46 protein-coding genes and 2 tRNA genes (1 of these 48 only partly in view) are annotated in these 57,671 nt (G+C 43.5%); 14 read left to right on the forward strand and 34 right to left on the reverse strand.

The window, feature by feature from the left end; all coding sequences use genetic code 11:
* Nucleotides 1-1,373, reverse strand: partial view of a bifunctional alpha,alpha-trehalose-phosphate synthase (UDP-forming)/trehalose-phosphatase gene (locus WC496_03170; protein ID MFA5292015.1) — the 5' portion only. Its footprint begins 796 nt before the window's first position; only the first 1,373 of its 2,169 coding nucleotides appear in the window; the start codon lies at nucleotides 1,371-1,373; its stop codon lies beyond the left edge, outside the window.
* Nucleotides 1,374-1,605: 232 nt separating this feature from the next.
* Between WC496_03170 and kdsB the strand changes: the two genes are divergently transcribed.
* Nucleotides 1,606-2,340, forward strand: a complete 735-nt coding sequence (kdsB, locus tag WC496_03175) for a 3-deoxy-manno-octulosonate cytidylyltransferase (GenBank protein ID MFA5292016.1) — start codon at nucleotides 1,606-1,608, stop codon at nucleotides 2,338-2,340.
* Nucleotides 2,341-2,350: 10 nt separating this feature from the next.
* Entirely contained in the window at nucleotides 2,351-4,117 is a 1,767-nt protein-coding gene (gene pyrG / locus WC496_03180; GenBank protein ID MFA5292017.1) for a CTP synthase (glutamine hydrolyzing), read from the forward strand.
* A gap of 15 nt (nucleotides 4,118-4,132) precedes the next feature.
* On the opposite strand, the gene WC496_03185 is transcribed toward pyrG, so the two are convergent.
* Entirely contained in the window at nucleotides 4,133-4,717 is a 585-nt protein-coding gene (locus WC496_03185) for a hypothetical protein (protein ID MFA5292018.1), read from the reverse strand.
* Nucleotides 4,718-5,544: 827 nt separating this feature from the next.
* Between WC496_03185 and nadD the strand changes: the two genes are divergently transcribed.
* Nucleotides 5,545-6,168 (forward strand): nicotinate (nicotinamide) nucleotide adenylyltransferase, encoded by a 624-nt coding sequence (gene nadD / locus WC496_03190; GenBank protein ID MFA5292019.1) that lies wholly within the window; start codon nucleotides 5,545-5,547, stop codon nucleotides 6,166-6,168.
* Here the strand turns inward: nadD and WC496_03195 are convergent.
* Genes WC496_03195 through WC496_03215 form a run of 5 tightly spaced genes read right to left on the reverse strand, consistent with a single transcriptional unit; the run spans nucleotide 6,165 to nucleotide 11,690 of the window.
* Nucleotides 6,165-7,781, reverse strand: coding sequence for an ASKHA domain-containing protein (locus WC496_03195; GenBank protein MFA5292020.1), 1,617 nt, complete (start codon nucleotides 7,779-7,781; stop codon nucleotides 6,165-6,167). The two genes, nadD and WC496_03195, sit on opposite strands and share 4 nt — an antisense overlap.
* A gap of 5 nt (nucleotides 7,782-7,786) precedes the next feature.
* The gene (locus WC496_03200; GenBank protein MFA5292021.1) at nucleotides 7,787-8,704 is read right to left on the reverse strand and encodes a radical SAM protein; all 918 of its coding nucleotides are present in this window, start codon (nucleotides 8,702-8,704) and stop codon (nucleotides 7,787-7,789) included.
* 13 nt (nucleotides 8,705-8,717) lie between these two features.
* On the reverse strand, nucleotides 8,718-9,566 hold the full coding sequence (locus WC496_03205; GenBank protein MFA5292022.1) for an MBL fold metallo-hydrolase: 849 nt from the start codon (nucleotides 9,564-9,566) through the stop codon (nucleotides 8,718-8,720).
* Nucleotides 9,567-9,617: 51 nt separating this feature from the next.
* Entirely contained in the window at nucleotides 9,618-10,541 is a 924-nt protein-coding gene (locus WC496_03210) for a hypothetical protein (protein MFA5292023.1), read from the reverse strand.
* A gap of 6 nt (nucleotides 10,542-10,547) precedes the next feature.
* Nucleotides 10,548-11,690, reverse strand: a complete 1,143-nt coding sequence (locus WC496_03215) for a PilT/PilU family type 4a pilus ATPase (GenBank protein ID MFA5292024.1) — start codon at nucleotides 11,688-11,690, stop codon at nucleotides 10,548-10,550.
* A 144-nt stretch (nucleotides 11,691-11,834) separates the two neighbouring features.
* Between WC496_03215 and tatC the strand changes: the two genes are divergently transcribed.
* Nucleotides 11,835-12,590, forward strand: coding sequence for a twin-arginine translocase subunit TatC (gene tatC, locus WC496_03220; GenBank protein MFA5292025.1), 756 nt, complete (start codon nucleotides 11,835-11,837; stop codon nucleotides 12,588-12,590).
* Nucleotides 12,591-12,608: 18 nt separating this feature from the next.
* Here tatC and WC496_03225 read toward each other — a convergent pair whose 3' ends face one another.
* Complete coding sequence (locus tag WC496_03225) at nucleotides 12,609-12,824, reverse strand: twin-arginine translocase TatA/TatE family subunit (GenBank protein ID MFA5292026.1); 216 nt, start codon at nucleotides 12,822-12,824, stop codon at nucleotides 12,609-12,611.
* Nucleotides 12,825-12,956: 132 nt separating this feature from the next.
* On the opposite strand from WC496_03225, the gene WC496_03230 reads away from it, so the two are divergent.
* From WC496_03230 to WC496_03245, 4 genes are read left to right on the forward strand one after another with little or no spacing between them, the layout of a single operon-like run.
* A complete protein-coding gene (locus WC496_03230; protein ID MFA5292027.1) occupies nucleotides 12,957-13,970 on the forward strand; it encodes a DUF6599 family protein in 1,014 nt (337 codons plus the stop codon).
* Entirely contained in the window at nucleotides 13,957-14,946 is a 990-nt protein-coding gene (locus WC496_03235; protein MFA5292028.1) for a DUF362 domain-containing protein, read from the forward strand. Before WC496_03230 ends, WC496_03235 begins: the two co-directional genes overlap by 14 nt.
* 1 nt (nucleotide 14,947) lies before the next feature.
* Nucleotides 14,948-16,450: a 4Fe-4S binding protein gene (locus WC496_03240; protein ID MFA5292029.1), complete on the forward strand. Its 1,503-nt coding sequence runs from the start codon at nucleotides 14,948-14,950 to the stop codon at nucleotides 16,448-16,450.
* A 41-nt stretch (nucleotides 16,451-16,491) separates the two neighbouring features.
* The gene (locus WC496_03245) at nucleotides 16,492-17,724 is read left to right on the forward strand and encodes an aldo/keto reductase (protein ID MFA5292030.1); all 1,233 of its coding nucleotides are present in this window, start codon (nucleotides 16,492-16,494) and stop codon (nucleotides 17,722-17,724) included.
* Nucleotides 17,725-17,727: 3 nt separating this feature from the next.
* Here WC496_03245 and WC496_03250 read toward each other — a convergent pair whose 3' ends face one another.
* The 6 genes from WC496_03250 to WC496_03275 all read right to left on the reverse strand — a co-directional run bounded on the left by WC496_03250 (nucleotide 17,728) and on the right by WC496_03275 (nucleotide 23,250).
* Nucleotides 17,728-18,636 carry a MauE/DoxX family redox-associated membrane protein gene (locus WC496_03250; GenBank protein MFA5292031.1) on the reverse strand — a complete coding sequence of 303 codons (909 nt, stop codon included), beginning with the start codon at nucleotides 18,634-18,636 and terminating at the stop codon, nucleotides 17,728-17,730.
* 45 nt (nucleotides 18,637-18,681) lie between these two features.
* Nucleotides 18,682-20,061, reverse strand: coding sequence for an SLC13 family permease (locus WC496_03255; GenBank protein ID MFA5292032.1), 1,380 nt, complete (start codon nucleotides 20,059-20,061; stop codon nucleotides 18,682-18,684).
* A gap of 6 nt (nucleotides 20,062-20,067) precedes the next feature.
* A complete protein-coding gene (locus tag WC496_03260; protein ID MFA5292033.1) occupies nucleotides 20,068-20,832 on the reverse strand; it encodes a glucose 1-dehydrogenase in 765 nt (254 codons plus the stop codon).
* 129 nt (nucleotides 20,833-20,961) lie between these two features.
* Nucleotides 20,962-21,747: a hypothetical protein gene (locus WC496_03265; protein MFA5292034.1), complete on the reverse strand. Its 786-nt coding sequence runs from the start codon at nucleotides 21,745-21,747 to the stop codon at nucleotides 20,962-20,964.
* A 42-nt stretch (nucleotides 21,748-21,789) separates the two neighbouring features.
* A complete protein-coding gene (locus WC496_03270; protein ID MFA5292035.1) occupies nucleotides 21,790-22,239 on the reverse strand; it encodes a transposase in 450 nt (149 codons plus the stop codon).
* Nucleotides 22,240-22,257: 18 nt separating this feature from the next.
* Nucleotides 22,258-23,250 carry a DNA recombination protein RmuC gene (locus WC496_03275; GenBank protein MFA5292036.1) on the reverse strand — a complete coding sequence of 331 codons (993 nt, stop codon included), beginning with the start codon at nucleotides 23,248-23,250 and terminating at the stop codon, nucleotides 22,258-22,260.
* Nucleotides 23,251-23,519: 269 nt separating this feature from the next.
* Between WC496_03275 and WC496_03280 the strand changes: the two genes are divergently transcribed.
* The gene (locus WC496_03280; protein ID MFA5292037.1) at nucleotides 23,520-25,043 is read left to right on the forward strand and encodes a hypothetical protein; all 1,524 of its coding nucleotides are present in this window, start codon (nucleotides 23,520-23,522) and stop codon (nucleotides 25,041-25,043) included.
* Between the two features lie 52 nt (nucleotides 25,044-25,095).
* Here WC496_03280 and WC496_03285 read toward each other — a convergent pair whose 3' ends face one another.
* From WC496_03285 to WC496_03345, 13 genes are all read right to left on the reverse strand, one after another.
* Nucleotides 25,096-26,211, reverse strand: coding sequence for a DegT/DnrJ/EryC1/StrS family aminotransferase (locus WC496_03285; protein ID MFA5292038.1), 1,116 nt, complete (start codon nucleotides 26,209-26,211; stop codon nucleotides 25,096-25,098).
* Between the two features lie 69 nt (nucleotides 26,212-26,280).
* Nucleotides 26,281-27,390: a glycoside hydrolase family protein gene (locus WC496_03290; protein MFA5292039.1), complete on the reverse strand. Its 1,110-nt coding sequence runs from the start codon at nucleotides 27,388-27,390 to the stop codon at nucleotides 26,281-26,283.
* Nucleotides 27,391-27,493: 103 nt separating this feature from the next.
* A tRNA-Pro gene (locus WC496_03295) sits at nucleotides 27,494-27,568 on the reverse strand.
* A gap of 100 nt (nucleotides 27,569-27,668) precedes the next feature.
* Nucleotides 27,669-27,899: a hypothetical protein gene (locus WC496_03300; GenBank protein MFA5292040.1), complete on the reverse strand. Its 231-nt coding sequence runs from the start codon at nucleotides 27,897-27,899 to the stop codon at nucleotides 27,669-27,671.
* A gap of 21 nt (nucleotides 27,900-27,920) precedes the next feature.
* A complete protein-coding gene (gene priA / locus WC496_03305) occupies nucleotides 27,921-30,017 on the reverse strand; it encodes a primosomal protein N' (protein MFA5292041.1) in 2,097 nt (698 codons plus the stop codon).
* A gap of 10 nt (nucleotides 30,018-30,027) precedes the next feature.
* Entirely contained in the window at nucleotides 30,028-31,638 is a 1,611-nt protein-coding gene (locus WC496_03310) for a HAMP domain-containing sensor histidine kinase (protein ID MFA5292042.1), read from the reverse strand.
* A 73-nt stretch (nucleotides 31,639-31,711) separates the two neighbouring features.
* Complete coding sequence (aspS, locus tag WC496_03315; protein ID MFA5292043.1) at nucleotides 31,712-33,502, reverse strand: aspartate--tRNA ligase; 1,791 nt, start codon at nucleotides 33,500-33,502, stop codon at nucleotides 31,712-31,714.
* A 50-nt stretch (nucleotides 33,503-33,552) separates the two neighbouring features.
* A complete protein-coding gene (gene trxA / locus WC496_03320) occupies nucleotides 33,553-33,882 on the reverse strand; it encodes a thioredoxin (GenBank protein MFA5292044.1) in 330 nt (109 codons plus the stop codon).
* Nucleotides 33,883-33,985: 103 nt separating this feature from the next.
* Nucleotides 33,986-34,936, reverse strand: coding sequence for a segregation/condensation protein A (locus WC496_03325; GenBank protein MFA5292045.1), 951 nt, complete (start codon nucleotides 34,934-34,936; stop codon nucleotides 33,986-33,988).
* A gap of 12 nt (nucleotides 34,937-34,948) precedes the next feature.
* On the reverse strand, nucleotides 34,949-35,911 hold the full coding sequence (gene trpS, locus WC496_03330; protein ID MFA5292046.1) for a tryptophan--tRNA ligase: 963 nt from the start codon (nucleotides 35,909-35,911) through the stop codon (nucleotides 34,949-34,951).
* Between the two features lie 193 nt (nucleotides 35,912-36,104).
* Nucleotides 36,105-37,514, reverse strand: a complete 1,410-nt coding sequence (locus tag WC496_03335) for a hypothetical protein (GenBank protein MFA5292047.1) — start codon at nucleotides 37,512-37,514, stop codon at nucleotides 36,105-36,107.
* Between the two features lie 18 nt (nucleotides 37,515-37,532).
* The gene (locus WC496_03340; protein ID MFA5292048.1) at nucleotides 37,533-38,546 is read right to left on the reverse strand and encodes a hypothetical protein; all 1,014 of its coding nucleotides are present in this window, start codon (nucleotides 38,544-38,546) and stop codon (nucleotides 37,533-37,535) included.
* 22 nt (nucleotides 38,547-38,568) lie between these two features.
* Nucleotides 38,569-40,191, reverse strand: a complete 1,623-nt coding sequence (locus WC496_03345; GenBank protein ID MFA5292049.1) for a hypothetical protein — start codon at nucleotides 40,189-40,191, stop codon at nucleotides 38,569-38,571.
* A gap of 259 nt (nucleotides 40,192-40,450) precedes the next feature.
* On the opposite strand from WC496_03345, the gene lon reads away from it, so the two are divergent.
* Nucleotides 40,451-42,850: an endopeptidase La gene (gene lon / locus WC496_03350; protein MFA5292050.1), complete on the forward strand. Its 2,400-nt coding sequence runs from the start codon at nucleotides 40,451-40,453 to the stop codon at nucleotides 42,848-42,850.
* A gap of 174 nt (nucleotides 42,851-43,024) precedes the next feature.
* A tRNA-Pro gene (locus WC496_03355) sits at nucleotides 43,025-43,099 on the forward strand.
* A gap of 22 nt (nucleotides 43,100-43,121) precedes the next feature.
* Here the strand turns inward: WC496_03355 and WC496_03360 are convergent.
* Nucleotides 43,122-43,691: a hypothetical protein gene (locus tag WC496_03360; GenBank protein ID MFA5292051.1), complete on the reverse strand. Its 570-nt coding sequence runs from the start codon at nucleotides 43,689-43,691 to the stop codon at nucleotides 43,122-43,124.
* A 237-nt stretch (nucleotides 43,692-43,928) separates the two neighbouring features.
* Here WC496_03360 and WC496_03365 point away from each other — a divergent pair, with 237 nt between their 5' ends.
* Genes WC496_03365 through WC496_03375 form a run of 3 tightly spaced genes read left to right on the forward strand, consistent with a single transcriptional unit; the run spans nucleotide 43,929 to nucleotide 45,107 of the window.
* Entirely contained in the window at nucleotides 43,929-44,243 is a 315-nt protein-coding gene (locus WC496_03365) for a hypothetical protein (GenBank protein MFA5292052.1), read from the forward strand.
* Nucleotides 44,236-44,547 carry a hypothetical protein gene (locus WC496_03370; protein MFA5292053.1) on the forward strand — a complete coding sequence of 104 codons (312 nt, stop codon included), beginning with the start codon at nucleotides 44,236-44,238 and terminating at the stop codon, nucleotides 44,545-44,547. Before WC496_03365 ends, WC496_03370 begins: the two co-directional genes overlap by 8 nt.
* A 14-nt stretch (nucleotides 44,548-44,561) precedes the next feature.
* Nucleotides 44,562-45,107: a hypothetical protein gene (locus WC496_03375; GenBank protein ID MFA5292054.1), complete on the forward strand. Its 546-nt coding sequence runs from the start codon at nucleotides 44,562-44,564 to the stop codon at nucleotides 45,105-45,107.
* A 35-nt stretch (nucleotides 45,108-45,142) separates the two neighbouring features.
* Here the strand turns inward: WC496_03375 and WC496_03380 are convergent, their stop codons facing one another.
* From WC496_03380 to WC496_03405, 6 genes are all read right to left on the reverse strand, one after another.
* Nucleotides 45,143-47,032, reverse strand: coding sequence for an ATP-binding cassette domain-containing protein (locus WC496_03380; protein ID MFA5292055.1), 1,890 nt, complete (start codon nucleotides 47,030-47,032; stop codon nucleotides 45,143-45,145).
* A gap of 126 nt (nucleotides 47,033-47,158) precedes the next feature.
* Complete coding sequence (locus WC496_03385) at nucleotides 47,159-49,393, reverse strand: polysaccharide biosynthesis tyrosine autokinase (GenBank protein MFA5292056.1); 2,235 nt, start codon at nucleotides 49,391-49,393, stop codon at nucleotides 47,159-47,161.
* Between the two features lie 62 nt (nucleotides 49,394-49,455).
* Entirely contained in the window at nucleotides 49,456-54,147 is a 4,692-nt protein-coding gene (locus WC496_03390) for a tetratricopeptide repeat protein (GenBank protein ID MFA5292057.1), read from the reverse strand.
* Nucleotides 54,148-54,189: 42 nt separating this feature from the next.
* Nucleotides 54,190-54,948 carry a hypothetical protein gene (locus WC496_03395; GenBank protein ID MFA5292058.1) on the reverse strand — a complete coding sequence of 253 codons (759 nt, stop codon included), beginning with the start codon at nucleotides 54,946-54,948 and terminating at the stop codon, nucleotides 54,190-54,192.
* Entirely contained in the window at nucleotides 54,945-55,916 is a 972-nt protein-coding gene (locus tag WC496_03400; protein ID MFA5292059.1) for an exosortase/archaeosortase family protein, read from the reverse strand. The genes WC496_03395 and WC496_03400 overlap by 4 nt, the downstream gene beginning before the upstream one ends.
* Nucleotides 55,917-55,931: 15 nt before the next feature.
* On the reverse strand, nucleotides 55,932-57,551 hold the full coding sequence (locus WC496_03405) for a polysaccharide biosynthesis/export family protein (GenBank protein MFA5292060.1): 1,620 nt from the start codon (nucleotides 57,549-57,551) through the stop codon (nucleotides 55,932-55,934).
* Nucleotides 57,552-57,671: the final 120 nt, after the last annotated feature.

Genomic DNA, 57,671 nt, shown 5'->3' on the forward strand with positions numbered 1-57,671 from the left:
TTGAGTTTATTGAGTTCATTAATAAACGTCTGGGCCCAATATTTAGCGTCGAATTGTGTTACCCTTTCATACATTCCCTTCATCCGCCGTTTAATATCCTCCTTCGGCGAACTGAGAGCCAGCTTAAGATTCTCAGCCACAACATCTATATCATACGGGTTAACGATAAATGCCTGAAACAGCTCATTAGCCGAACCTGTAAATTCGCTTAATATCAGGGCACCCGTGAAATCCGGCCTGCAGGCAACATATTCTTTTGCGACCAGGTTCATACCATCCATCAGCGGCGTAACCATAGCGACATCCGCCAACCGGTAAAGGGCACATAAATCCGTGAAATCGACGGATTTGTAGATAAAATGAATAGGTATATTTTCCACTGTGGCGTGTTTACCGTTCAGCCTGCCGACCATACTCTCAACACTTGCTTTGAGCTGGGCGTATTCAGGCACTTCATCCCTGCTTGGTACACTGATAAATATAAAAACGATATTGTTTTTATCCGGGTATTTGGTCAAAAATCTGTCTATAGCTTCCAATTTCCTTGGGATACCCTTTGAATAATCGAGCCTTTCAACGCTGAGTACGACTTTTTTTCTCCTGTAAATCCTCTTATAATCCGCCAGTTTTTTTCTGAATCTTTCCGTTTTTAATTCCGCCTGAAAAGACTGAATATTCGCCCCAATCGGGAAAACTCCCATATAACAGTTTCTATCGTCGCAGCGGATGACCATGGAATCACATTCTGCACTGAGCAGTCTCATCGCGGAGCTTCTGAAATGGCGCATATATCCGAACGTATGAAAACCAATCAAATCGGCGCCAATCATCCCAGCCAGCAATTCTTTCCGCTGAGGGTGACATCTGAAAACTTCGTATGAAGGAAAAGGTGTATGCAGAAAAAAGCCTATTTTAAGATTTCTTCCGCTTTGTTTCAGCATCTGGGGCACCAGCATAAGCTGATAATCGTGTACCCATATTATATCGCCTTCTTTTGCGATTTTGAGAACAGTATCGGTGAATTTTCGATTAACCTGTTTGTACTGCCGCCACCAGTCCTGCCGATACCTGACATAATGAGAACGATAATGAAGCAGCGGCCAAAGTGTCGAATTGGAAAAACCATGATAATAGCCTGTTATTTCATCCTGGCTGAGAAATACCGGCAGACAGTGATATTCTTTAGCCAAAATTTTTTCGATATTCTGCTGGTCTTTTTTGTCTGCTACGGTTTTTCCGGGCCAACCCACCCATATCATATCATAATTGCGTCTAACCCCTTCAAGTGCAGATACAACTCCCCCGCCGGACTCGACGATTTCCTCGCCAATCGTCAAAGGCAACCTGTTTGTTATGTTGATTATTCTCGTCATTTTCCACCAATTCCCCTATTACCCTGTACCGCACAGCTAAAGGATAAGGCAAATTACTCAGAACATCAAATGTTTTTTTATGCACATCTGAAGGGTTTAACCTTATTTAAAACAGAATTTTAATCTAAAAATTTTAACACGCTGTTGACAAATCCATGTTCATTGAATAATATAATCCGGCAGTGGTTTTTCGGATAACTGCCAAATATTCAGGAATCGCTGCCGGAGAAATGTGAAGATTATAGCTGTTATACCCGCTCGTTACGAGTCAACAAGATTTCCAGGGAAGGTTCTCGCTAAAGAAACCGGCAAATTTCTTATCCAGCATACATGGGAACAAGTCCGTAAAGTAAAGCTTATCCAGCAGATTATCATCGCAACAGACAGCGAAAAAGTCCTTTCCGCCTGCAAATCATTCGGCGCCGATTGTGTTATGACATCAGCCAATCATCAGAGCGGCACAGACAGAATTGCTGAAGCTGTCGCAAAAATCGACACTGACGTTGTGATAAACGTTCAGGCGGACGAGCCTGAAATAGAGCCCGCAAGTATCGAACTTCTGGCTCAATTGATGATTGATAATCCGCAGGCTAAAATGGCGACACTAATATCGGGGTTTGAAAGTAAAGAGCAGATTGCAAACCCGAATATTGTAAAGGTCATTATCGGCAAAGACAGATTCGCAAGATATTTTTCACGGTCTGTAATCCCCTGCTGCAGAGACAACGGTCCTGTCGGGGACATAAACGATTATTACAGACATTTAGGCATTTATGCCTATACAAAAGACTTTCTTTTGCATATAACAAAACTTCCGGCCGGAAAACTGGAAAAAATCGAACAGCTGGAACAGCTTCGCGTCCTTGAGTACGGCTTCGAGATACTAACAGGTTTTGTAAAACATATTGCACCGGGCATCGATACGCCGGAGCAATACCTTGAATTTATAAAAAGGATAAAAAAATAAAAGGCATAATATGGTTGATAAAAATGAACTGCTCGCAAGCGTAAGTGACTCATCGGCTGAAAGTGAATATTTTTCGCCGATACCAAAGGGTTACGAAAAAGGCAAAACCAAATATGTTGTCGTTATGGGCACGGTAATGAGCGGCCTTGGAAAGGGAATATTCTCATCCTGTCTTGCGAAACTGATGCAGGATAAGGGCGTTAAAGTGGCCCCTATTAAGCTTGAAGGCTATCTGAACATCGACTCGGGCACATTGAATCCGTTCCGGCACGGCGAGGTTTTCGTACTCGATGACGGTATGGAATGCGATATGGACCTGGGAACTTACGAGAGAATGCTCGAAAAGAACTTAAGCCAGGCCAATTTCTGCACAAGCGGCCAGATTTACCGGGAGGTGCTGGATAAGGAACGGCACGGCGATTATCTCGGAAGAGATGTCCAGATGATTCCGCACGTTACAGGAGAGGTAAAACTAAGACTGCGAACTCTGGCGCAAAAAACAGGGGCGGATATTATCTTTGTCGAGATTGGCGGCACAGTGGGCGACCTCGAAAACGCATTTTACATTGAGGCAATGCGCGAGCTTGCTTATGAAGAAGGCCCGCACAGCTGCTGCTTCGTAGCGCTGACATATATACTTGAGCCGAAGATTCTGGGCGAACAGAAGTCCAAGGCGGCCCAGCTCGGCATAAAACAGCTTATGCAAAGCGGTATTCAGCCGGATATTATCGCCTGCCGAGCGGGAAATGTGGTCAATGAAAAAGCCCGTCAGAAAATCAGCGTTTACAGTAACGTTCCTATCGGCAGAGTCGTAAGCCTGGCTGATTCCACAAGTATATATCATATACCGGCGATGCTGCGGGAATGCGGAATGGATTTTGAAGTTTTAAGACTCCTGCATATAGAAGACAGAATCGACCTGCGAAAAGAACGCCATGAATGGGCGAAATGGTGCGACTTCACTGATAAAATAGGTAAGGAAAAACACGAAGTCACCATTGGTATCACCGGTAAATATACTTCTGTCAGAGACAGTTACGCATCGATTATAAACGCGCTGGAACATTCGGGAATAGCTCTCGGCTGCAAGGTTAAAATCAAATGGATTGATACCAGTGCCATAAACGACAAAAACGCAGCCGAACATCTAAAAGGTGTTGACGGCATAATCGTCCCCGGCGGATTCGGCGTACGCGGCACGGAAGGTAAAATCTCCTGCATCAAATACGTCCGGCTGAACAATATTCCGTTTCTCGGTATATGCCTTGGTTTCCAGATGGCGGTAATAGAATTCGCAAGAAATGTCTGTGGTATGAAAAAAGCCAACAGTACTGAAATTGAGCCGAATTGCAGTGAGCCGGTAATCGATATTCTGCCGGAGCAGAAGAAAATCGAAGGCCTCGGAGGCAATATGAGACTCGGCGGACAGGATATAAAACTCAAAACTGATACAATAGCCTTTAAGCTTTTTGGGAACAACCCGGCCATACGAATGAGATTCAGGCACCGTTATGAGGTTGACCCCCGTTATATCGAAACACTCGAAAAGGCTGGTATGATATTTTCAGGCAATTCGCCGAATTATCCGATTATGCAGATACTTGAACTTGCCGAGCATCCGTATTTTATAGCGACTCAGGCCCACCCCTGTCTTACTTCAAGACCCCTGCATTCCCAACCGATGTTTACAGGTCTGGTCGCCGCGGCAATGTCAGCTCGTTACTCCGACGAGAAAACTCCCAAATTTCTGCAGGCAGTAGAAAAAATCTGCAATTAATATTTGCTTTACTATCTACTGCTTTTCCGGTTCGTTGGCGTCTTTTGAAGCTTTTTTAAGTTCCTCTATTTCCTTCGCAAGAATTGCATTTGCATTCGTGAGTGTTTCAACTTCCTTGAGCAAATCCTTAGGCAGTTCATCCATAAACCACTTGGCGGTATCGCCTGCCTGCTGAGTTATCTTTTCCTTTTCCTGCTGACATTCTTCGAACAATTTTCGCTGCTTTTCCACTTTGTCCTGACACAACGCAGGAACATCTTTCAAGTCAAGCATCTGCTGACATTGCTCAAGTGATGCTTTTTGTTTTTCTATTTCACTGCGGCATTGTTCAATCTCATTTTTCAAAATCAGATTTTGACTATTTATGCCGTTGGCTTCCTGAAATGCCTTCTCCTTTTCCTGACGGCATTGCTCGAGCAATTTCTTCTGTTTTTCTATCTCGCTCCGGCATTGCGCAATTTCTTTTGTTAAATCCATATTCTCACTGGCTATGAGCCTGTCTTTTCTGCTGATGCCGGCAGTTTTCTTTTGCTGAGCCTGCTCACAGCCAAGGAAAACGACTAATGAGAAAATGATCGGTAAACTGTAAAATCTTTTCATAACCTGCCCTTTAATAAGAACTTCTAAGTTGTTTAGATTATAACAGGAATCCTGCCGAGGTCAACACTGTGTACGGGGCTATAAACCCCAAAAAAAACGGAAGATTCTGCCGTGGCGTCAGAATCTTCCGTTGCCTTGTGAGCTGAAATCAAAATTTTGAGTTACGGCCCACGGTTCTGAAAGCCGTCGATTAACCTTGCTGTCACGCAACGAATCTCCGACGACTAAACATCAGAACTATTTCTTTTTCTTTTTTGCTACTTTCTTCTTTGCAACTTTCTTTTTTGCTGCTTTTTTCTTTGCCATTCTTGCTCACCTCCTTTCGGTAGAAAAAGGTTTGAATGACAATACTTTTTACATCATCAGACGTAACTGTCAATCTCTTTTTGTCATAAGTACGTCTATTTAACAAGTTTATCGTCAAATAACTGTAAAATTCTTCACAATTTTTTGATATTCAAACACTCCGATAGTCTCTGTGACAATTTTAATCTTAAAAAACATCAAAACAAAAAAACATTCTTCACACAAATCTTATAGTGTGATAAACTTATCTGAAGACAAAAAAACATTGATACTGCGCAAAAATTAAGGTTTTTGCATGCTGAACATAGATTTGAAAGAACTATTATCCAACAACATGATTATCATAAGACGGCGATACATTGCAGGCGAAAGTAAATACAAGTTTTTTTTCTAAATTTTTTGTAAAAAATCGTGTAAAATCATCCTAATGTATTTTTTTTTAGTTGGAATCGATATTTTTTTGTAGAATTAGCAACAGTTTGTTTGTTAGATTTTCCTGAAATAACGGATTTGTAATCTTTATGGCAGAAAAAATTATACTATTCGGCGGCACATTCGACCCTGTGCATACAGGTCATATCGAAGTTGCGCAGGCGGCAGCAGAAAAAATCGGCGCGAAAAAAGTTATTCTTATTCCCGCAAGACGTTCGCCGCACAAAAATCAAAAACCTCTGGCAGAAGACATTGACCGAGTGTCGATGCTTAAACTTGCCATCGCCGGTAAAAACATCTTCCAGATAAGCCCTATCGAACTTAACAGGGCCGAGCCAAGCTACACTATTGACACAATTCATCAGGTACAACAAAGTTTCGGCAGTAATTACGAACTTTACTGGCTAATCGGCGCCGATATGCTCAGTTCCCTGTCTAAATGGTATAAAATCGATGAATTGCTGAACGAATGCAATATATGTGTAATGAACCGCGGAGGCTTCGATAAGCCTGATTTCGACAGTCTGGCCGATAAATTCAGCAAAGACAATATCGAAAAGCTACGGGAAAATTCGATTGAGACGCCCGCGATAGAGATAAGCAGCACAGAAATACGTCAGAAATTATTCAACGATGAAGATGTCAGTCAATATCTCCATCCTAAAGTATTAAATTATATCAGAAGCCGCAGACTCTACACACTTACCGATTAGCCCGGGAAAATCATAGCATTGGCGAATTCATTCTGGAAGTCGCTGTCAACAGATAATTCTATATGACCGGACTGCCTGGCAAGGTTTTCAGCCTTTTGTCTTGCATCAATTGACAGCAGTGCAAACTTTGCCCCCGCAAGTGAAGAGTTACCTATAAAAGATATTTTCTCGTGTTCGATACCGGCCGGCAAAAGACCTATTCTTTGTGCGTGATTTCTGCGTATGAAACTGCCGAACCCTCCCGCGATGAGTACACGTTTTAAATCCTGTGCCGTAATGCCCGCTTTTTTGAGCATTATATTTATTCCCGCCCGAATTGCTCCAACGGCAAGCTGAATCTGTCGAATGTCTCTCTGTGTGATTTTAATTTTCTTTTCAATCACAAACGCAGGCTGCTCATTCGTATCTATGACAATTCTTTGGGCGATTTTAGGCGGAAGCGTCTCCGGCCTGACAATTCTGCCGGTTATGTCAACGATACCGGCACTGAGAAGTTCGGCGGTAATATCGATAAGCCCGCTGCCGCAGATACCTGCAGGCGGCACATTGCCTATAACACCAAAAACGCAATCGTTGTCGAATGTTACTTTTTCGATGGCCCCTGCCGCTGCCCGCATTCCGCAGGATATCCCTGCCCCTTCGAATGCAGGGCCTGCCGCTGTCGAAGCCGCTATAATTTTATTATCTTTAACCAGTATGATTTCACCGTTGGTACCAATATCAATCAGCAATATGGGCTGGGGCTGATTCAATATATCCGCCGCCAGCATATCCGCTGATATATCGCCGCCGACAAACCCGCCGATAACGGGGAATATATAAACAATGCCTTTATGATTTATTTCAAGTTTTAGTTCCGATGCGTTTACTACATTCGCTCCCCGATAAACAGGCTCGAAAGGCAACTGACCCAGCGGCGACGGGTCTATGCCGCAGACAAGATGCTCCATAGCTGTATTGCCGGCGATAGTAATTTCATAAACATCTTCCCGCTTTATCCGACCCTGTCTGCAGAGAGTACCTATCATTTCATTTATTTGCCGAACGACTAAACGCTGAAGCTCCTTAAGGCCGGTTTGACTGGCGGCGTAATTAATCCTGCTGATAATATCATCTCCGCAGGAAATTTGCGGATTATGAGCACCTGTAACGGCGATTTCAGTACCGTCCCGAAGATTCAATAGCGAAGTGGCCAAGGTCGTAGTGCCAAGGTCAACAGCGACGCCAAAACACGTATGACAATTAGCATAATTTCCATTAGGAATAATGGTTTGAAGAATAATATTGGAATCAACAACAACTTTATTCAGCCCCGAAAGCAGTGAACTTTGCGGCACTTCGATAACCGTATCTTCAAAGACGGCATTTTGACAGGCCAGCCGATAGTTTTCATTCAGTTCTTCAGCCGTGAATATCTTTTTATCGGCTTCGACCGGCGTGCTTTGGGGCGATACTATTTTTACCCTGCATTTACCGCAGGTGCCCGCCCCGCCGCAGGGTGTATCTAAAATTATTCCCGCTACGGCGGCTGCTTCAATTATCTTTGTACCCTTGAGAACATAAACCGTTCTACCCTGCGGTTGGAAGGTAACTTTAATCTGTTGCTGGTTCATAGTTTCTAAACAACCTTATAGTAAATTATGTCATTTTGCCTGACAGTTTCGATTCTGCCTGAATTAATCAAGTTTTCAGTATGCTTTAAAAGTTCTATTTTCGATATTTTCAGGCCTGCCGCTATGTCGTCGGACGAGCAAGGCCTTCGTTTCAGCATTTCAACAATATCATCTTCTTTTACCTTAAAATCACCGGCCTTATCATCACTTTTGAAATCCGCTATCACTTCGGCATTTTTGCAAATCCTTTTCGCAATCTGCGCAAGTCTCTGATGACTGATTGCATTTACATTCTCGGCAGGCGGCCGGGTAACCGTGTTAAGCTGAACCTTGTCAGGTCTTATTTTCTCGATACATTGCGCAATTTTGTCAACCTGTTCATCGCTGTCATTAATACCGGCAATTAAGAAAACTTCCAGCCAGTATTTACCTTTGAATTCTTTTCGGAAGTCAATCAGCCCCTGCAGCATTTTATCGAATACAATCTCCGGACATGGACGATTTATTTTTCTAAATGTTTCTTCATCGCCGGCATCAAGCGAAGGTATAACAACATCGGCATTTTTAATGTCTTCTCTGACCTGAGGCATAAACAGAAGCGAACCGTTGGTTATCACCGCTACCGGAATATCGGTAATCTGTTTAATTTTTTCTATAAGCAGACCACAATCGCTATACAGGGTCGGCTCACCCGAACCGGAAAGGGTAATATAGTCCGGCTTTGTTATTAATTTGCCTTTGAGTTCGGCGATAATTTCATCTGTCGATATCCAGATTTTTCTTTCTATTGTTTTTTCTGTCGTGCGTCCTACCTGGCAATAAATACAATCATAAGTACAGGTTTTAGAGGGTATAAGGTCAATGCCAAGCGAGCGGCCAAGTCGTCTTGAGGGCACGGGGCCGAAAATATGTTCTGTTTTCATATCTGTTTTTCTTTCATATTGTCTGAAATTCGCAATTTGTGCCCACCGAGCACATAAAACATCGTTTGGGATATTGTTTTTCGAGTTCAAGAACCGCTTCTGTCCCGGTGCAGTGGCCGGGGCCTATTCGCTGAATTCCGAACCGTTCGAGACTATCTATGACTTTTGAAATTTTCGATTTTCCACTGCCGACAAGATGGAAACCGCCCATAATCGTATGTACATTTTTAATGCCGCTGATTTTCGTGATATAATCGAGCGTATTGATAACTCCGGCATGGGCACAGCCGAAAATAACAACCAATCCGTCTTTAGTATTAAAGAATACTGACTGGTCGTCAGGAAGACTATCCGGCTGTTTGGCGTTCTCGTCAAGAAAGAAATTTTGTCCCTCAACTTCAAAGTTATTGATTCTTGGGATTTGTCCGGTAACAAACAGGCCTGGGAAAATTTCCGTCGGTTCTTTTGTCCAGACAACGCCATCTGTATTATTATGCGATTCAATAACTTTTTTGGAACCATCTGGTATTCCGACAAATTTGCCTGAGCCGCTTCGAAAGCTGTACTTTTTGTCAATTGCGTTGGGGTGAATGTAAACTTTGGCCTTTTTGGCAATATTGCCAACCGCGTTCAGGCCGCCGGTATGGTCGTAATGGCCGTGGCTTATTACAATCGCATCGGTATCGGCTATGTTTATCCCGAGAATCTCGGCGTTTCGTATAACAATGCCGGTCTGACCGGTATCGAACATAAGTTTCTGGTCTCCGTATTCAATCCAGAAACTGATGCCGTGCTCCGACAGCAACCCGTCGCCTTGGGCTGTATTTTCCACAAGTGTAGTTATCTTTACTCTTTTAGACACAATAAAACCTTTTATATACAAGATATACTTTAATATCAAGAAGTTATAACATTACCACCCAAAAAAGCAGGCAAAATGCCTGTAAAATAGTCCCGTTGCCCTCATCGTGAAAACCGCAAGAATCTGTATAGCCAATACCGCCAGCAGACACAACAGAATTGTCAAACCCGACTTATCTGCGACATCTTCATAGTTCGGACTGGCATACTGCAGTTGCCAGGCAAGGATAAAAAGCCCGGCAAGGAACAGGTAATGCCAAAAGGCCTTTCTTATCGGCGCAAAGAAATAATCAGGTCTGAAAAGCATTAAAAGGTCCCTGCTGATACTTACCGTTAATATCGCCATGGGGAACAAAAACATTCCCAGTATAACAAACGGCATAATGACCCAATTAGTGCTTACGCCGAACAGGTTAAAAATTATCTTCGCGATAATGGCCGGCAGAAGTGACATTAAAAGCGCAATAAAGACCGCATAGAAAGAACGCACAACCTTAAACATATAACCAAATCCACCACCAAATTCTATCTGCGGCAATATCTCAACATCGAAAGCGGTGGAATAAATTATTTCCGCATAATACCAAAAAATTCCTCCCCAGACAAAAGCTGTGATTATAAAACCTACCGGCAGCAAAACCGTGAATCCCATTGCCGGTCCGACTATTCGGAAAGAATAATCGAGATGGATTGTAAAAAATTTTAACGATACTGCTGTAAATATAAAAACAAGAGCAGTAAGACTTTGCTTATCGAAGATAGCCCGCCATGAATTTTTGAAGACCGCCTCGTAAAAACCCGGCAGTGGGTCATCGAAATCTTTAGACGGTTCGACTTTCTGTACTTTTACATTTTCAGCAGTTGGAATTATAAAGACCTGGTCGCACCGCAGACATTTTGCCCGTCTGCCGGCATAAATGTCCTTAAACGCACATAAATCCTTGCATTTCGGACAGTGGAACGTAATAGTAGCCATCGATATTTACACCGTAACCGTATTCATCGCATCGATAAAGCACTGATAATCATTGACCCACTTTTTGGCTTCGAGCAGGTCCAGTTTGCCGGTCTTTACAAGCCTGGCAAGATGCGTCTCAAAGGTTATCATTCTTTCATCAGGCTTGTCTTTTGTCTTTGTCTGGAGCTGCGAATAAAGCTGCTCAATCTTGCCGTTTCTAATCAAATTCGCACAGGCGTAATTATTGTTCATTATCTCCATACAGATAAGTCTTCCTGTGCCGTCTTTTTTGGGGATAAGCTTTTGACAGATTACATAAGCCAGGCCAAGCGAAAGCTGGTTGCTGACCTCATCCTGCCTCGTAGATGGGAAATAATCCAGAATTCTTGTGATAGTTCCCGTAACATCGCGTGTATGCAGCGTTGAAAAAACCAGATGCCCCGTCTCAGCGGCCATCAGCGTCATCGCAATCGTTTCGGCGTCTCTCATCTCACCGACAAAAATCACATCCGGGTCCTCACGAAGCATAGCCTTTAAACCTGCCGAAAATGACGGCACATCCCTGCCTACCTCACGCTGCGAAACAACGGCGCCTTTCTGCTTAAGAAGATACTCAATCGGCTCTTCAACGGAAATTATCCGGCAGGCTTTTGTTTCGCTTATCCTGTCGAGAAACGAGGCTATAGTGGTCGATTTGCCGGCGCCTGTAATGCCCGTAAGAAGGACAAGGCCGTTCTGGAGATGGACAATATCTTTGTAAACTTCGTTCGGAAATCCGACATCCTCAAGTTTTGGCACATCGCTTCCCAGCGCCCTGATAGCGGCGGCAGGCCCGTCGTTGTCCATAAAGACATTGATTCTGAACTGCAAATCAGAATAATGGTAAGAACAGTCAACGTTGTTATGGGCCTTAAATTCAGCGATTTTCTTTTCGCCGAGCAATGGGAAAATAAGGGCTTCGGCGATTTGTTTGGTTACAATTTCGCCGCGGAGTTTCATAAGATTACCGTCAAATCGAAATGCAGGCTGAACCCCTACTTTTATGTGCAGGTCGGAAACTCTCATCACGCCGTGCCTTTTAAAATAGGCAAGCATATCCTCCATGCTCCAACTGCCGAATTCAGCGTTTTTGTAAACTTTCGCACTTACGGAATAGTTTTCAGCCATAACTGACCCTTTCAAGGCAGGATATGTCAATTTTAAGCTTTCAGGCGGTTAAAATCAAATACAAAGACTCACCCCCGCATCTGTAAACCTTTGCAATATGAATAGAGTATTGTTATGATGTTTTCGTTACAAAAAAAGGCAAAAATGACAGAAAAAATAGAACAAAAATTTACTGAAATGTCTCTTGGCGATCACCTCGAAGAGCTTCGGGCAAGGGTGATACTGGCCCTGCTCGGAATCGCTGCCGCCCTGGCAATATGTATGTTTTTCGCACGGTTTTTTCTTTCGTTAATGGCAAAGCCATATATTCACGCACTTCAGCAAGTCGATATGGAGCCGATGCTTCAGGCGATTTCCTTATCTGAAAAATTTATGGTTTATATGAAAACGGGTCTCCTGTTCGGCATAGTTTTTTCATCGCCTTGGGTAATTTATCAATTGTGGCAGTTTATTTCCGCCGGTCTATATCCGAAAGAGCGCAAACTTGTTTATTTTATCGCGCCTGTCTGTACCGTTTTATTTATCACCGGCGCTGCGTTTTACCTGTTTTTAATCGCACCGATAGTGATAAAGTTTTTCGTCAGTTTCGATACCGGTATAAAGTTTGTTCAGACACAGGTAACGCTGGACAGTTATATCAACTTTATGATTTCTATGACGTTTGTTTTCGCGATAACTTTCCAGATGCCCGTCGCGATTGTCGCGGCAAACTGGATAGGGATTGTTTCTCTTGAAAACCTTAAAAAAGTACGCAAATATGTTTTGCTGGCAATTTTTATTATCGCCGCAATTGTAACCCCTCCGGATGTAATAAGCCAAATCGCCCTGGCCGTTCCTTTGTATATATTATATGAACTGGCGATAGTTTTTTGTATTCTGACTCGCAAAAAAATTCAATAAACCAAAAATCAGCGGGCCTTATTGTTTTTTCTCGTCGTCATCAGGATTAGTCTTTTTTTCAATCTCGTCCTTAGTTTCGTTCAGTCCTTTTTTGAACTCCGTCAGACTCTTTCCCAGTGAACGGGCGATTTCCGGCAGGCGTCTGCCGAAAATCAGCAGCGCGATAATCAAGACTATGACCATTTCTCCCCATCCGGGTGTCCATGCCAGAACATACTTGGTTGTTTCCAACATATTTATACTCCCATTTAATACCATGAATTATCTGCTATAAAAATCGATACAAGTTGACGCTCAAGCTTTATAACAGTATAATCACAACCAATTAAGGTTGCAAGCATCTAAAATTTTATAAAGGCTGATGTTATGCCCGAAGCAATCAACAAAAATCGAACTCACACAATCATAAGCTATATCATATTATTTGTGCTTATTATTATCTTTATCGGCATAATTACAAAGCAGAAACATTATTACGTTCCAGCCGCCCCAACCACGGCGAATACCGCTTCTGAAAACAAATCCGTAACGCCTAAAACACAGGACTGGCTGAACCAGCAGCTTTTCGGAGCGGATTTCAAGCCTGCAAACGAAGTGGAAAGCTACAATGCCGACAACCTCTACGAAAAAATTGACGGCAAAGCTGACCTGTACCTGCAAAACGAGTTTGTCTCGCTGCAATGCAGACGATACAGCAGTAAGCAATCGGATCAGGAATGGGCGGAAGTCTATGTTTACGATATGGCCAAGGGCAAAAACGCATTCGCCGTTTACAGCGGCCAGAAAAGAAGAAAAAGTCAGCCTCTCGGCTGGGCGCAATTCGGATATAAGACAAAAGATGCTGTTTATTCAGCATCAGGAAATTTTTATTTTGAAATAATATTATCATCCGACGCGAATCAGCTTTTGGACTCAGCCGAATCCGCCGCAAAGCAGCTTACAGGTTTTGCCTTGAAAGAACCTTCCGAACCATTCGCAATAAACTTTTTCCCGAAAGATAATTTCGTTTTTGATTCACTCAAACTCATTAAAGAGGATGCTTTCGGCTGTGCAGAGATGAAAAACATCTTTACTGCCGCATATAGCATTTCCGGAAACGATATGACCGTTTTTATCGCTGATATGCCGGACAGCAGTTCGGCACAGGTTCTTTTCGATAAATATTATAACTTTTTAATAGAAAACGGCGGAACAGAACCGGCAAATAATATCGATATCCCCGGCTCGAAAGCCGTTGAACTATTCGGCACAACCGATATAATTTTCCGATATGAAAACTATTTTGCGGGCGTTCGCGGTTCAGGACCGATTGGCAATTTGACCAATCTGGCGGTATTGTTTAAAAATAGCCTTGCCGGTACAAAAAATGGCACAAAATAAGTTATCAAGAAGAGATTTCATTCTTCGCTGCACAAAGGCGGGCATCTCCGCAGCGGCAGCGGCGGTTCTGGCGGGCTTGCTTTACGAAGCCGACCCTGCAAAAATCTCTCCGCAGTCCGGCAATATTGTCGAAGCTATGAACTATTCTGTACCACCGATTGCCGACAAAACAATGAGCATCGTAACCGGCTCCAACCGCCCTGCAACAGTTACAAAGGCCATAGAACTGCTTGGCGGTATGGAAAGGTTTATCAAGCCGGGCGAAAATGTTCTGTTGAAACCTAATGCAGGATTTGCTATGCCGCCGCGAATATGCGCCACTACGCATCCCGAACTGATTACGCAGGTAATAAAACTATGCTATCAGGCCGGAGCAAAAAAAGTCTTTATTGCCGATAATCCCATCAATGACCCGAAAAGCTGCTTCGAACTTAGCCAAATCGCTTCTGCCGCTCAGAAAAATGGTGCTGAAATACTTCTGCCCCGGCCGGACTACTTTAAACCAATAACGCTTAAAGGAGCCGAACTTATTCATAACTGGCCTATGCTTTATAAGCCGCTCAAAAAAGTTGATAAAGTTATAGGCATTGCTATCGTAAAAGACCATAGAAGAAGTATCGCGTCAATGTCTATGAAAAACTGGTACGGCCTGCTCGGCGGCAATCGAAGTATTTTCCATCAGGATATCAATAAAATTATTGTTGAACTTGCTATGCTGATAAGACCGACACTTGTTATACTTGACGGCACAGAGACAATGGTATCAAACGGTCCGACGGGCGGTTCGGAATCAGACCTTAAACAGACCAATACTATGATTGCAAGCTGCGACCAGGTTGCTGCCGACAGTTTCGGTGCATCGCTGCTCGGCCTCAAGCCTGAAGAACTACCATATCTTGTCAAAGCGGAAAAACTCGGACTTGGCACGACTGATTATCAGTCGCTTAAACCTTTATATACACAACCAAAGGCGTAAAATGAAAATCACAACAACAAGAAGAATAAGTCAGATTTTCTTTTTTACTCTGTTTATCTGGCTCTGTGTTGTAACGACCATCGGCCAAAAACTCTGGCAGCATCGCGGCTGGCCTGTGAATTTTTTCCTGAATCTTGACCCGCTCGGCGTGATAGGAACAGTACTTTCAACGCACAAACTCTACGCCTCGCTGCTTTGGTCTCTTATAACGATTATTCTTACGATTCTATTCGGCAGGTTCTTCTGCGGTCTGGTTTGTCCGTTCGGTACATTACATCAGTTTGTTTCTCATCTTGCGCACGGCAAAAAAACCTCGAAACTGATTTCGCTTCACAAATACCACAAAGCGCAGAGAATAAAATATTATATTCTTATCGTTTTTCTGATAATGGCCGCTTTCGGCGGGTCTTCGAGCCTTTTAAGCGGTTTGCTCGACCCTATACCGCTTTTTACTCGTTCGATAAATCTCCTGATTCTGCCGATAATCGGCAGTTCCGCGAAAATCGTGGCGACCAACAGATTTTACCAGTCGTCACTGCTTACACTCGCAGTTTTCCTGATATTCGTACTTTTGAATTTCTACAAGCCGCGATTTTTCTGTATCTACATCTGTCCATTGGGCGCTTTATTCGGCCTCATCAACAGGTTCGCGATTCTGCGAATTAACCGCAATCTTTCCAAATGCACTGATTGTAAATTATGCGACAGCCATTGTCAGGGTTCATGCGAACCTGCCGAAACGGTAAAATTAAGCGAATGCCTGTTGTGTTTTAATTGCATCGACGATTGCAAATTTAACGCCGTCGATTTCAGTACGGCTGAATCTGAAACTATCCAGATGTCACCTGACCTGTCACGGCGAGGCTTGGTAGCGGCAGCGTTTACAGGACTGCTTACCCTGCCCGCATTAAGACTTTTCGGCGCCTCATATAAGGACAGCAATTTAATCCGGCCGCCCGGAGCGATACCTGAAAAGGATTTTCTAAAACGCTGCCTCAAATGCGGCCAGTGTATGCGGCTATGTCCGAGTAATGTAATTCAGCCGGCAGGTTTGGAAGCCGGTCTTGAAAATCTCTGGACGCCTGTAATGAACAATCGTATCGGCACAAGCGGCTGTCAGCTCAACTGCGTAGCGTGCGGCTATATCTGCCCTACAGCGGCGATTAAACCGCTTACGCTGGCCGAAAAACTCGGCAAAGGCGATTTCAGCGATAAAGGCCCCGTTAAAATCGGTACGGCATTCGTAGACAGGTCGAAATGTCTGCCCTGGGCGTACGGCATACCCTGTCTCGTTTGTCAGGAAAACTGTCCGGTCAGTCCCAAAGCTATTTATACACAGCCGGGCGATGATAAACAAAATGAGACAGCGATTTTGCGGCCTTATGTAGACCCGCAGCGATGCATCGGCTGCGGAATTTGTCAGCATGAGTGTCCCGTCGGCTCAAAAGGTGCTATAATAGTAACCCCTGACGGACAAAGCAGGGAAAATAAGTTCTTTTTGTAAAAAACTGAATTTGTAATTATAAATTTTCGGAGAAAAAACTTATGAAGAACGAAAAAATAGATAGAAGAACATTTTTCAAATCCGCCGCCGGCGCCGGTATTGCCGCAGCTTTTGCGTCCGGAAGTGTTTTATCCGCCGCGGTCGATGCCAACAAACCCGCCGAACCAAACAAGCCTGCAAAACAAACCTATCCACAGGTTCCAAGAAGGAAATTTGGAAGAACAGATATCACAATCCCTGCTTTATCGCTTGGCGCAATGTTTGACACTGTTGACAACCAGATAATCCTGTATAAAAGTCTGCAATGGGGCGTCAATTACTGGGATACCGCTAACGGTTACGCCGGCGGCAAAAGCGAAGAAGGTATAGGAATGTTCTTTGCTAAAAATCCTGATAAGCGAAAAGATGTATTCATAGTTTCCAAGGCCTCTGGTGCAAATGACTCTGCTTCACGCACCGAACGACTCCAGACTTCCTTCCAAAGAATGAATACGAAATATGTCGATTTGTATTATGGCGTACACGGGATGGATAAGCCCTCGGATTTGAACGACAATCTAAAGCAATGGGCCGCCGACGCAAAGGCCAAAGGTCTCATCAGGTATTTCGGCTTCAGTACGCATAGAAATATGACAGAGTGTCTATTGGCGGCCTCGAAGGTGGACTGGATTGACGCGATTATGACCAGTTATAATTTCCGACTAATGCAGGACCCGCAGTTTATAGCTGCCGTTGACGCCTGCAAAGCGGCCGGCATCGCCCTGATTGCGATGAAAACTCAGGGAGGACGCTCGGACGTTGAAGACGAAAAACCGCTCGACAAGCACTTTCTCGAAAAAGGTTTCACAGAAGGCCAGGCCAAGATTAAAACTATTCTTCAGGACGACCGGATTTGTTCCGCCTGTGTAGGTATGAGAAGCGTGGCACATCTGACCTCAAACGTTGCCGCAGTTCTGGACAAGACAGAAATAAGCAAAAGCGATTTGGATTTTATGGGCAGCTACGCCAAACAGACATGCAGCGGATATTGCAATGCCTGTACTGCCTGCGCGACAGCAGTTCCTCAAATGCCTTATGTAAGCGATGTGATGCGTTCGCTGATGTATCATCGTAAATACGGCGATGTGAAACTCGCTAAAGAGCTTTTCGCTCAGACCTGCTCGAAGGTAAACTGCAAAATCAGTTCGGTCGATTTCAGTGCCGCTGAAAATATTTGCCCCAATGGCAATAAAATCGGCAAATTGATGCTCGAAGCGGAAAAACTGTTGGCATAGAACCTATTGTCCGAAAGTTACTTCGATTATTTCATCGAAATTCGGTGCGTAGCCCTGCCACGCCTTTAACGGCAGTCCGTCTCGCAGAATAACCACAACCGGCGTTTCCACGAGCCATTTTTTTGCATCGCTCAGCCTGCCGCGATTTACGTGACTATCCGGCGGAACCAATTGCAGGTCTCCCTCTTCGTAAGGCGGCATTTCAATAAACGCCATATCGACATTATTGCCTTTAAGGTCCTTATACATCTTCTCGTATCCAGGCATCGCCTCCCGGCAGGTAGGACAGTCGTTATGGTACATAAGCACAACCCACTCGCCGCTTTGCAGCCGGTCTGAAATATCTACATATTTAAGCAGCGGCCAAACTTCCTGATTTGTCCACTGTTTGACTTCAAGCACTTCATATTTCTCGCTAACCATCGGCGGCTTGTTTGTGATAAGCACATATTCAATTACAGGCAGCAAAATAAAAGTCGGTATCGCAACAGCGAAAAAATGAACGGCCCTGGGCCACGGCGGAGGGAATAACTTTAAATCTTTTGGCCTGAAAAATGCAAGCAGTATGAATATTGGGACATCCATTGCAAAAAATGTAATCCATGGATTTACTTTAACCATACCAAAACAGCCGCAGGATTCGGCCCCAATTAATCCCTTATATAATGTAACGACAATAAACCCGGCAAAAGAAATTAAGGCAAGCAGCCAGCCCGCCTTCCTGAACAAACCGCATACAAGCCAGATGCCAAGACCAAGTTCAAGCGGTATCTGAATAAGGAAAAACTCCCACGACTCCCAGAACCCTTTGCTGATTATCGGCTCGGTGAGCAACTGTTGAATCTTCATCGCTGCTGCGAACAGCAAAATCACCCCTGCTATCCACATTACTATGATATTCGCTTTTTTCATATATTCCTTATTACGGCTAAATCGGATTATTTATTTAATTTATTACTATTTACCAAAGAAAGGCACAAAAACTATGCAAACAAACGCGATAATAAGAGTAACTAAAGTAACGATTGTTCCAATTTTCAGCCATTCAACAAAGTTCAGCTTGATTTTCCGCTGTTTTTCAAGCATACCTATTGCAATAATATTTGCGGTAGAGCCTATCGCGGTCAAATTGCCGCCAAGACAGGCGCCAAACAGCAGACACCACCACAAAGGCCTCAGAGTCATATGCGTCATCTGTAAATTTTTTACCACCGGTACAAACGAAGCTACCACAACCGTATTATCCAGAACCCCTGACAGAATGCCGCTGGAGAAAATTGTGACCCCGCACAATAATCGGTCATCTCCGCCGGTACTGTGCATAAGCCGTTCGGCAAAAAATTGTGCAACGCCGGAGGATTGCATCACGCCGGCTTGTACAAAAAGGAACATAAAAAACAACAAAGAGCCCCATTCGACTCCATTTTCGATATAATTTATGGCTCTTGCGCGATGCAGAAATATGACAAATCCGGCGAAAACTATCGGGGTGATTATAAGAAGAGTGTTGTTCTCAAGACCTAATAAAATTTCCAGTCTTTTATGCAAGGCTATAATTAAAAGCATTACAGTGAAAATAATAAGGCTTGTCTGTTTTTCGGCATCAAAACGCATCGAATGTCTCGCCAGTATCTCTGTGCGTTTGGCTTTAAGTTTGGAAGAAAGCTCTTTTATGTAATTTCGATACCACAGACCAAGAACGAAAACGGAAATCACAAGAAGGAAAACTGAAATAGGCAATGCGTGAGTCAGAAAATCTTCAAAACTAAGTTTTCCTCTTAAAGCTATGATAATACCTATAGGATTGCCGAATAACGTCGCGGCTGAGCCGATATTGGTCGCAAGAACGGAGGAAATAATTAATGGAACAGGATTGATTTCAAGTAAATCGCAAAGCTCAAGGATGATAGCCATTATAACCACGATGGAAGCGGCCTCTCCCGTAAAACCGGAAAAAACGGCTGACAGCACCATTATCATTATAAACATTCTCATCCCGCCGAGATTTCTGGTTTTCAATATGGCACTTACCAGCCACTCAAACAACCCGGAATCTTTCATAGAGGCAACGACAATCATCATACCCACAAGGAAAAAAATCACATCCAGCGAGGCATACTGAATGAATTGTTCCATATCTATGCTGTGAATCAGGAAAAGCACGCCGCTGCCGACAAATAAAAAGCCCAATCTTAAATCCCAGAAAAGCAGTGTGCCGAGAATAGAGACTGAAAAAACGCCGACGATTGCTGCCTGCTGATTGGTTAATCCTGCAAAGTGACCCAGAAAAGCAAAGAGTAAAGGCAGCAAAATCAGAAGTAAAAGTTTTTTCAACATATAATTTTACGCCCGCATATATAAACCGCCGTTGACAGCGATATATTCGCCGGTGATAAAAGATGCCGCATCGCTTGAAAGAAACAGAATTGCCTTCGCCACATCTTCCGCTTTGCCGTTTCGACCCAGCGGAGTTTGCTGAGCGACCTGTGCCCGCCTTTCGGGCGTACTGAACTGCTCGTGGAATCTCGTCTCAATCAGCCCGGGCAAAACAGAATTAACTCTTATGCCGAAAGGAGCAAACTCCTTTGCCATTGCTATCGTCATTGTTGCGACCGCCGCTTTTGCAGAGGCATAAATCCCTCCGCCGCCTGCCCCGCCATTATGCCCTGCGATTGAACCGATATTAATTATACAGCCCTTCGACTTCTTTAATCCTTCCAGCCCCGCCTGCGTTGCGAGCAGGACGCTTTTAACGTTTGTGTCAAAGGCATCATCCAAATATTCCTCCGTCGCATCGGCAAAAAACTGCCGGGCTATAAGAGAACCTGCGTTATTGACAAGAATGTCGATTCCGCCGGTTTGGCTTATAAAATCCTGTATTAGCGTTGTTACCTGTTTTTTATCCCGCATATCCGCCTTGAGCAGACAGCCGCTCGAATACTCCTTAACTTCGGCCAGTGTTTTTTCGCCGCCCTGCGGTGTTCTGAAATAATGTACGCCGACAAAACACCCCTGCTGAGCGAACATCTTTGCCGTTGCGGCACCTATCCCGCTGCTCGAACCGGTAACTAAAACCTTTTTACCTTTTAAATCTTCGTAAATCATCATTATTCCTTTTTATATTTAGCCCCCAGTTCCACTGGGGGTTTCTTTTACCATTTCACGGCGGGTTTAAACCCCCGGTAAAACCGGGGGCTAATTATTTTCAAGAAATCTTCATAAACTATTGAAATATTTCTATTTTTTTGCGACATCATTATATAGCAGATAAATCTTCTCATCCAACATCTTTTTCATGCATTCTCTCAATACATACTCAAGCTCATACAATGTTGGCAATTGGCCTTTAACCTCATCGCTTATTATAACCCTGCCATGTACCATTTTAGAACGAAGATCATATAATTTTTCTATATCCTTATATTCACATCGAGTCTTACACTCTAAAAATTTAGAGACCCTTGTACATATTGTTCTTGTGGCCCCTCCCATAGTCTCGTTTGAAAAAAGAGACTCAATAGCAGCCATCAAAAAGATAAAAGTATCTATCATTTTTCCCGAGAGAAATCCTCTGAACATGAAATATATGGCATTATGAGTTCTGTTTGAGATAGTACTCATCTCCTTCAGATTGGAGAATCGACTATTTATAACCCTTAAATCCTCAAAAGTGTATAGCTCAACTTCTGGTGAAATATAATGCGTAGTTTCATTAAGTAGTCTACAAAGAGTAGCATCTTCTTTACACAAACGATATTTTATAAAAAGACGAGAAAGTTTACAAATTTTGAATGAGAGTATTAAAATGTTTATTTCTTCTTTATACTTGGTCAAGTCCGGATTTTCAGCGACCAAAGCCCAAGGCTGAAATTCCATAACATGAATGTCCCGCTTTGAAAAAAGATCTACTTTCGGTAATTCATTATGAGCATCAAAACAACGTAATGCATATCTCCCCCCTTCAAAAACAAATTCTCGCAAATCTTGATAATTAAAATCAAAAAGTGGCATTACTATTCGCATTTTAGAATTCCAAACCCGCCGTTAAACGGCGGGCTAAATATATTATTTATTGTGATTTTGCACATACCTTATTCTTCGTTCCAATGTTTCCTTGTCAAAACAAAATCTTTTATCATATCCTGCTGTCCAGACTTTACCATCACAACCAACCGTTTTCAAGGCAAGACGTGCAGCACTTTTATAATACGCCACGATTTTAGCAATTGGCTGGGGAATATATTCAGCAACGATATGAATATGATTGGATTTTACCGCCAAGGCATATATTTGCTGTTTAAGCAATTCCGCTTGTCTCGTTATGGCATCCCTCGCAATTTCCTGTTGAGGTTTCGATAGTTTGACAGTGTCTTGTACCTGTAATTTTTGGTTGGCCTGTAATAGTGCTTCATTTGCAGGGAGAATTTTCCCGTCTTTTACATAACGCCGATTATCTCCCTGCAGCCACGTGCCATAAGTTGTCCACGTTATGTGATAACCTAAGGTTTTCGCCATAATATTTAGCCCCCAGTTTTACTGGGGGTTTTCCTTATCCTGTATTTGTTCTAACTGCATTACTAACTTATCTAATTTTTTCTGACCTTCATCGTGTTTGCCGTTTGCGTTTCGCAGATGTGTGCCGAGAGTGTCCCAGGTTGCAATAAAATCTCCGAACGAGGAATTGAGGGTCTTGAGATTTTTGCGAATCTCGGCGGCCTGTTTTTCAATCTGCATACCGTGAAGGCCCATTACTATCGTCATAAGATAAACATAAAGCAGGTTCGGCGAAACTGGAAAGACCTTTCTTTCCATCGCATAATCCTGAATACTTATCGTATCATCAGAGGTTTTTACCATTGCCTCGTAATAAACATTTTCAGCGGGTATAAACATCATCGCAAAATCCAGTGTCCCTTCATCGGGCCTGATATAGTTTTGCGCAATCTTGTCGATATGTTTCTGAACATCCTTTAAAAATTCTCTGTGGACTTTCTTTGCGTCAGCTTCATTTTGTGCCAGTTGGAGCTTCTTGAAATTTTCCAGCGGGAATTTCGCATCGATTGGAACTGAATATTGTGGCATCTTTACCAGTGCATCGACAATTTTGCCGTCGCGAAAACTATATTGAAGAGCGAAACTATCCACGGGCAGAAGTGCAGAAAGTATATTTTCCAAAGACCATTCGCCTAAGCCGCCGCGGAGCTTGGGACTGGCAAGTATCTGCTGAAGATTTTTTAAATCCGACCCCAGCTCAATTATCCTCTGACTTGAACCCTGAAGCTGGCCGAGCTGATTATTTACCTTTTCAAGGGTCTGGGCGTTGAACTGGAGATTTTTATTTACCGTGTCCTGACCTGAAATAAGAGATTTCTGGAGATTCTGCGACAGATTATCCTGAGCCGTCCTCAATGCTTCGAGCTGCTGACCAAGCGAGCGGATACCGCCGAAAGCGTGAGCCAGCCATAATAAGACCGCTATAATTGCTAAAACAGCTATGATAAGGATAATAATAAAAGTTTCAGTCATAATGATTACCTGCCTCGAAAAATTATAGCCTCAATGTCGGATTTGTCAAAAGCTATACAAAAGAATCAATACGGCGTAAACAGCGATTGCAAATAATGATATACTGCTTTTGAAAAAACACTTTTTTTATCTATCTTTACATGTTATAATTCTCGCTTCAAAAAAATATATTATCTGTTGGTTGATAATCAGGGATGGAAGAAAAACCGACATAACGGTTACCGGTGAATTTAAGAATCTCCATATAACTCCTTAGATGAGGCATAGTTATGAACAACAAAACACTGCTGATGTTATTATCTGTATGTTTCGTACTTGTTTCGGGTTGTGATAATTCCAATACCGGCATGAATATTCAGGAACAAAAAGCATTGCCGGCTCCGACGCCCCTGCCGCAAATTACTCCGAATATCGCCGCAAGGCTTTATCCCTGCCAGGGCTGCTCTGTAGTTCGGCTTGACAAGATTATGCCCGCCCAGGTGCAGGCAGGCGCAGAATTCGAGTATAAAATCAGGGTTACAAATCTCAGCGATGACATACTGTCCGACGTTGTCGTGACAGATACGCTTATCAGAAATTTCAAACACAAATCGTCAAATCCCCCGGCCAATATCGATGGGGATAAACTTATATGGACACTTCCGGAGTTTGCCCCAAGAGAAACAAAGGAAATCAAAGGCGTTGCCATAGCTTCTACCGGCGGCATCGTTCAAACGTATTCAGATGTTGCATATAGAATGCCTATTCGCACTCAGACGATAAGTCTTCAGCCTAAAATCGCACTTAGCATGAGCGCTCCCGCTGAAATGCCGGTCTGCAAACCGATTATATACATATTCAAGGTTGCAAATACAGGTACCGGCACTGCAAACAATTTAAGAATTGTTGATAATCTCCCTGAAGGCCTCGTAACCGCTCAGGGCAAAACTAATATCGATATCCCAATCGGCGTATTGCCTGCCAGAACATCGAAATCAATATCCGTTATGGTAAATGCTCTGAAAAGCGGCATTTACACCAATACTGCCGTCGCTATCGCCGACAACGATGTAACAGTAGAATCACCGACTATTACAACTACAGTAACAACACCTATGCTTGCGATTACAAACACAGGCCCCGAAACGCACTCCATCAATAAAGAAATTACTTATGAAATTTCCGTAACCAATACCGGCGACGGCACTGCTGCTGATATTATCATAGAGAACCCGATACCTGCCGGCCTGAATTTTATAAGGGCAAGCCGGGGCGGCATGTTATCCGGCAATAAGGTTATGTGGAGAGTTGCAAGACTCAATCAGGGCGATACCGTAAAAACTTTCGTAACATATATGACAAACAGTACAGGCACCTTTGTGAATACTGCCAGCGCCTCGGCTGTTTGTGCTGACGCCGTTATAGCTACAACTCAGACATTTGTAAAAGGTGAGGCTGGAATTCTGCTCGAAGTCGGCGACCTTACCGACCCGATAAAAATCGGCAATACGGTAACCTACAGAATCGTCGCAACCAATCAGGGCGCCGTTCCTTTAACGAATATTTCAATAAAGGCAATGCTTGAACCGCAGATGGGATATGTCGGCAGTGTTGGCGTTACGCAGGGACAGTTCTCGGATAATGGCACAATCACATTTGAAACTCTGGCCGGACTGGCTCCAGGAACCCAGGCTATCTGGGAAGTTACTGTCAGGGCGACAGCCGCCGGCGATATACGCTTTAAAGCTGAGATGGCCGCAGACCAACTCGATAGAGTTGTTTCGGAAACAGAATCAACGCACTTCTATGAATAGATTGCTAATGCTATAAAATAAAAAAGCCCCGGTTTTAAAACCGGGGCTTTTTTTATGCCTTATCGAGACATTTCTTAAGCGTTTTACACACCAGTACCGCTTTATCTTTAGTCAGATTATTATAAAACGGAAGCGCTATTGTGCTTTTGCATACCTTATCGGTGATTGGAAAATCGCCGTCTTTATAACGGAATTTTTCGACCATAAAAGGCTGAAGCGTTACGGGCGGGAAATAATTACTTACCTGGATTCCTTCTGCGAGCATAGCATTTAAAATGGCATTCCGTTTTGACGATTCTTTCAATCTAACGACAAATACAAACCAGCTCATCCTGCTGCCGGCCGGTTCCTTTGGCACAATGATTCTATCCTCATCAGCCAAAAGCTCCTGATATAAAGCCGCGACTTTTCGGCGTTTTTGGACAAATTGTTCGATTCTTTTAAGCTGGCTGATTCCAAGAGCCGCATTAATATCACTCATTCTGAAATTATAGCCGACTCTGTCGTGAGCAAGCCATCCGCCGCTTTTGCCGCGACCCTGATTACGGAGTGATTTGCAAATATCGGCAAGTTTTTCATAATCCGTAAGAATCATTCCGCCTTCGCCCGTTGTCATCTGCTTATTCGGATAAAATGCAAAATTGCTCATCGTCCCGAAGTTGCCGATTTTCTGCCCATTAATTTCGGAGCCAAGCCCTTCGCAGCTATCCTCTATTACAGGCAGTTTATGCTTTTTCGCAATTTTCCAGACTTTATCGAGTCCTACCGGATTACCGAAAACTACAACCGGCATAATCGCCTTGGTTTTGGAAGTGATTTTTGCCTCGATTTTTTTCGGGTCGATATTCAGGCTTACAGGGTCGATATCTACAAATACCGGCTTTGCCCCGACCATCAGAATACTGTTTGTCGTAGCGATAAACGTAAAAGGCGTGGTTATCACCTCATCGCCTTTGCCTATCCCAAGGGTCTGAAGACACAGGAAAAGCCCGCTTGTGCCGGAATTGACCGCAACGGCGTATTTTCTGCCGATGTATTTAGCCAGTTTTTCCTCAAATTCGGGTATTTTCGGTCCGAGCGAAAGGTTTGGCGTTTTAAGAACTTCAACTACCGCCTTAATATCATCTCCGTTTACATCCGGCCGGGAAAGATGAACCTTTATATTCATATAAACTCCTGAATCTGTAGTTATAAAAGAGACATTATACTATTAGTTTCTGCTTTGAAAAAGCAAAATTTAATGCACGGCATCTTCAACTTCGTCTTCGGATTTCAGCGGAATCGACATATTCCAGGTGGATTTTTCGCTATTAATTTTTTCGCCTGTCGCGAAAAAGACATAAATCGCTTTTCCGTTTTCCACTAAAATCTGCGGCCGTTCCGTACTGCTCATTTTTCTGTATTGGCTGTCCTGCCAAAGAATATTTTTGGTAATTGCTGTCGGGTCAGTTTCCGCATCCCAATGTAAAAGGTCGTCGGACGTAATATAAAATATTTCTTTATTGGAATATTTCCGCCCGCAATCGAGCAGCAGCATATGATACCTGCCGTTCTCGAACCAGACGGTCGGGTCTTCTGCATCCATACCCAGTTCAAAAGGCTTATCGGAAACACGGACATAAGGGCCTTTATAATTTTTCGCGACAGCCAGTCCGATAGCGTGCGTTCTGAGTTTCTGCACGCCCTTGTAAAACAAATAAATCCTTCCGTCAGGCATAACAAAAGGAGCGGCATTGCTTACCAGATATTGCTCCCAACTGTTAGGCCGGACATCTAAAATCGGCTTGTTTCTTCTTTTCCAGGGGCCATAAACAGATTTTGAAGTGGCCAGTCCGATTCTTTCGTGCCGATGAGCTTCCAGTTTCAGCGGAGAATCTTCCGTAGTCGGATTTGCCGGCGTCGGCATATCGCCGTGATAAGTCGTTCCGGTATAATACAATAAATAGGTATCGCCGGATTTGCAGATAACCGGATTATGGGTCATTTTCCCGTCCCAGTATTTTTCACCTCGCGGCGGTAAAACCACTTCCGCAAATTTGTAAGGCCCGCCGGGTGTATCGGAAACAGCCCTGACAACTTCGGAATTTGTCAGCCAGTGAGGACTGAAACTCAATCCTTTCGGCCAGCGTGATGCGAACATATGATATTTCCCGTCTTCTCCTTTTATAACCGAGCCGCACCATACCCAGTAGCCGTCCATTTTGAATCCGCCGTCCAGCGGCGCAGGCAATAATCTATCTTTAAAATTGACGTCATTTTCTGGACTTGATTGGGCCGGGAGCATTGAGGGAAAGATTGCCGCAGCAGCTATTAATAATAGACAGGTAAATTTTATGTCTTTTGCCATTTAACAAACCTGCAATCCATATTAAATACCCCCTCGAACGTTAAATTCCCCTCTGATGGTAACAATTTCAGCCCGACGGGTAATTGGTGTCGGCGGGCTAAAATCGGGGAGACAAGATTTGAACTTGCGACCTCTGCGTCCCGAACGCAGCGCTCTAGCCAAGCTGAGCTACTCCCCGCCGAAAAAACCAGGGATTAAGTATATCATAATAATAATTAAATTACAACCGCCTTTTATCTCTGCAAATTTACTTGTTTAACAGAGAAAATTCCAGCCAATTATAATAAATTAACCGGGTCGACATCGACCTGCACCCCGACGGCTGAATTCGGGGACTTCAGACGACGGAATCGGCTCAGAAGTTCTCCGAGCTGCGCAGGTTTTGGGGTCTGCAGGACAATCTGCATCCTGTAAAATCTTTGGATTCTGGCGATTACCGCGGGGATCGGACCTGTAAGCTTTATATCAAATTTACAGGCGGAAATAATGTTTCCAATCTGCTCGGCAATGACCTTCGATGGGCCGAAAAGTCAGTCGAATTTTATATCTCGCAGGCGGACAAGAGCAATCCTGCCGAACGGCGGCAGCAGGCAGGCGTGCCTGTGCTTGAGTTCCTCTTTTACAAATCCTTCAAAATCGTCATTGACCGCGAATTTAATGGCCGGCTGGTTCGGCAAAAATGTCTGGATAAATACCGCCCCGCCTTTGCTGCTTCTGCCTGCCCTGCCGGCTACCTGGCAGATGAGCTGGTATGTGCGTTCGTTCGCCCGAAAATCCGGCAATTGCAGCGAAGTGTCTGCGCTGATTATTCCGACAAGGGTAACATTGGGAAAGTGCAGACCTTTGGCGAGAATTTGCGTACCGGCAAGTATATCGATTTTGCCCGTGTCGAAGTCGCCGAGCAGGCGGTAATAGTCGTGCTTCTGCATCGAATCGCTGTCAACTCTTGCGATGTGTGCGGACGGGATTTTCTGCATAAGTTCATCTTCCAGCCGTTGAGTGCCAAGCCCTATCATTGCGACATTTTTGCCGCACAAAGGACATTTTTTAGGGACAAGCGTCTGCGAAAGACAATAATGACAGACCGCAAAGCCGCCTTCGATTCGGCTTTTCAAATGCGGCTGTGCCTGATGTTTTTCGGATTTATGGAACGTCAGCGTTACATCGCAGTTGCGGCATTTGAAGGTATAACGGCAGCTCGGACAGAAAATAAAATTGCTGTAGCCTCGCCGATTCAGCATAAGGATTACCTGTTCCTTTTTCTGCAGCGTTTGCTTAATGGCCTCTTCAAGTTCGGGGCTTATCAGATTTACTCCGTGATTTTCGAATTTGCACTGCGTCATATCGATGATTTTCATCTTCGGTTTGGGCAGGTCCATCACGCGTTTCGGCAGAGAAAGCCTTGTGAAATGGCTTTTTGTCCTGCAGTTGCCCAGCGTCTCGAGCGACGGCGTTGCGCTGCCTAAAATACAAACGGCATCGGTTAATTGCGCAAGTTTTACCGCGACATCACGGCCGTTATATCTCGGCACCGTATCCTGTTTATAGCTCGGCTCGTGTTCCTCATCGACAGCAATGATGCCGACATTTGCAACAGGAGCGAAAACGGCGCTTCTCGCTCCGATGACGACTATCGGCGAAGTGTTTTTTATTTTCTGCCACTGGGCGTTTCTCTGCGATGCGGTAAGCTGTGAATGCATAACGGCTAAATTGGCGAATCTGCTGCTGAACCGCTGAATTGTCTGGGCCGTAAGTGCGATTTCCGGAAGCAGGACTATGGCGTTTTTGCCTTTAGCGATTGTTTTTTCTATCGCCCTGATATAAACTTCAGTTTTGCCGCTGTCGGTAATGCCGTGCAGGAGTACAACAGAAAATTTATGAGAATCTATCCGCTTTTCGATTTCGGCAAGAGCCTTATTCTGATCATCATTTAATACAATGGTGCCGGTTTTTAAAGCCAGTCCCTGCGGTATAACAGGCAGTCCTGAATAAACGGTTCGGCCGGCAAGTTTTACTATGCCCGATTCGAGAAGTTTTTTTAACGGCGCCGTACCTGTATTTAGCTGCTCAAGAAAATTTTTAACATCGACAGCCGAGGCCGAGTCGTGAGCGTTTAACTGATTTAACATCTGGACTATCTGTTTCTGTTTCTTGCCGCGTATTCCGGCCAAAAGCTGTTCAAAATCCGTTTCGCCGGGGGTGAGAAAAACGTGTTTGATATTTTTTGTTCCAGTACCCTTTTTAACCGCGGCTGGAAGCATCGCGTTTAAAACCGTCCCCAATGGGCAGATATAATAGTCGCTTATCCACTTTCCCAGTTTTAAAAGTCTTTCGTCGAGCAGGGGTAAATTATCGACGACTTTTTTTACAAGCTTTAATTTCCGCAAAGGTATAATAGAGGATTTGGCGTCTTTAATCTCGACGCAAAAAGCATTCAGTAGTTTGTTTGCCCTGCCGAACGGAACTTCGACTCTTTGGCCCGGTTGAACCGGCAGAAGTTTATCCGGCAGAAGATAATCGAATACATCGTCGACTCCCGTATCGACAGCAACAGTTACGACATTGGTGCATGGGATTTTTTTGTCGTCTGAAGTGTCAAACAGGCTATTTGTTGAGGATTGTCTCATTGGGCTTTAATCATTTATCTTCATCGGCCCTGACAATCGGCAAATCGAGCCAGAAGGTAGCGCCCTGACCCGCTGTGCTTTCAAGACCGATTTTGCCGGACATCAGTTTCGCAAGTTCTGTACTTATGGCCAGGCCCAGACCTGTGCCAGGCTGCGTTCTCGTAAGCGAACCGTCGGCCTGACGGAACTTTTCAAAGATTTTTTCCTTATCGGCTTCAGCGATTCCCGGCCCTGTATCGCTTACCGCCACTCTTACCGTCTGGCTGTCGGGCATAAAAGCCTTTATTTCAATTTTACCGTTCTCAGGCGTAAATTTTACCGCGTTGCTCAGAAGATTATATAATATCTGCTGTACCTTGCCCGCGTCGGTTTTTATCAGTGGGATATTTTCATCGACTATCAGGCGAACTTTGAGTTTTTGTTTTTCCGTAAGCGGAGAAAAGAACGCCGCAAGCCCGTTGCACAGTTCGGGAATGCTGGTCTTTTCGATATGCAGTTCGATTTTCCCGGCTTCCATTTTTGCCATTTCGAGCAGGTCGTTAATCATATTAAGAAGATTTTTACCGCTGCTTACTATGTTCTCTGCGTAGCGTTTGCTCTTTGCGGCGTCTTCGGCGGGTTTTTCACGCAGGATCTCCGCAAAACCCAGTATGGCATTTAACGGTGTGCGGAACTCGTGAGACATATTGGCAAGAAACTCACCTTTAATTTTATTGGCCTTGAAAAGCTCGATGTTTCGCTCGGAAAGTTCCGTAATTTTCTCATCAAGCTGCTTATTGGCCTGGCGAAGCTTTTCCTGACCCTGGGTAAGACTGTCGAGCATGGCGTTAAGGGCATCGCCGAGCCTTTCGAACTCGTCGTTGGTTTTAATCCCGCAGCGGACATCGAGATTTCCCTGTGAAACGTTATTAACCATTGCCCGAAGCTGCCGTATAGGACTTAAAATAACTCGCTGGGCAATAATATAAAATGCGACAATGGCGCCCGTACCGGCAAGCAGACCGGCGGCGATTATACAAATCCAGTTCATAAGAACTGTCCTGCTTATTTCCCTGCCCGGCATCTGTACTATCACGGCACCGACAGGTTCTGAAAGGCTGAAAGTATGGGCCGAACCTTCGGCACTGTGGCAGGCCAGACATCGTTTGTTGGCACGGACAATATTTATATAAGTAGTTTCGACATTGCCGTTGACTTTGTCTATCCATGTATATTCATCCGGCCCCTGATGCTGCTTCAGCAATTCTTCGATTCTTTGAGTCTGCTTTCCCTCAAGCTGCTCTTTCCAGTTCTCCCCGGTGACGTTGAATCTTAGCCAGTTTATCCTGCTTGACTGGGCCTGTTTTGTAGCGCCGCTTTCGTCGAGCATTACAGGGCTTTTTTCGAGGGCTTTTTCCACCCTGAAATGTCTTTCATAAACCGTATTAACTACCGCTCTGCCGGCGTCGGAAAGGGTCTTTTCGGTCAGCTTGCCCATCCAGAGATACGGTATCAACAGTGCGAGAGTTAAAACGAATACTATTGCTATGCCGAAAAGGAGTCTGCATTTGCCGGCCAGAGACATCGGCCTCAGCCGCACATAGGCGAGAATCGCTTTCAATATTTTCCCGGTACTATCCATAGTCGATTTTATTATACACAAATACCGGCTATCAGGAAACCAAAAGCCTAAATTTTACAATCGGCAGAAAAAGTCATTCGTGATGACTTTGAACCCTCAGGTTTAATTCATCAAGCTGCCCCTGGTCGACACTGCTTGGCGCATCCGTGAGCAGGCACTGGCCTTTCTGGGTTTTTGGAAATGCGATAACGTCCCGGATATTGTCGGTTCCAGTCAGGAACATTACAAGTCTGTCCAGCCCGAAAGCTATACCACCGTGAGGCGGAGCGCCGAACTTAAGCGCCTGCAGGAAAAAGCCGAACCTGTCCTCTGCCTGCTGCCTTGTGATTTTAAGCAGGTCAAAAACCATGGCTTGTATCTGGGGCTGATGAATACGAATACTGCCGCCGCCTATTTCAGAGCCGTTTACTATAATATCGTATGCCTGGGAACGAATGTTCGCAGGGTCGGTATCGAGTTTCCCAATGTCTTCCGGAACAGGTGCCGTAAACGGATGATGAAGAGAATCGTACCTATTTTCCTGCGGGTTCCATTCGAAAAGCGGAAAATCTATTACCCACAGCAGTTCGTAAGCCTTTTCGTCAATCAATCCCAAATCTTTGCCGACCTTCAGTCTCAACGGCGCAAGGGCTTTATTCGCCCCGGCCGCTTTATCCGCGACAAACAACAGCAAATCGTCGCACTTGGCGCCGAATTTTTCAATTATCGCTTTTCTCTGTTCCGGCGTGAAAAATTTAGCTAAATTGCTCGAAAGGTCTATTCCGCCCTGTTCGTCTTTTACGACCTTGAACCACGCCAGACCTTTTGCTCCAAAAGCCGTTACTACGTTAGTATATGTTTTTTCGATATCGCTTCTGGAAAATTTCACACCGCCGCCCGGAGCGCAAAGTCCCTTGACGATTCCGCCTTTTTGTATCGTATCTGTAAAGACCTTGAACTGAGATTGGCCGGCAATATCGGAAATATCCTTTAATTTCATATCGAAACGCAAGTCAGGCCTGTCGATACCGTAATCTTCCATAGCCTGCTGATATGTCATTCGCCTGATTGGCAGTTTTACATCGACGCCGAGAATTTCCTTCCAGATTTTCGCGATGAGCTGCTCATGAACGCTTATTACCGCGTCAGTGTCAACAAAACTCATCTCAACGTCAATCTGAGTAAATTCTGCCTGCCTGTCGGCTCGCGGGTCTTCGTCCCTGAAACATCGCACAATCTGAAAATACTTATCGACGCCGCTTACCATCAGTACCTGCTTGAAAAGCTGCGGCGACTGCGGCAATGCATAAAAACTGCCGCTGCACAATCTGCTCGGAACAAGAAAATCCCTTGCGCCTTCCGGAGTGCTTTTGCCCAGGAACGGCGTTTCGATTTCCCAGAATCCCTTGCTGTCAAAAAAGTCCCGTGTAACTTTCGTAACCTTATGACGAACCTTAAAACGATTCTGCATTACAGGCCGTCTGAGGTCGATATAACGGTATTTAAGCCTTGTTTCCTCCGCAACAGATTCGGCATTATCAAGTTCGAAAGGAGGTGTTTCGGCGCTGTTAAGCACTTCGAGTTCATCTATAAGTACTTCTATTTGTCCTGTGGGAAGTTTGGGATTTACCAGGCCCTCGCCTCGATGCCTGACAGTGCCGCTTGCCGCTATAACCCATTCGCAGCGCAATTGGCGCGAAAGTTTGTGTATTTCTGGCTTGGCCTCGGGATTAAAGACAAGCTGCGTTATACCTTCACGGTCGCGAAGGTCGATAAAAACAAGATTACCATGGTCACGATAAGAATCGACCCAACCGGCGAGAATCACCTTTTTGCCGGCATCTTCCATTCGCAATTGTCCGCAGTCGCAAGTTCTTTTGAGCATACAATCTTCCCGGTATTTATTTTATAAATAAAATATTTTTGGCGAAAATGTTAATTAATCAGTTCGTCAATAGCGTCTGTAATGTCGGTTTTCCTGACAAGTCCCACCCATTTTTTTGCTATTTCACCTTTATTAAAAAGGATTACGGTTGGAATGGCGCTTATACCGAATTCCACGGCCGCTTCATGATGGTTGTCAGTATTAAGTTTGCATATTTTTGCCTTGCCGGCATAGTCGGCGGCAACTTCTTCAATTACAGGCGCAAGCATCTTGCACGGTCCGCACCATGGAGCCCAGAAATCTACAAGTACAGGCACTGTGCTGTCGTGCACCGTACTATCAAATACCGCGTCAGTAAGCTCAATTATGTTTCCCGCCATCTTATATCCTTTCGTATCAACTTTATCTGAGTTAAGAATTTTATTTAGATAAGCCCTCAATGTCAAACTATTTAGCTGACCGTTTTTAATCGTTAATTCGGCCTTAAAAATCGCTGTTTTTCACTTCAGACTGTTCAATTTGGTCTTCTTTGACCTGTGCCCCCTGCCGATTGTCAAATTCTTCTATCGGTATCTTTGTGCCTGACTCGGAAGGGGCCATTTCGATCGATTCAATTGGTATATTCTGCTGCGGCTGGTTTTCCTCGACAGCATCGGACATCATCGCGTCGTGAACGGCCTGCTCGGCAGGCTCATCGGTCAGTGCCCTTAAATAAATAGGCATTCCCTGTTTGCCTGCCCCGCCGGGTGCCTGTTCGGCGGCTATAAGTTTTTCTCTCACCAGTTCCAGGACAGCGAGAAAGAGTCCAATCATAACCAGTCTGTTTTTTTTACCTTCGAAAATCCTGGTAAAACTCATCGCCCCTTCGCTCTGCAGGCGGTGAAGAACTTCTATCTGGTAAAGGTCTATCGGCGTATCGTCGGTAATATGGCTCATATCCATTACATTACCGGTCGCCTTCATCATGGAGTCAAAGGCACTGAGCAGGTCCCAGATATTTATCTGGTCAAGGTCCAGTTCCGGCTCCGTCTTTGGCTGCAGGCTGGAAATAATGTTATCGCTGCGCGAGAACTTTTGCTGCTGGCTCTCAGCGGAAATTTTCAGTGCATTGGCGGCATCCTTAAATTTTTTATATTCGAGCAATTGCCTGATAAGTTCGCCCCGCGGGTCGCCGAGGTCCTGCTCCATCGCGTCAAGCTCGTCTTTCGGAAGCAGCATAGCCGATTTAATTTCCATCAGCGTCGCCGCCATTACGAGAAATTCGCCCGCCAATTCAATATCGAACAGTTTGAGCATCTCGACATAGCGCAGATATTCGGCGGTAACCTTCGCCAATGGAATATCGTAGATATCGACCTCTTCCTTGCGGACAAGATACAACAGCAAATCCAGCGGACCTGCGAAAACATCGAGATTTATTCTATATTCAGACACATTTCACCTTATTTATTCGAGTCCAACCGCTTTACGCGCCTTTTTCAGGGTTTTATCAGCAACTGCCGCCGCCCTTACAGCTCCTTTTTTGAGAACTTCCCGTACATAATCAACATTTTTTTCAAGCTCGGCTCTTTTCTGCCTGTAAGGCTTGAAATATTCAATCAGTAATTCTGCAAGTCTCTTCTTCACATCTCCATAACCCGTTCCGCCCTGCCGGTATTTCTTTTCCCACTCGGCCAATTCATCCGTCGAGGCGACTAATTTCAAAAGCGCAAAGACATTGCACCTGGTCGGGTCTTTCGGAGATTCAACCGGCGTAGAGTCGGTAACAATTTTCATTACCTTTTTCTTTACGGAACTTTCCGGCTCGAAAATTTCAATTGTATTATCGTAGCTTTTGCTCATCTTTCGGCCGTCGATGCCCGGCACAACAGCTACTGATTCGAGAATATAATCCTTCGGCATAACAAATGTTTCGCCGTAAGTATTATTAAAATATCCTGCGATATCCCGTGTAACTTCGATATGCTGTTTCTGGTCTGCGCCGACTGGTACAAGCTGGCTGTCGAAAATAAGAATATCCGCCGCCTGCAGAACCGGATATGCGAAAAGACCGTGATTGGGAAGAATGCCCTGTGCGACTTTTTCCTTAAAGCTGACGCATCTTTGCAGCAGACCCATCGGCGTAATACAGGATAATATCCAGGCAAGCTCTGTCACCTGCGGCACGTCCGACTGACGCCAGAAAACCGTTTTATCGGTATCAAGACCGAGAGCCAGATAGTCCATAGCGACGGCAAGCTGATTCTGCCTGAGGTCGTCAGGCTTGGGGCCGCTGGTCAGGGCGTGATAGTCAGCAATGAAATAAAAACCTTCATTTTCCGCCTGAAGCTGCAGGTGCTGCCTCATCGCTCCGAAGAAGTTGCCTATATGCAGCCTGCCGGACGGCTGAATGCCTGACAATACTCTCAATTCTATCTCCTTTAAACGCAACTAATTATAACTAATTATAAAATAAAGACATAAGACTACCAATCTTATCCCATATTGTCAAGAAATTTACCTTATCGGAATGAGATCTTATGCTACTTTCTATTCGCCATTATTTGCCATTACACACAGTGTCCATAGCGGGAGGCATCTCTTAGCGGACTGAAAGTTTTTGCTATGGCTGATTAGGTTCAGAATAAAGACGTTTACGATTTTGATATACCCTCATTAAATCTATTGGAGGCCAATAAACTAAATCTTGTGGTAAACCCGAAGTCCCTATCCAACTTGGATAAAAACTTCCTTCACCGCCTTCATCTGTAAAGTTTTTACCCACACTGTATATTTTGAAATCATCCGCTTCAACTTTGTAAATAAGCGGTTTATTACTATATGGATCGACTGGCAGTTTTTTCAGATATTCGGTTTGTACCAATTCATCGAGATTATTCGGTAGTCGTCCTTTGTCCCGATTAAATCTTAAAACTGCAATCGTTGTAAGCAGAGCCTGATATTGCGCCTCTGTATCATAATAATCATAATATACTCCTGCAAAATCTGAGCCATAAACATATAAAACGAGAGTTCCTGGCTGACATCCTAAAAAAAGTTTGTCAAAAAAATCAGGTTTTTCTTGATGAAGCTGCCATGGCGTTAGTGTATAGGCTGCGGTCAATTGGTCATAATATGAATTAATTTGTTTTTTTACTTCTTTTTGTGTTGGTCCGACAAAACAGCTTTTGATTATTGGCCACGGACCGGTGTCGCACAAGGTGTAATAATCTGATTTCTTTTTCCACGCCAGCAAACCTGATTCATCAGGTTTATATACATAGGTTCTTTGAACAACATCATGGAGTAACATAATTTCTGCCGAAAAATCGAAAACACAGGAATGTGTATCCGTTATTCTTTCGATATCCTGTTGAAATGAGATCGTTGCGGATTCTGTGATTTTTGATTTTTTTAGAATCAACATGGCTGTATACATTGCTTTTTGTCTTTGGCGCAAACTATTATACATGCTCATCAGAAAAACAGGGCTATTATTACACCTTTGAAAACTTAAACGGCAACATGCAGATATATCTTCAATTGCACGAGCGTATTCTCCTTTGGCTGCATTTGTTTTGGCGTCCCATAAAACCGCTTCAATCAAATCATAAAACAAATAAGTCCATTCAGGATATTTAATGCTAATCATACCGTCTGCTGAAGATGCTTCAATCCAGAGATATGGTTTTAAACTCGCCATCCTGAAAATTTGTAAACTTTTTTCGTTTTCTGTAAGCCATTTTTTTATTATTTCATCTTCAACGATATTAAAATCTGTTGGCCATTCTGCATATGCCGCATCTCCCCGCTGTAGTTGTTTGGGCTTTTGAATTAAATTTTCATACGCCGCTTGGTATAATTCAGCCGCATTTTGATTTGGGTCATAATTTGCAGGCTGTGAAATTTTATTATATTCGGCTGTATAATCTATCGTTACCTTTGGCTGACCGCGAGTCATATAAAAAAATATCGAAACCAAAACTAAAATTACTATTAATAAAATCAATAAACATTCTTTTATTATTTTCATGACATTTCTTTCCTTGTTTTAATGATCATAACGATATGGCGTAAATCTCATACGCTCATCGCCTATTTTCCCCATACTTGCATTATTACCAACATAAGTGCCATTTTCAACTTCTATCATTGCTCTATTAAAAGCATATTGATAACTGTGAGTGCCATACCAGCCAAAACCATCCGGGTCGCCCCAGAAAAATGCTGACCACGCCGCATAAACGGCTTTATTTGAAGTGAAAATTTGATTATTCCAGCCTACATATAATTTATCTAAAATTGGTTCCTCACTCAAATCCATCCAGGCTCTGGACATATCGTTGCCAACGCCGTTAAAATTACCATTTCCGCTGAAACAAAAATCCATCCAGACAATTTTAAATTTTTCGCCATCACCAAAACCAAAATCTCTCATAGAATGGTAATTGCTTGGCCATTGTTCGCCAGATTCAAAATGCGCTAATACATAATTGTTATTGGAAAGCCTGAAATGTGTTCGACGCACTTCGGTATGCATCAATGGATTTTTTGTGTACATATCGCTTCTTGATACCACATAGGCATAAAAAATTGTTGGTTTAGAAATTACTTTTGCAAAATTTTCCCATGTGCAATTATCACCATAAAGTATTATATAAGGTATTCCCATTGTCATACAACCATATGCTATACCCGAAACAGCTTCCTTTCTGCTGTTTGCGGAATTTTGAAAATTCTTCACTGCTTTAGGTAAGATTATCGCAAATGTATAAGGTTTATTAGGGTCATATACTGCAGCTATGACGTATTCCCAAAAAGGTTCCCATCCTTCCTCAGAATCCATAAGATCCATTTCACTTGTTTCCTGCTCAATATCGACATCGTATATTTGACCATCAAGTACATTTCCCGGAATGGTTATATCCAAATCACCGCTGGTTTCCTGTGTCCAAATCGTTTGGCCATCCCATTTGGAAAGTTTCACCCGCAAATTATTTTCTGTCGCCCTAAGCCCTAAAAGTCGCAAAGGTTTATTCGGCTCGTACGTATCATTCACATTCAAACAATGAACCGGATTATTAAAATCAACCCAAGGTATCTGAAGCTGTAATAAGGCCGTTATGGTCTATGACAACGCCTTTAAATGAATGCTGCCCGTTCAAATACGATGGCGTATTCACCAAAAGCCCCGGCATACTTTCTCCATCGTAATCCGTCTGTTCAATTAAACTGCCATCCACAAAAATAAACGCCTTGGCCGTCGAACTCAGACACCCGCCAACACCAACTGCAATCTCTCCTTTTAAATTATTAGCATCTCCATCTACTGAAACCGAAATTGCAGGATTACCCTCCGCCGTTTTCTGCCATTCCCCAGCAAGTACCGCAAAATCCTTAAAATCCACAACCCCATCGTAGTAAAGGTCAAACCTGTCGTCGAATAATCTCTCGTCAATCTCCTTCTGCCAATGATTCGCGAAATCGGCAAAATCCCAAAAGTCAAACGCCTCTAACCAATATTCCGCAATCACCGCAAGGTCTCCATAATCGACTTTCCCGCTGTCATCATAATCCCATAGCCAAGTCTCGTAATCCTCATCATAATCATACAGCCAGTAATCCAGAAAATATGCCAAATCATTATAATCGACTCGATAGCTTGTGTCAAAATCCGCCCGCAGGCTTGTACTCCCCGCATTGCTGTAATCCCAGTTCGAATAATGGAAGCCAATATCAATCTTATTACTGTCCGGCATCCCATTTAAATTTGTTGTCTTGCCGATAAGCTGCGTTTCTTCGATGTATTCCAAACCCGCATCTATGAACGGACATCCGTCTACAAGATGCCAGCCTGCTGAATCATAAGGATCGGAAAAAGTCTCAACAGGATTATCTTCATCAACCACGCCCAGAGTATTAGTATCGTTAAAGTAATACCCTGTATTGGCAACTCTATCCGCAAAATAACCGTTGACAAGAGCAAGGCCGTATTCTGCGGAATTACTTACGATATTATTATAAAGTATCGCCAGTCCGCCGTTGCTTTGCTCGTCTGTTCCGCTAACTACAATTCCGTAATCCTGATAATCGCACGTATTGTTTTCTATAAGAATTTCGCTGTTGGAATCTGCTGCTCCTGACTCCGATTCCATATATATAAAAATTCCGAAACTGTAATAATCATCGTTATAACAATGATATATCAGATTATTTAAGATGTCTGTCTGATGTGTTCCGTATTCGAGAATGCCCGTATCGTTATAAAATAAATAATTGTTCTTTATCGGCGTATCGAGCCGAATGTTCGAGGTTAAAATTCCTGTCCAGCCGTTTTCAATATAATTATATATTATTTTCGTCGCCGGCGATGCCGTCTCCTGCACTTCTATTGCACAATCATAATCATACCATCCATAGCCGTATTCAGATGTGTAGGTAATATAATTATCTGACAATCCTGCTGAAATTAAAGTGCCGCCGTTATTTACAATCAATCCGCCATCATTGCCAAAATAAATCACTGTCCCCGGCTCGATTACAAGCAATGCCTGAACATTGATATTTGCTGTAATATGATATTCATTGTTTGCGGTCCAAATCTGATTAGTTGTAATATCAGAATCGATGTAAATGATTTCTGCGACCGCTGATTCACAAAATGCGCAGCAACAAACCGCTGCAAACAGGATAAAAAAGTACGTCCTCATTTTTCGCCTCCTGAATTTGAACTAATTTTTATGCTGTGATTTTAGTCCAGGTATTATTGTATATTTGGACATCGTAAAAACAAGAAGTTTTTGCATAAATGCCATATAACTGTCACTATACAATAGTTTTTATAAAAGTATGATAATATAGGAAATTGCAGCGGCCCAAAACACCAAAAATGCCCTATTGATATGGACTTACGGGAGAAATAAAAATTTAGCTTTTTTATTTTTTGATATTAGAATAAAATCCATGACTATGAGCGAAAAATTAAGACTTGTTGACATCGTAAATATAGACCCTGTCTTTGAGGGTGAACATTCGGACTCGTCCGAAAAACCGAAGGAAATCGACCTTCCGGAGGTTATCGGAATCCTGCCGATACGCAATGCCGTTGTATTCCCCGGAACGGTTACTCCGCTTGCTGTCGGACGCGACAAAAGCAGGAAACTGCTCGAAGAATCCAAAACAGGCGATTCTATAATCGGACTGGTGGCACAAAAAAGCCCTAATATCGATAATCCCACATTGAACGACCTTTATAAAGTCGGCACAGCTTCTTCGATTCTTAAAGTTGTCAAGCTCCCGCATGGTACGGTCAATGTTATTGTTCATGGCCTGATAAGGTTCAAAATTGTCGAGCTTGTTTCCAGTGAACCGTATCTTAAAGTCAGAATCGAACCGCTTACATCCAAAACAAAAATTACCAAAAAGCTTCAGGCTCTTATGGTAAGCGTCCGCGATGCCGCCAACAAAGTGATAAACTTAAGCCTTAATGTGCCGGAAGAGGCGTCTATTCTTCTCGAAAATATCGAAACCCCTTCTGCCCTGGCCGATTTCCTGGCCGCCAATCTTAGCGTTACGCTGGCGGAAAAACAATATCTCCTCGAAGAGCTTGACGCCAAAAAAAGGCTGGAAAAAATATCCCTCGCCCTTGCCAATCAATTGGACGTTCTTGAACTGAGCCATAAAATTCAGGGTCAGGTCAAACAGTCCGTAGAAAAAAATCAGCGTGAATATTTTCTGCAGGAACAGCTAAAGGCCATTCAAACCGAACTCGGCCAGGACGACAAAAGAACTGAAGACACAAAGATTTTGAAGGAAAAAATCAAAAAGGCGAAAATGCCTGAAAAAGTTGAGGCCGAGGCCCTTGCAGAACTCGACAGGCTGATTAGAACGCCGCAGGCTTCGCCCGACTACGGCGTAATCAGGACTTATCTCGACTGGGTATGCGAGATGCCGTGGAGCATAAAAACCATCGATTCGATGGACATCAGAAAAGCACAGAGGATACTGAAGAAGGACCATTATGGCCTTGAAAAAGTCAAAAAACGGGTACTTGAATTTCTGGCGGTGAGGAAACTTAATCCTTCCGGCAAAAGCCCGATTTTGTGCTTCCTCGGTCCTCCGGGCGTGGGCAAAACAAGTCTGGGCAAATCTATCGCCCGTGCGATGAACAGAAAATTCGTAAGAATATCGCTTGGCGGAATAAGAGACGAAGCCGATATCAGGGGTCATCGAAGAACCTATATAGGCGCTCTTCCGGGCAGAATTCTGCAGGAATTGAGAAAATGCGGCAGTAAAAATCCGGTATTTATGCTCGACGAGATGGACAAAATCGGCATTGATTTCAGAGGCGACCCTGCCAGTGCCCTGCTTGAGGTGCTCGACCCTGAGCAGAACAATACATTTACCGACCATTACCTTGACCAGCCTTTCGACCTGTCGAGCGTAATGTTCATCGGCACCGCCAATTACACAGAACCGATTCCCCCTGCCCTGATGGACAGGATGGAACTTATCGAACTGCCCGGCTATACCGAAAATGAGAAACTTAATATCGCAAAAAAATATCTTATCCCGCGTCAGTTGGCTGAGAATGGTTTGCGTAAAAACAAGCTCAAAATAACAGATGACGCGACAAGGACGATTATCCGCAGTTACACCGCCGAAGCAGGCGTTCGTAATCTTGAACGGAATATTGCGGCAATTTGCCGGTCTATTGCTACTGAGATAGCAAAGGGAAGCAGGCGGCCTGCGACAATTACAAAAGAGCATCTGCATAAAATTCTCGGCCCGATAAGACACGAATCCGAACTTGCGATGCGGACAGCCGTTCCCGGCGTGGCCACCGGCCTTGCTTATACGCCTTTCGGCGGCGAGATATTGTTTGTGGAATCCGCATCGATGCCGGGCAAGGGGCAGTTGATACTTACCGGCCAGATTGGCGAGGTAATGAAGGAAAGCGCACAGGCGGCATTTTCAGTTGTTAAGGAAAACAGCAAAAGTCTCGGCATTAATCCGACTCATTTTTCGAAGCAGGACTATCACATCCACGTTCCTGCCGGTGCTGTGCCGAAGGACGGCCCCAGTGCCGGTGCGGCGATGTTTGTTTCTATAGTTTCGCTTTTGACGAATATACCTGCCCGGCCGGGTATCGCAATGACGGGCGAAATAACGTTAAAAGGTCTTATTCTGCCTATTGGCGGACTGAAAGAGAAAATCCTCGCGGCGAAGCAGGCCGGGATAAAAATGGTTATCCTGCCCTTCAGGAACAAAAAAGATATGGTTGAAGTTCCGAAAGAGGCAAAAAGAGGAATGAAATTTGTCTTTGTAAAGAAGGCAAATGAAGTGCTTAAATATGCTTTGCAGAAATAGGTTTTTTTGTTAAAATGGACAAATTATTGCTCTTTGGAAAAATTAAAATCCAAAACGATGTTTTCGATGGCAAAGAAAGGCATTAAAATACTGTTTTGAATTTTAGTCATTCGATATTGAGTATTGTTTAGTATTTCGATATTCGGATTTTTGCAGTAGTGTTTCTTTATATTTCGGGGCGTAGCGCAGTTTGGCTAGCGCGTTGGACTGGGGGTCCAAAGGTCGCAGGTTCAAGTCCTGTCGCCCCGATTTTTCCGCTGAAAATTTTGCTTCACGTAGGCCACCATCTATCAAAAACCGCATCAACGATAACTTTCAAAGTTTTCTCGTATAACTTCCAGAAAAAATCACATATCCTGCCACCTTTAGTGGTGACGGTACCACTTGTTTTATTGTTTTCATTTCCGCCGTTTTGCCCTGCGGGGTTTTCCTGTACTGCCGTGCTGCTGGCCTTCCCCCCGCTTGTTCTGGAAAAAGCCATTTTTTGTATTGCAGGAAAGAAAGTTCCTTCTATTTGAGACTTCAAAATAATAAGGTCGTCTAAATCTTTATCGCTGCCTCGTAGGACTTCATAAGAACATTTTCCATTTTCATCCAGTTCTGAACATTCCAAGTATATCGCTCTAAGTTCGGCAAAAAACTCATTTAACATACTCTTTTCTGTGGAGTCAAGTAAACCTTGTTGGTTTATCGCGCCTTCGGCGTGGTTTAACGCCAGTTTAATCTCCTTTGATTCTCTTACTGTTTGAGGGCTTGATAATTCATTTTTTTCCAAAATCAAGGCTACACACGCTTCCAAATGCCTCAAGTGCCAAGTTTCTCCGATATTTGATATCGCCACTTTACCCGTCCTTTTTTAGGCTGGTTTAAATCGCAGCAGGTTAGGCATATACATAACCTTACCCCTGCTCAAACCGCTTGGCGGTTAATTACTCCGCTTTCCCGATCCCGATAATTTTTAATTTTATATTATTTTACCAAAAAAAGCTATATATTAGAAGCTTGTTTTTATTGATTATTTTTACAGAAGGCGATAGTATTATAGTAACAATTCTGAATAGTATTAGAGGACAGACAAATGATTTGGAAAAATAAAAAATTAATACTCTGGGCTGGAGTACTGATATTTTGCCTTATGGGTCTTTTTCCGCCGTTCTCTTTTTCTGGAGATTTAGAAGGTATGCAGTATAGAATCGCCAAAGCAAATCTTTTACCACCTATGTATGGTTTCCTATTGAGTCCGCCTACAATCTCAGCCAGTAATGGACTAACACTAAGCGCAAACATTGATTTTAGTGTTCTTATTATCCAGTGGCTTATATTGAGCGTAATTACAGTGGCATTGCTTTATACTCGGAACAATAAAAAAACTAAAGAGGATTTATATGAATAAAAATCAAATGATTTGTTTATGGAGTGGGGTTATTACCTTTTTAGTATGGACAGCGCATTTAATGACCGCTCACTCAGATTTTTACCTCCGCAGATTTTTGCCTATCACGCTTGCCATTGCAGTATTAACCGCGATAAACACCTATACTTGCAGTTATATCTATAAACTTCAACTCCCCGATAAAAAAATAGAAGAAATCTTGCGTTGGCTAATCATCGCCAACGCAGTTATCGTAGTGGTTTTCTTGTTTTTAATTACAACTACCAATTATCATAATTCCCACGCTACTCGTATAATTGGTTGAGTAATGAAGCGGCGATGTTGAAAAAAGTTTTTAAAGAGGAAATAATGATTACAAATAAAATCATAAGTATAATTATTGCAATCACAGCAGTTATTGTTATCCCTGTTCAAATAATAACAACTTTTGTTTTAGGACTTCTTGCAAGTCTGACATTTGGTTTGTTGCTTATACCATTCAGTATTATTTGGATAGTTTTATTTTTAGGTCCACTACTTGGTCTCTCTTATGTTTATGAGCGAGTCGCAATCACAAGACCCTTTATTTCAATTATAGGGATTCCTTTGGCGGTAATAGGTGACACTTATGCGGCCTTACTCCCGTCAATGGGGGAAATGAATAATCGATACGCAAAAATGATTATATGTCAAACATTTCCCTACACATGGCGATTTAATCAGTTTGAAAATAATAAATTAAACATAGGGGAAAAGGATGTTTTGATTAAAATACTTCGAGAAGTTTCTAAAAATAAACCTCTTAATAAATATTTGGATGGTTTGAGGTCTGACGTTTATTCAAGAGAGTATTATGCAAACGAAAAATATACACTTAATTTTTAATTTGAATCGCAACACTTCAGGTTTCATTTTTATACCTATTGCAGCGAATCCAGTTCCTGCCAGCGGGCGTAAAGTTTATCAAGTTCCTTTTTCAATTCTCCGGCGTGGGTAGCAACCTGAACGACTTCCGAGCCTTTTTTATAAAGGGCCGGGTCAGCCATCGCCTTGTGCAATTGCGTCTGCTCGGCTTCCAGGTTTTCTATCAAAACGAGCACCTCTTTGAGTTCCTTCTTTTCCTTAAAGGTCAATTTTCGCACCTTCTCTTTTGTCGGCGCCGCTTTTATCTCTTTAGCCGGCGTGTTTTGAGACTGGGGTTTGGACAATTCCTTTTTCTGACGTAGCCAGTCGTCATAGCCTCCGACATATTCATTTACAACGCCATTGCCCTCTATAGCGATAATGCCGGTAACGACGTTATTTAAAAATTCTCGGTCGTGACTTACCATTAGTACCGTCCCGGGATAGTCGAGCAAAAATTCTTCGAGCAAATCCAGCGTTTCGATATCAAGGTCATTTGTCGGCTCATCCAGTACGAGTACATTTGCCGGCTGCGCAAAAAGTCTGGCCAGCAAAAGCCGATTCCGCTCGCCTCCGGAAAGATTCGACAGCGGGCTCAGCGACTGGTCAGGCGTAAACAAAAAGTCCTGAAGGTAGCCGACGACGTGCCGGGGCTTTCCGTTAATCACCACATTCTTGTTGCCGCCGGCGATATTTTCATACACGGATTTTGTATAATCAAGCTGAGCGTGCAATTGGTCGAAATACGCAATTTCGAGGTTCGTGCCGTAACGTACCGTGCCTTGCTGGGCAGTGAGTTCATTAAGCAGCACCCGCAGCAGTGTTGTTTTCCCTGAGCCATTAGCCCCGATGACACCGATTTTGTCGCCTCGCATAATAGTCGCGGAAAAATTCGAAATAATCGGTTTTTCCGGCTGATATGCAAACGAAATGTCCTTTGCCTTAATCACCAGCCTGCCGGATTGCTGGACATCCTTCATTTGAATTCTGACATTTCCGATTTCTTCTCTTCGCTTTCTTCGTTCATCTCGCATCTTCTTGAGTGCCCGTACGCGACCTTCGTTTCGTGTCCGGCGTGCCTTAATTCCCTTGCGAATCCAGACTTCTTCCTGCGCAAGCTTTTTGTCGAACAGCGAATCCTCAACAGCCTGTGCTTCATTGGCGATATCCCTGCGAACGAGGAATGTTTCATAGTTGCAGGAATAACTTATCGCCCGGCCCCTATCAAGCTCGATGATACGCGTCGCAAGTTTTCTTACGAATACCCGGTCATGGCTGACAAAAATCAGCGTCCCTTTATAGCTGCCCAGAAAATCCTCAATCCACGTTACCGTTTCGATATCGAGATGATTAGTCGGCTCATCAAGCAACAGCACATCGGGATTGCGAACAATCGCCTGTGCCAGCAATACCCTCCGTTTCATCCCGGCTGAAAGGCTCGTTGCCTGGGTATCAGCATTCAGTTCCATATTTTCAATGATGTTCTCGACGAACCTGTCCATCTGCCAGCCGTTTTGGGTATCGAGCGAGTGCTGCAATGTATCAAGCCTGGTCAGCAGCGATTTGTTATCGTGGTCAAGGGCGAGTTGATGACTGACAAGATGATACTGCGCAAGCAGCTTTCCACATTCCCCAAGCCCTTCGGAAACAAGCTCAAACACCGTCCCGCCCAGGTCATTCGGCACATCCTGTGTCAGGCACGTTATCGCAAGCTTCGGCAGACGTGAAATATCGCCTTGTTCGGGCTGAACCTGGCCTGTGATGATCTTCATTAGCGTAGATTTACCTACGCCATTGCGGCCGAGCAGACAAATCCTGTCGCCTGCCTCGATCTGCAAATTTATATGTTCAAGCAATGGCCTACCGCCAAAACCAACACTTATATCCTGCATTCCTATTATTGCCATTCCGCAATAATATCAATATCTTCCTCGAATTACAATCGTCGAAATGGCATAAAGCCTGCAGATGCAATCTATTTGGAGAACTTGATTGGTAAAATATGTTCCGGCAGGTTCTGGCAACAGGATTAGCTAAGAAATCTGTCCTGCAAGTTGTTCTGCATTAGCATCCCGGTATTCTCGATAGGACTCAATCATTTCTCCGAAATAACCGCCCTTGAGAACTCTTACGCCGACAAGTACTGCACCGAGAATATTCGTATTAATTTCCTTAAGTTCCCGTACAATACGCTGTGCAGTGCCGCGTTTGGTGATTGCTGTATTAAATACCAGAACGGTACCGTCCGCCTGGGTAGCGAGCGATTTTGCGTCGCTCACAAGTGTCGGAGGACCATCTATAATTACACGGTCATAGTGCTGTTTTGCAAATTCGAGAAGTTCATGCATTCGCTTGCCACCGAGCATTTCTGCGGGATTTTTCGGCAGAGCGCCGCTGTCAATAACATCTGTGTCAGACAGTCCTGTCGGTCTGATAATTTCCTCAATACCTGATTTGCCGATAAGATAACTGCTCAGGCCATTGTCCTGTTTCTGTGTTCCTCCATCCTGTTCATCGATAGCCGGGAATATCTTACCTAAAGCCGGCCTGCGGAAATTCGCGTCAATTAAAAGTACCTTATTGCTTTCCGCTGCAAATGTTGCCGCCAGATTTACCGCAACAGTCGTCCTGCCTTCCTCGGCATTTCCACTTGTAACTAGAATAACCCGTTGACTTTCGGCATTTACAGAAACCTTCAGATTTGTTCTGAACTGTCTGTAACACTCACTCATCATCGAGAATGGCAATTGTCTGACAATTGTCCACATATCGGCTTTTCTCGTATTCGAATCGAGGTCTTTGTGCGTAACCATTCCAAGCAGCGGAACGGTGACATACTTCATCACATCCTTCGGCGTGCGAAGCAGTTCATTAAGGAACTCTGTCAGAAACGCAAAGCCTAAACCGAGCAGGAATCCAAGAAAAGTACCGGCCGGTGTATATATAATAAGTAATGGCGAGCTTCTCTCCAGCGGTGCCGGCGCAAGACCCATAGGCCTAACCTTTGCAGTGTCGGCATCCCGTTTTATGAGATTGTATTTACTTATCTGTTCCTGAGTTGCAAAAAGTTTGTTCTTTGTTTCTTCTCTGTCCGAAAGAATCCGATCGTATTCGGCTCTCGTATTATCAAGGTCCCTCTGGTCATTTTCCGTCTTTGCCCGTAATTCTTCAAGTTTTGCAAGACGATTGGTAATCATCACAAACTGATCTCTGACAGTGGTAACATCAGAGTCACGAATTTGCTGAGCCTTTATGTTAGCCCGTGTTTCTTTTTCAGCAATTGTCTGCCGTAAAAGCTCCCGTATTTGCTGAACTTCTCTGTGATTTTCACCAAGAGTGGTAGATTTTCTTGCAAGTTCTGCTTCCAAATTTGAAATTCTCTGAATAAGTCCTATGACAACCGAATCGTTTTCAGTGTCTCGCTGCACTATTTCATCAGTAACCTTTCTCTCTTCATAACTTGCAACGCTTGTACGAATTTGTTCGATATCAGCTTCAAGTTTTACTTTCTCAACTTCGAGACTAGCCAGTTTTTGCGTAATAGTATGGCGAAAATTCCCTTCCCCTGTTCCTTCAAGCTGTGTCTCGCCTGTTGAACGTCTGATATCGGCCAATGAATTGTTAAGATTTTGGAGTTTGCCGCGAAGTTCATTTTCCTGCTGGTTGAGTTCGCTAAGTTTTGCGATGGTACCGGCTTCAGCGGTACTCTGCTGGGATTTCACGAATAAATCAACCATTTGATTAACAATAAGAGCCGCCTCCTGAGCATTACCGCAAGTCATGCTTATTAATATGTAATTGCTGTTTCTGTCTGCTGCCGCTCCCATATTCTTGTTAAGGTTATCCATAACATCCAGAACATTGTCTCCAAACCCTTTAAACCATAGGGTCTCACGTATTGCATCCCTGCGAATCAGTTCCTGAAGCATACTCTGCTGCTTTATCAAAGCTGCTTTTGAGAATCTGAATTCATAGGCTACATCTTTGCTGGCAATAGGACTGCCGATGACTGTAGGGTCTGTTTGTCCAGGAGATAACACTTCGATATAAGTCTTTGCTGTGTATTTTGGTGCAACTCTTTTAAGAACAAACCAAAGGCCTGTTCCAGTAGCAGTTCCGAGAAACGTCAAAATGCAAATAAGCAGAACGTGTCGACGAAGAATGTCCAATATCTCTTTTGGTGTTATCACCATTGCTGCTGCCGAAGCAGTAAATGCCGGATTGGAACGCCGGATAACCGATGATGCAGGCTGCTTGTTATTTATCATATTATGTACCTGTTCATACTAAAGGTCCCATAACGGAACATTTATGCTCTTCCCAATCGTTTCTACTTCTTGGAAGAAAGCCTTTCAATCGCAGCGGATATTCTGTCTTTGTCATCTTGTGAAACATTTTTACCTGCGACTTCTATCGCACGCTTATACGCATCCAGTGCCTCATTATTTCGTCCGAGCTTTTCTTTCACCATAGCAATATGTTCATATACTTCTACGGGAGCGTTCATCTTCTTTAGTTCATATTGCTGCAGAGACCTTTGCAGAAACTCGTCAGCTTCTGCTGCCCTATTCTTTTTCAGGAGTACATACCCATAAGTATCAAGTACGCCCTCATTATTAGGCACAGCCTTGTAGGCCTTTTCGCCATATTCAACTGCTTTATCAAGGTCAATATTGTATTCAGCATATATATACGCAAGGTTGTTCATAACTGTTATATTTGTCGGCTGTTCTTGTAGTATACTTTCATACTCCTCTATAGCCTTTTTCAGATATTCTTTATCGGACGTCTTGTTGAATGCTGCCAACAAAATCCCAGCCTTACTTGTCTGACACATTTGCCTAATACGCTCGTTATCAACCGCAATTCTGATGCAGTTGTCAACATATTCAATCGCCTTGTTGTACTGCTGGTTCATATTGTAGAGATTAAACAGTGCAAGATTTACTGCGAGCGAATCAGGCTGGCTTTGTAGTTTTTCATTGCACCATTTAATAGTCTCATCAAATCCGACAACATTATTCATAATTCTGAGAATTTCGACAATGTAGTTTTCATTTGTTCCTGCCTTTTCAAGAGCTCTTCTGAAATATTGTATAGCAGTCTCCTTGTCGCCCGTATAAGCTTTTGCCTCTGCCATTCTCTCATAAGCAATAGGAGCAAATACACCGTCAAGATGCTTTGTAGCCTCTGCCAGAAGCTGGTCATATTTTTTACTCAAGAGCATCGACCTCATCTTCCCGTCAAATGCACTTAAATCAGGCTCTTCGCTGTTGATTTTCAAACTGTTCTGAAAAGCAATATCGAAAAGTTTATAGGCTTCATCAAAACTTTTAACGTTTAGGGCAAACTCTCCGGCACGGTTGTACCAATAAACACTATTTGGGAATTTCCCAATCGCTTCACTGTAAAATTTTTGAAGTCGTTCGATATTACCGGTTTTGAGATACATTTCCTCAAGCATGTTTCTGGCGATAATAGACCCCTGCTCATCAACAGCAAGTTTGAGTTCGGCAATTGCCAGTTCATCTCTGTTTGTTCGTGCATAGGCACGTGCAAGGTCAATTCGTATTTCTGCGTTATCCGACAACAATTTGCTTTTTTGCAGGTCTTCAATTGCTTCATTATATTTATTCATAGCAAGATTAATTTGCCCTCGAAGTCTCCAGACTCGCGGGTTATTCCTGTCAAGTTCGAGATTTCTATTGACAAGTTTAAGAGCATCTTCCATCTTGCCCTGTCGTGCAATCTGCCATGCCTGTAAAAATATTAGCCTGGGTTCATCGGGATATTTTTCACGCAAACTTTCAAGTTGGGTTTTCGCTTCATCCGCCAGACCTGCTTCGAGGTATGATTCGACCTGGATAATCTCGTTATCAAGAGATTCATTGACTTTCAGCAAATCCGCGGAATATTTTAAAATGCCTGCCTGGTCATTTTTACCGCGGGAGACAAGAAGCAAACCTCTCAGAGTATTAACATCCTGAGGGTTTGTCTCATATAATTTAGTGAGAACCTTTTGTGCATCATCCATCTTTCCGTTACGGACATAAAAACGCCATAACAAATTATCATTGCTCGCAAGAAGCTTTTCAGCTTCATCTGGTTTGCCATTGATCCTGAAGTATTCAGAGTAGCCTTCAAGCACACTTATGTTATCCGGTGCAAGTTCATAAGCTGTTTTATACGCATTTTCTGCAATAGCAAAATAAACATCTTTCTGAGCCTTGTTCTGCTGAGCAACCCGCATAGCCAGAGCTCCCAATCGAAGTGAATTCTCCATGGTCGGCCGCACTTTTTGTATCTGCTGAGAAATGGCTATCGCCCTATCCGGCTCGGTTTGGCTTATAAATTGAGAGTAAAAGCTTCTCAGGTTAAAATCCGAGGGATTTGCGCGTATTGCAAGTTCCAGTGCACTACGAGTCTCTGATATCTGTTCGATAGTTGCGGAGGCTCCCAGCTTCTCACTACGGCTATAGAGCATATATGCCAGATTTCGAGTAACATTGCCATCGAGAGGATTCAGACTATAGGCCTTCTTCGCATCCTCAATCGCATCATTCTCTTTTTCAATCGCCGAATATGCCTGACTTCGCAAAAGATATGCCTCTGAAAAAATCGGTCTCTTTTCAAGGCAATCATTAATTCTTTCAATAGCAGTTTGATATTCTTTACTGGCAAAAGCCAGCCGTGCCTTAAAAAATTCTCCACCACATAAATCAGTATTGTTTTTACGTGCGATTTCGACAAGTTTCTGTGCCTGACTAAAATCCTGCTGGCTAAGCATAACGCTAAAAAGATTTGTTAATGCCGTGGAATTGTCCGGAGCAATCTGCAGGGCTTTCTGATAATATTCAACAGCCTGTTCATTTTTGCCTTGTACCTGATAGAACTGCCCAAGAGCCAGCATACTTTGAACCGAGTCCTTAATCGCCTCAAGAGTCTGTAATATAATCTGCTCGTTACGCTCGGGCGGAATATTGACAGGTGAAGGTTCCTTAAGCATAAGTTTATATAAACCTGCATTTATGCTGTTTGGATAGGACACCTGATAATTATCAACAAAAGCGGCTGCTTTTTCATATTCCTTATCAGCTATATACCTCTTACACAAATCAGCAAATTCGGCATCTGTAACCTTTGCAGCTCCGATGGCAACAAGTTTATCCCTGACCCTGCTGCTCTCTTTTCTTATTTGTTCATATTGAGTTTTAATCTGCTGATATTGTTCATTTTGCTGTAATTGCTGACCTTCAGCAGGCTGATTCTGTATAAGCTCCCATTCGGCTACGTTGGCTCTGGCATTCAAAAGCAGATTTTTAAGTCTCAGGACATTGGGGTCGTCTTCAGAAAGCTTATCGAGCGATTCCTTGGCTTTATCATACATTTTAGCGCCTATGTAAGCGCTTATTCGAAGATTTTTACTTTCGTTATTTTCTGTAAAATTTTTATCAAACATGTCTATTAACTGGATCGCACGTTCCCAGTCCTGTATACGTATCAGCGAAGAAGCAAAATCCAGAAGCATTTCCGGTTTGTTATAATACATACGATTTGCGAAAGCGGTCAAATAAAATTGCCCAACAATACCGGTTTCAGGCGTATTCTGAAGGGCTTTTGCAAGCTCATAGGCAAGAAGGCCAAGCTGCGGATCGCTTTGTGTCTGACTGGAAACAGTGAGCGACTGATACGCGGAATACATCTGTTTAATCGCCTCATTTTTCTGCCCTTTTGCAAGAAGGATTCTGCCCCGCCACATTACTGAATAAGGATTTTCCGCACTTCCAAGAAGCTGATTAATCTGGTGTACCTCTTTCTCGGCGAGTTCCAGCCAGTTTGAAGTTTCCGTCTGTCCTTCGAGAGGTACTGACGTTCTTTCCAAATAGCAGTTAGCTAAAAAAGTATGCAGGGAATACCTGTTTATAAAGCTGGTTCTTGCCTTTGGTCCCGGCACATCAAGACTGTCCGGATAGCCTAACGCTTCTGTGGCAATGTCAATAGCATTCTGGAAATTCTGCAGATCTTTATCTGCCAAATATTTTCTGTAATATAAACTTGCAACGGTAAGTGCATAAGATACATTTTGTTTGTCTAACTGTCTGGATTTCTCGACCGATACGATTGCCTTATCTATGTCCCTGGGATCTCTCTGGTATAACTGTGAAAGTGCAAAATAAGGCAAAGGGCTATCAGAGAATTTCTGCGTAAGCTGAATAATTTTAGATTCAACTTCCTTGATTTTGTTCGGGTCTTCTTTCGCCTCGATAAGTTTATTGCTGTAAAGATTTATATAAACCTTTGGCTCATTGGGGAGAGCTTCAATACCTTTGAGCAGCACTTTATCTGCCTCCTGACGTGCATTTTCAACTGAGTTCAGGATGCCTCTGGCAGCAAGAATTTCTCCCTTTTGTATTATCGCATCTGCCATATATTGATACACATCAGCGTTGTTCGGCTCGGTCTGAATTGCCTTTTGAAGTATTTCAATTGTATCATTGATACTTTTTTCTTTATCGGTCATCTGGCCGCGTCTTACAAGTTCAAGAAGTGCCTGTCCTTTCATCCGATACATTCGCGGTGACGTATCAAGCTGTTTTTCTATCAGTTCTGAGACATTTGATTCAACTTCCTTCCATGCCGGCCAGTTGCCGGAGTTGGCGAGCTGATAACTATAGTCGAGCATTGCAAGACGGGCCTTTAGGTTCTTCGTGTCAAAGTTGATTATCTTATTCCAACATCCCGCAGCCTTGGGCCATTCATTCATATCAAGATACATATCCGCAAGTTTGAACATAATATCAATTTTGAGTTCTGTCTTCTTGCTATAAGCAAATGCACGTCCGTAGGCCTTTTCTGCGATTTTGTAATCAGGCTCTTCAAGAGCAAGAGCGGCCTGGGCATCTTTTATATACTTCTGCGGGTCTCTGCTAAGGTTAAGAACCACAACAATTGCCGCTAATATCAGCAAAGCGAGAAAAAGTGAACCGATAATTGCAACTTTCTTATTTAATCTCTTAGCCATTTTCACAATCCTTCTATAAAAATAAGTTTATCATTAATTGGCCTATTTCCAGTCAGGCCAGTTATTCTTCTCCAGAACAGGCAGCAGAACTTTAAGCAATCTCCCGGCAGCTTCAATTGATTGCTGATTATCAGGATATATGCCTCTGGAATTAAAAAACTTCAATTCTATTTTCGAAAAATATGAATATTCACTCGTCAAGTCGCCCAGGGCGATTCTAACTGTCGTTCGATTACCTTTGTATTTGCCGTTGACTCTGAAGAAGTAAATAACCGGAAACTTCGACGTTGCCTGCCAGATTTCTGTGGTTTTTCTCGTAAAAAGCAGAATTGTAGCCGGAATCTTCTCGCCGCTGGCAATTCCCGCTATGTTGGTATCTCCTATATCGATATTTATCGAAGAGCTGCTCTCTACCTGATTCCCACCGCCTACATAACAGGCCTCCGGCACATGCGGCACCTGGTCAGGATTGCCGGTATAATATGTTACAAACACAGAACAGTTCCTTACCGGGTTCATAACATCAACTGTCGTATCCTCTATAATCCACTGCAGATAATCTTCCGTGCCCAGCGACTCAAGGACATCTTTATTTTCAATTTTTGATTTTTCAAGAACTTTATAAGGTTCGAGAAGTTTTTCGTCAAGCTGGTCAAACGGCATTTTCAACGGCAGTGGTTTTTTAATCGGTGTAATTCCATGATAACTTCTGTAACATCTGATAAACCCGGCTGTAATTAAAAGACAGGCAACACTTAAAATGAAAGATGGCTGAAGATAACTTTTTATGAAAGATTTCATTGTCCCGATGAATCCTTCCTGCGAATGATAACTTCCTCATGAACTGTTTCTTCTGTAACAAGATTAGACATAAACCACGCCAGACCCCCATACAACCCGAATGCCAGCGGCAGCATCGCCAGTCCGAGCATGTCATGATATATACCCTGGGCGTACATCGGGTCCCATAGTACATAAATAAAAGCGGTAGTTACCACTCTGACAATATTGCAAAAAAGAGCTATTGGCACTGTACTTGCCAAAAGAACAAGCCTCTGCCATATCGGTCTGTAATGCAGGTATGCCATCGCAACGCCAAGGGCCAGAAAAGCCATCAGAAGTCTCATACCACTGCAGGCTTCAGCCACATCCAGGCCGGGTTCAAGTCTTACACCTTTGTAAACGATATCTATAACCACGCCGCTTGCATTTGCTTCAAGTCCCTTGACCATATTCAAAAGAAAAGCGGCTATTTGAGCATCATGAGCTCGCATCGGAATTGTAAGGTCGTTATAAACTCTGGCAGGCAGAGGAAGGGCAAAGATAAGATAGATTATCGGCAGCCATGTATATTTTATCAACTTCCATCCGCCGACAAGCAGCACAATCGAGCCGATTACCGGTATAATTACAAGCGATTTGAAATATCCGAATTGGTAAACAAACATAACTAATATATAAAACACGAGACTGCAAATAAGGAATAAAAGGCCGAAGTAGTTTGGACGCAGCTTGAGCGTCAGTATATCCTTTTTCTTCTGATTAAGTAAATACAGGCTGAACAGAGGTATTATAAAACCGTGCGACCAGCTGCTGTCATTTATCCAGCGATATACTATGGAATAAATCTCGGTATGAAAGGCGATATAAAACGCCGCAATCAGAATTGTCACTTTTATATATGTATGTACCCCGAGACCCGACCAGCTTACCTCTTGCTCCGATAAGTTTTGAGCCTCTATGCAATTATTTTGTCTAAGTTCCTGCATTGGGAAAATTTTCTTTTAAAAGCCGAACCAGTCCACTGGAGAAGTAATCATCCTTGGTTTATTGGTACCAGCGGTCAAGTCCGCAAAGTTGCGGTCATAGATGAACCCGAAACCATATGTCGCCCTGAATGCGTTACGAAGAACAGCTAAATATCTGGATACGCCATGTGTTCCGACGTTTATAACATCGTTAGGCTTTATAAAGAAATCGGGTTGGGAGCCGTTGGCTATCTTTTCAAGGTCAACCATTACTATTTCTTCCTTTTTTTCTCCTATTCTGCGGATAACTTCACATTTCTTAGGCCATGCGAGCGGGCCAAGGCCGCCTGCTGCCGCTATCGCCATTTTTAGGGTCATAGGTCTGCCCGTAAGATTTATTATACCCTGATTATTGACATTTCCAAGAACATAAAATTCGCCCACGACATCGAGTTGAACGGTTATTGTATCGCCGGGTTTTATTATAATATTATATCTCGGGTCTCCGCCGAAAAGCTTATCTTTGGGTATTTTTATAACCCTGCTCTGAGTGCCTGCACTTTGGATATCTTCCCATCCGTAATTTTGCGGCAGAGTCTGTTCGGCAGAAGGAGGCTGCGTTGGAACCTGTTCATCCCGGACCGGAGCTTTTTCCTCTATACCCTGCGGAGCCGGTTTCTCTTGTCCTGCTCCAACTCGAACCGGTATCCACCTGCCGTCCTTAAATACCCATTCAATTCTATTATCATTCTCTTGTCTTTGAGGCATCACATCGCTGACCGGCAGTTCGGAAGTTTGTTGCTGGTCGGGTTTCTCTTTTGCCATTCCCTCCGGTGCAGCGAGTTCTTCAAGCTCTTCTTCTGTTGCCATTTCCGCCGAGGTTATCACAAACTGGCCGGAAAGAACTGCAGGCTCGATAATTTCGAGCATCTGTTCATCATTGACCTCATCCGGCAATTGAACTTCTTTCGCCTTTGGCATGGATTGATTTGCATTATTACCTGCTTCAGGGGAAACACCGCTGAGTTGTTCCTGTCCCGTCAAACGTCTTGATACATAGACGTAGCTGACGTTAAATTGACTTGCAGAACCGGCTACCGCAATCGCATCGAGCAGGCGAAAATCATAACGAGGTATGATATATCGGTTTGGGTTTGCCACACCGTCACCGAGAATGGTAAATACTCTGCTCTGGGAACTGACAAGCGAAACAGTAACGGAAGGATTCTTGAGAATACCGGGTGAAAGAGAATTTTTTATCTCATCTTCCAATTGTATCTCAGTCAGGCCTGTTACCCGAATCTGTCCGATTTCAGGAATAGAGATATTTCCGCTCTCATTGACAATAAAATTATCAACGTAAGCCGTTCCTTCCTGGAGCAGTTCAAAAATGGATATCCTCATCACATCACCGGAACTGAACGCATAATTCTTTTCATAAGCTATAACATCCACGGGACGAGGGTCTTCTGCTCCTTCGTATGCTGATGCGCTCTCTTCTGAGACGCCAAGTGTATCGAGTATTACATTGACGGTGGGGATAGGTCTAAATCGACCGATTTGAGAAGGATCAAGATGGTCTTTACTGCAGCCGGACAGTACGCCAACCACAATCAGGCTGGTTATCAACAGTCGTATTGCGTCCGTTTTTTTCATACTTTGTTGTCCCTTATTGCACTAATCAATCTGCACAGGAAATTAACAATAAAACCTGTTAACAACTGCCTTTTTTATCGGCCAAAAAAACGCCATACTTAACGTATATGCCGTCTATAA

The sequence above is a fragment of the Phycisphaerae bacterium genome (assembly GCA_041652575.1).
Lineage (GTDB): Bacteria > Planctomycetota > Phycisphaerae > Sedimentisphaerales > UBA12454 > UBA12454.

Excerpts from the sequence above, each read along its gene's own strand:
- pyrG (MFA5292017.1), top strand. The coding sequence starts at position 2,351 with ATGGTTGATAAAAATGAACTGCTCGCAAGCGTAAGTGACTCATCGGCT.
- WC496_03185 (MFA5292018.1), bottom strand. The coding sequence starts at position 4,717 with ATGAAAAGATTTTACAGTTTACCGATCATTTTCTCATTAGTCGTTTTC.
- nadD (MFA5292019.1), top strand. The coding sequence starts at position 5,545 with ATGGCAGAAAAAATTATACTATTCGGCGGCACATTCGACCCTGTGCAT.
- WC496_03195 (MFA5292020.1), bottom strand. The coding sequence starts at position 7,781 with ATGAACCAGCAACAGATTAAAGTTACCTTCCAACCGCAGGGTAGAACG.
- WC496_03200 (MFA5292021.1), bottom strand. The coding sequence starts at position 8,704 with ATGAAAACAGAACATATTTTCGGCCCCGTGCCCTCAAGACGACTTGGC.
- WC496_03210 (MFA5292023.1), bottom strand. The coding sequence starts at position 10,541 with ATGGCTACTATTACGTTCCACTGTCCGAAATGCAAGGATTTATGTGCG.
- WC496_03215 (MFA5292024.1), bottom strand. The coding sequence starts at position 11,690 with ATGGCTGAAAACTATTCCGTAAGTGCGAAAGTTTACAAAAACGCTGAA.
- tatC (MFA5292025.1), top strand. The coding sequence starts at position 11,835 with ATGACAGAAAAAATAGAACAAAAATTTACTGAAATGTCTCTTGGCGAT.
- WC496_03225 (MFA5292026.1), bottom strand. The coding sequence starts at position 12,824 with ATGTTGGAAACAACCAAGTATGTTCTGGCATGGACACCCGGATGGGGA.
- WC496_03230 (MFA5292027.1), top strand. The coding sequence starts at position 12,957 with ATGCCCGAAGCAATCAACAAAAATCGAACTCACACAATCATAAGCTAT.
- WC496_03235 (MFA5292028.1), top strand. The coding sequence starts at position 13,957 with ATGGCACAAAATAAGTTATCAAGAAGAGATTTCATTCTTCGCTGCACA.
- WC496_03240 (MFA5292029.1), top strand. The coding sequence starts at position 14,948 with ATGAAAATCACAACAACAAGAAGAATAAGTCAGATTTTCTTTTTTACT.
- WC496_03245 (MFA5292030.1), top strand. The coding sequence starts at position 16,492 with ATGAAGAACGAAAAAATAGATAGAAGAACATTTTTCAAATCCGCCGCC.
- WC496_03250 (MFA5292031.1), bottom strand. The coding sequence starts at position 18,636 with ATGAAAAAAGCGAATATCATAGTAATGTGGATAGCAGGGGTGATTTTG.
- WC496_03255 (MFA5292032.1), bottom strand. The coding sequence starts at position 20,061 with ATGTTGAAAAAACTTTTACTTCTGATTTTGCTGCCTTTACTCTTTGCT.
- WC496_03260 (MFA5292033.1), bottom strand. The coding sequence starts at position 20,832 with ATGATGATTTACGAAGATTTAAAAGGTAAAAAGGTTTTAGTTACCGGT.
- WC496_03265 (MFA5292034.1), bottom strand. The coding sequence starts at position 21,747 with ATGCGAATAGTAATGCCACTTTTTGATTTTAATTATCAAGATTTGCGA.
- WC496_03270 (MFA5292035.1), bottom strand. The coding sequence starts at position 22,239 with ATGGCGAAAACCTTAGGTTATCACATAACGTGGACAACTTATGGCACG.
- WC496_03275 (MFA5292036.1), bottom strand. The coding sequence starts at position 23,250 with ATGACTGAAACTTTTATTATTATCCTTATCATAGCTGTTTTAGCAATT.
- WC496_03280 (MFA5292037.1), top strand. The coding sequence starts at position 23,520 with ATGAACAACAAAACACTGCTGATGTTATTATCTGTATGTTTCGTACTT.
- WC496_03285 (MFA5292038.1), bottom strand. The coding sequence starts at position 26,211 with ATGAATATAAAGGTTCATCTTTCCCGGCCGGATGTAAACGGAGATGAT.
- WC496_03290 (MFA5292039.1), bottom strand. The coding sequence starts at position 27,390 with ATGGCAAAAGACATAAAATTTACCTGTCTATTATTAATAGCTGCTGCG.
- priA (MFA5292041.1), bottom strand. The coding sequence starts at position 30,017 with ATGAGACAATCCTCAACAAATAGCCTGTTTGACACTTCAGACGACAAA.
- WC496_03310 (MFA5292042.1), bottom strand. The coding sequence starts at position 31,638 with ATGGATAGTACCGGGAAAATATTGAAAGCGATTCTCGCCTATGTGCGG.
- aspS (MFA5292043.1), bottom strand. The coding sequence starts at position 33,502 with ATGCTCAAAAGAACTTGCGACTGCGGACAATTGCGAATGGAAGATGCC.
- trxA (MFA5292044.1), bottom strand. The coding sequence starts at position 33,882 with ATGGCGGGAAACATAATTGAGCTTACTGACGCGGTATTTGATAGTACG.
- WC496_03335 (MFA5292047.1), bottom strand. The coding sequence starts at position 37,514 with ATGAAAATAATAAAAGAATGTTTATTGATTTTATTAATAGTAATTTTA.
- WC496_03345 (MFA5292049.1), bottom strand. The coding sequence starts at position 40,191 with ATGAGGACGTACTTTTTTATCCTGTTTGCAGCGGTTTGTTGCTGCGCA.
- lon (MFA5292050.1), top strand. The coding sequence starts at position 40,451 with ATGAGCGAAAAATTAAGACTTGTTGACATCGTAAATATAGACCCTGTC.
- WC496_03365 (MFA5292052.1), top strand. The coding sequence starts at position 43,929 with ATGATTTGGAAAAATAAAAAATTAATACTCTGGGCTGGAGTACTGATA.
- WC496_03370 (MFA5292053.1), top strand. The coding sequence starts at position 44,236 with ATGAATAAAAATCAAATGATTTGTTTATGGAGTGGGGTTATTACCTTT.
- WC496_03375 (MFA5292054.1), top strand. The coding sequence starts at position 44,562 with ATGTTGAAAAAAGTTTTTAAAGAGGAAATAATGATTACAAATAAAATC.
- WC496_03380 (MFA5292055.1), bottom strand. The coding sequence starts at position 47,032 with ATGGCAATAATAGGAATGCAGGATATAAGTGTTGGTTTTGGCGGTAGG.
- WC496_03385 (MFA5292056.1), bottom strand. The coding sequence starts at position 49,393 with ATGATAAATAACAAGCAGCCTGCATCATCGGTTATCCGGCGTTCCAAT.
- WC496_03390 (MFA5292057.1), bottom strand. The coding sequence starts at position 54,147 with ATGGCTAAGAGATTAAATAAGAAAGTTGCAATTATCGGTTCACTTTTT.
- WC496_03395 (MFA5292058.1), bottom strand. The coding sequence starts at position 54,948 with ATGAAATCTTTCATAAAAAGTTATCTTCAGCCATCTTTCATTTTAAGT.
- WC496_03400 (MFA5292059.1), bottom strand. The coding sequence starts at position 55,916 with ATGCAGGAACTTAGACAAAATAATTGCATAGAGGCTCAAAACTTATCG.
- WC496_03405 (MFA5292060.1), bottom strand. The coding sequence starts at position 57,551 with ATGAAAAAAACGGACGCAATACGACTGTTGATAACCAGCCTGATTGTG.